Annotated in this window: 46 protein-coding genes and 3 tRNA genes (1 of these 49 only partly in view); 26 read left to right on the forward strand and 23 right to left on the reverse strand. The window is 65.3% G+C overall.

Annotated elements, in window-relative coordinates; translation table 11 throughout:
• Positions 1-127: 127 nt before the first annotated feature.
• Together argE and mfd are read right to left on the reverse strand one after the other, a co-directional pair.
• On the reverse strand, positions 128-1,345 hold the full coding sequence (argE, locus tag LDO29_RS11905) for an acetylornithine deacetylase (RefSeq protein WP_224079983.1): 1,218 nt from the start codon (positions 1,343-1,345) through the stop codon (positions 128-130).
• Positions 1,346-1,430: 85 nt separating this feature from the next.
• A complete protein-coding gene (mfd, locus tag LDO29_RS11910) occupies positions 1,431-4,883 on the reverse strand; it encodes a transcription-repair coupling factor (protein WP_224079984.1) in 3,453 nt (1,150 codons plus the stop codon).
• A gap of 89 nt (positions 4,884-4,972) precedes the next feature.
• Between mfd and ispD the strand changes: the two genes are divergently transcribed.
• Positions 4,973-5,827, forward strand: a complete 855-nt coding sequence (gene ispD / locus LDO29_RS11915; RefSeq protein ID WP_224079985.1) for a 2-C-methyl-D-erythritol 4-phosphate cytidylyltransferase — start codon at positions 4,973-4,975, stop codon at positions 5,825-5,827.
• 3 nt (positions 5,828-5,830) lie between these two features.
• Positions 5,831-6,340 (forward strand): 2-C-methyl-D-erythritol 2,4-cyclodiphosphate synthase, encoded by a 510-nt coding sequence (gene ispF / locus LDO29_RS11920; RefSeq protein WP_224079986.1) that lies wholly within the window; start codon positions 5,831-5,833, stop codon positions 6,338-6,340.
• A 28-nt stretch (positions 6,341-6,368) separates the two neighbouring features.
• Here ispF and LDO29_RS11925 read toward each other — a convergent pair whose 3' ends face one another.
• The 6 genes from LDO29_RS11925 to ompR all read right to left on the reverse strand — a co-directional run bounded on the left by LDO29_RS11925 (position 6,369) and on the right by ompR (position 12,166).
• Positions 6,369-6,941 (reverse strand): GNAT family N-acetyltransferase, encoded by a 573-nt coding sequence (locus LDO29_RS11925; protein ID WP_224079987.1) that lies wholly within the window; start codon positions 6,939-6,941, stop codon positions 6,369-6,371.
• A gap of 164 nt (positions 6,942-7,105) precedes the next feature.
• A complete protein-coding gene (locus LDO29_RS11930) occupies positions 7,106-7,627 on the reverse strand; it encodes a carboxymuconolactone decarboxylase family protein (protein ID WP_224079988.1) in 522 nt (173 codons plus the stop codon).
• 106 nt (positions 7,628-7,733) lie between these two features.
• Entirely contained in the window at positions 7,734-8,282 is a 549-nt protein-coding gene (locus LDO29_RS11935; RefSeq protein ID WP_224079989.1) for a peroxiredoxin, read from the reverse strand.
• 262 nt (positions 8,283-8,544) lie between these two features.
• Positions 8,545-9,852, reverse strand: a complete 1,308-nt coding sequence (gene tcuC, locus LDO29_RS11940; protein ID WP_224079990.1) for an MFS transporter — start codon at positions 9,850-9,852, stop codon at positions 8,545-8,547.
• A gap of 219 nt (positions 9,853-10,071) precedes the next feature.
• Complete coding sequence (locus tag LDO29_RS11945) at positions 10,072-11,421, reverse strand: ATP-binding protein (RefSeq protein ID WP_224079991.1); 1,350 nt, start codon at positions 11,419-11,421, stop codon at positions 10,072-10,074.
• A gap of 22 nt (positions 11,422-11,443) precedes the next feature.
• A complete protein-coding gene (ompR, locus tag LDO29_RS11950; protein WP_010810107.1) occupies positions 11,444-12,166 on the reverse strand; it encodes an osmolarity response regulator transcription factor OmpR in 723 nt (240 codons plus the stop codon).
• Positions 12,167-12,442: 276 nt separating this feature from the next.
• Here ompR and LDO29_RS11955 point away from each other — a divergent pair, with 276 nt between their 5' ends.
• Complete coding sequence (locus LDO29_RS11955; RefSeq protein WP_224079992.1) at positions 12,443-12,796, forward strand: hypothetical protein; 354 nt, start codon at positions 12,443-12,445, stop codon at positions 12,794-12,796.
• 23 nt (positions 12,797-12,819) lie between these two features.
• Here LDO29_RS11955 and LDO29_RS11960 read toward each other — a convergent pair whose 3' ends face one another.
• On the reverse strand, positions 12,820-14,085 hold the full coding sequence (locus tag LDO29_RS11960) for a Zn-dependent hydrolase (protein ID WP_224079993.1): 1,266 nt from the start codon (positions 14,083-14,085) through the stop codon (positions 12,820-12,822).
• Positions 14,086-14,175: 90 nt separating this feature from the next.
• The gene (gene hpnD / locus LDO29_RS11965) at positions 14,176-15,012 is read right to left on the reverse strand and encodes a presqualene diphosphate synthase HpnD (protein ID WP_224079994.1); all 837 of its coding nucleotides are present in this window, start codon (positions 15,010-15,012) and stop codon (positions 14,176-14,178) included.
• A gap of 350 nt (positions 15,013-15,362) precedes the next feature.
• Between hpnD and LDO29_RS11970 the strand changes: the two genes are divergently transcribed.
• Both LDO29_RS11970 and LDO29_RS11975 read left to right on the forward strand, forming a co-directional pair.
• Complete coding sequence (locus LDO29_RS11970; RefSeq protein ID WP_224079995.1) at positions 15,363-16,550, forward strand: efflux RND transporter periplasmic adaptor subunit; 1,188 nt, start codon at positions 15,363-15,365, stop codon at positions 16,548-16,550.
• Positions 16,551-16,558: 8 nt separating this feature from the next.
• Positions 16,559-19,675 carry an efflux RND transporter permease subunit gene (locus LDO29_RS11975; RefSeq protein ID WP_224079996.1) on the forward strand — a complete coding sequence of 1,039 codons (3,117 nt, stop codon included), beginning with the start codon at positions 16,559-16,561 and terminating at the stop codon, positions 19,673-19,675.
• Between the two features lie 75 nt (positions 19,676-19,750).
• Here LDO29_RS11975 and LDO29_RS11980 read toward each other — a convergent pair whose 3' ends face one another.
• Entirely contained in the window at positions 19,751-20,140 is a 390-nt protein-coding gene (locus LDO29_RS11980) for a hypothetical protein (RefSeq protein ID WP_224079997.1), read from the reverse strand.
• A gap of 329 nt (positions 20,141-20,469) precedes the next feature.
• Here LDO29_RS11980 and LDO29_RS11985 point away from each other — a divergent pair.
• The 4 genes from LDO29_RS11985 to LDO29_RS12000 all read left to right on the forward strand — a co-directional run bounded on the left by LDO29_RS11985 (position 20,470) and on the right by LDO29_RS12000 (position 22,007).
• Positions 20,470-20,556: transfer RNA gene (locus LDO29_RS11985), tRNA-Leu, on the forward strand.
• A 371-nt stretch (positions 20,557-20,927) separates the two neighbouring features.
• Entirely contained in the window at positions 20,928-21,212 is a 285-nt protein-coding gene (locus LDO29_RS11990) for a BrnT family toxin (RefSeq protein WP_224079998.1), read from the forward strand.
• On the forward strand, positions 21,181-21,531 hold the full coding sequence (locus tag LDO29_RS11995; protein ID WP_224079999.1) for a BrnA antitoxin family protein: 351 nt from the start codon (positions 21,181-21,183) through the stop codon (positions 21,529-21,531). The genes LDO29_RS11990 and LDO29_RS11995 overlap by 32 nt, the downstream gene beginning before the upstream one ends.
• Positions 21,532-21,623: 92 nt before the next feature.
• On the forward strand, positions 21,624-22,007 hold the full coding sequence (locus LDO29_RS12000; RefSeq protein WP_224080000.1) for a VanZ family protein: 384 nt from the start codon (positions 21,624-21,626) through the stop codon (positions 22,005-22,007).
• Here LDO29_RS12000 and LDO29_RS12005 read toward each other — a convergent pair.
• The gene (locus LDO29_RS12005; RefSeq protein ID WP_224080001.1) at positions 22,004-22,861 is read right to left on the reverse strand and encodes a 23S rRNA (adenine(2030)-N(6))-methyltransferase RlmJ; all 858 of its coding nucleotides are present in this window, start codon (positions 22,859-22,861) and stop codon (positions 22,004-22,006) included. The genes LDO29_RS12000 and LDO29_RS12005 overlap by 4 nt on opposite strands.
• A 118-nt stretch (positions 22,862-22,979) precedes the next feature.
• Between LDO29_RS12005 and mnmC the strand changes: the two genes are divergently transcribed.
• The 8 genes from mnmC to LDO29_RS12045 all read left to right on the forward strand — a co-directional run bounded on the left by mnmC (position 22,980) and on the right by LDO29_RS12045 (position 34,003).
• The gene (mnmC, locus tag LDO29_RS12010) at positions 22,980-24,986 is read left to right on the forward strand and encodes a bifunctional tRNA (5-methylaminomethyl-2-thiouridine)(34)-methyltransferase MnmD/FAD-dependent 5-carboxymethylaminomethyl-2-thiouridine(34) oxidoreductase MnmC (RefSeq protein WP_224080002.1); all 2,007 of its coding nucleotides are present in this window, start codon (positions 22,980-22,982) and stop codon (positions 24,984-24,986) included.
• A gap of 152 nt (positions 24,987-25,138) precedes the next feature.
• Positions 25,139-26,494, forward strand: a complete 1,356-nt coding sequence (gene tig, locus LDO29_RS12015) for a trigger factor (protein WP_224080003.1) — start codon at positions 25,139-25,141, stop codon at positions 26,492-26,494.
• Between the two features lie 90 nt (positions 26,495-26,584).
• A complete protein-coding gene (gene clpP / locus LDO29_RS12020; RefSeq protein WP_211948088.1) occupies positions 26,585-27,235 on the forward strand; it encodes an ATP-dependent Clp endopeptidase proteolytic subunit ClpP in 651 nt (216 codons plus the stop codon).
• Positions 27,236-27,463: 228 nt separating this feature from the next.
• Complete coding sequence (gene clpX, locus LDO29_RS12025; RefSeq protein WP_224080004.1) at positions 27,464-28,741, forward strand: ATP-dependent Clp protease ATP-binding subunit ClpX; 1,278 nt, start codon at positions 27,464-27,466, stop codon at positions 28,739-28,741.
• Positions 28,742-28,994: 253 nt separating this feature from the next.
• On the forward strand, positions 28,995-31,406 hold the full coding sequence (lon, locus tag LDO29_RS12030; protein WP_224080005.1) for an endopeptidase La: 2,412 nt from the start codon (positions 28,995-28,997) through the stop codon (positions 31,404-31,406).
• A 254-nt stretch (positions 31,407-31,660) separates the two neighbouring features.
• Positions 31,661-31,736: transfer RNA gene (locus LDO29_RS12035), tRNA-Val, on the forward strand.
• 45 nt (positions 31,737-31,781) lie between these two features.
• Positions 31,782-31,858 (forward strand) — tRNA-Asp (locus LDO29_RS12040).
• 195 nt (positions 31,859-32,053) lie between these two features.
• Complete coding sequence (locus LDO29_RS12045) at positions 32,054-34,003, forward strand: SurA N-terminal domain-containing protein (RefSeq protein ID WP_224080006.1); 1,950 nt, start codon at positions 32,054-32,056, stop codon at positions 34,001-34,003.
• Positions 34,004-34,081: 78 nt separating this feature from the next.
• On the opposite strand, the gene LDO29_RS12050 is transcribed toward LDO29_RS12045, so the two are convergent.
• The gene (locus LDO29_RS12050) at positions 34,082-34,738 is read right to left on the reverse strand and encodes an arylesterase (RefSeq protein ID WP_396022653.1); all 657 of its coding nucleotides are present in this window, start codon (positions 34,736-34,738) and stop codon (positions 34,082-34,084) included.
• On the opposite strand from LDO29_RS12050, the gene LDO29_RS12055 reads away from it, so the two are divergent.
• The gene (locus tag LDO29_RS12055; RefSeq protein WP_224080007.1) at positions 34,737-35,435 is read left to right on the forward strand and encodes an ABC transporter ATP-binding protein; all 699 of its coding nucleotides are present in this window, start codon (positions 34,737-34,739) and stop codon (positions 35,433-35,435) included. The two genes, LDO29_RS12050 and LDO29_RS12055, sit on opposite strands and share 2 nt — an antisense overlap.
• 8 nt (positions 35,436-35,443) lie before the next feature.
• Here the strand turns inward: LDO29_RS12055 and pgi are convergent, their stop codons facing one another.
• The 3 genes from pgi to LDO29_RS12070 all read right to left on the reverse strand — a co-directional run bounded on the left by pgi (position 35,444) and on the right by LDO29_RS12070 (position 40,478).
• Positions 35,444-37,081 carry a glucose-6-phosphate isomerase gene (pgi, locus tag LDO29_RS12060; RefSeq protein WP_224080008.1) on the reverse strand — a complete coding sequence of 546 codons (1,638 nt, stop codon included), beginning with the start codon at positions 37,079-37,081 and terminating at the stop codon, positions 35,444-35,446.
• A 233-nt stretch (positions 37,082-37,314) separates the two neighbouring features.
• Complete coding sequence (locus LDO29_RS12065; RefSeq protein WP_224080009.1) at positions 37,315-38,895, reverse strand: NAD(P)H-hydrate dehydratase; 1,581 nt, start codon at positions 38,893-38,895, stop codon at positions 37,315-37,317.
• A gap of 227 nt (positions 38,896-39,122) precedes the next feature.
• Positions 39,123-40,478 carry an amidase gene (locus LDO29_RS12070; RefSeq protein ID WP_224080010.1) on the reverse strand — a complete coding sequence of 452 codons (1,356 nt, stop codon included), beginning with the start codon at positions 40,476-40,478 and terminating at the stop codon, positions 39,123-39,125.
• A 206-nt stretch (positions 40,479-40,684) separates the two neighbouring features.
• On the opposite strand from LDO29_RS12070, the gene LDO29_RS12075 reads away from it, so the two are divergent.
• Both LDO29_RS12075 and purL read left to right on the forward strand, forming a co-directional pair.
• A complete protein-coding gene (locus LDO29_RS12075; protein WP_224080011.1) occupies positions 40,685-41,290 on the forward strand; it encodes a winged helix DNA-binding protein in 606 nt (201 codons plus the stop codon).
• A 201-nt stretch (positions 41,291-41,491) separates the two neighbouring features.
• Complete coding sequence (gene purL / locus LDO29_RS12080) at positions 41,492-45,538, forward strand: phosphoribosylformylglycinamidine synthase (RefSeq protein WP_224080012.1); 4,047 nt, start codon at positions 41,492-41,494, stop codon at positions 45,536-45,538.
• A gap of 97 nt (positions 45,539-45,635) precedes the next feature.
• On the opposite strand, the gene LDO29_RS12085 is transcribed toward purL, so the two are convergent.
• The 6 genes from LDO29_RS12085 to LDO29_RS12110 all read right to left on the reverse strand — a co-directional run bounded on the left by LDO29_RS12085 (position 45,636) and on the right by LDO29_RS12110 (position 49,867).
• Entirely contained in the window at positions 45,636-45,926 is a 291-nt protein-coding gene (locus LDO29_RS12085) for a hypothetical protein (protein WP_224080013.1), read from the reverse strand.
• A 51-nt stretch (positions 45,927-45,977) separates the two neighbouring features.
• A complete protein-coding gene (locus tag LDO29_RS12090) occupies positions 45,978-46,772 on the reverse strand; it encodes a peptidylprolyl isomerase (protein ID WP_224080014.1) in 795 nt (264 codons plus the stop codon).
• Between the two features lie 4 nt (positions 46,773-46,776).
• Complete coding sequence (locus tag LDO29_RS12095; protein ID WP_224080015.1) at positions 46,777-47,091, reverse strand: BolA family protein; 315 nt, start codon at positions 47,089-47,091, stop codon at positions 46,777-46,779.
• 65 nt (positions 47,092-47,156) lie between these two features.
• The gene (locus LDO29_RS12100; RefSeq protein ID WP_224080016.1) at positions 47,157-47,696 is read right to left on the reverse strand and encodes a septation protein A; all 540 of its coding nucleotides are present in this window, start codon (positions 47,694-47,696) and stop codon (positions 47,157-47,159) included.
• Positions 47,697-47,772: 76 nt separating this feature from the next.
• A complete protein-coding gene (gene msrB, locus LDO29_RS12105; protein WP_224080017.1) occupies positions 47,773-48,183 on the reverse strand; it encodes a peptide-methionine (R)-S-oxide reductase MsrB in 411 nt (136 codons plus the stop codon).
• A 115-nt stretch (positions 48,184-48,298) separates the two neighbouring features.
• Entirely contained in the window at positions 48,299-49,867 is a 1,569-nt protein-coding gene (locus LDO29_RS12110; RefSeq protein WP_224080018.1) for a protein adenylyltransferase SelO, read from the reverse strand.
• Positions 49,868-50,253: 386 nt separating this feature from the next.
• On the opposite strand from LDO29_RS12110, the gene LDO29_RS12115 reads away from it, so the two are divergent.
• The 6 genes from LDO29_RS12115 to LDO29_RS12140 all read left to right on the forward strand — a co-directional run bounded on the left by LDO29_RS12115 (position 50,254) and on the right by LDO29_RS12140 (position 57,197).
• Complete coding sequence (locus tag LDO29_RS12115) at positions 50,254-51,879, forward strand: 3-(methylthio)propionyl-CoA ligase (RefSeq protein ID WP_224080019.1); 1,626 nt, start codon at positions 50,254-50,256, stop codon at positions 51,877-51,879.
• A gap of 145 nt (positions 51,880-52,024) precedes the next feature.
• The gene (locus tag LDO29_RS12120) at positions 52,025-53,275 is read left to right on the forward strand and encodes a branched-chain amino acid ABC transporter substrate-binding protein (RefSeq protein WP_224080020.1); all 1,251 of its coding nucleotides are present in this window, start codon (positions 52,025-52,027) and stop codon (positions 53,273-53,275) included.
• Between the two features lie 168 nt (positions 53,276-53,443).
• On the forward strand, positions 53,444-54,391 hold the full coding sequence (locus tag LDO29_RS12125; protein ID WP_224080021.1) for a branched-chain amino acid ABC transporter permease: 948 nt from the start codon (positions 53,444-53,446) through the stop codon (positions 54,389-54,391).
• Between the two features lie 9 nt (positions 54,392-54,400).
• Entirely contained in the window at positions 54,401-55,714 is a 1,314-nt protein-coding gene (locus tag LDO29_RS12130) for a branched-chain amino acid ABC transporter permease (protein WP_396022657.1), read from the forward strand.
• Positions 55,711-56,484 carry an ABC transporter ATP-binding protein gene (locus LDO29_RS12135; protein ID WP_224080023.1) on the forward strand — a complete coding sequence of 258 codons (774 nt, stop codon included), beginning with the start codon at positions 55,711-55,713 and terminating at the stop codon, positions 56,482-56,484. Before LDO29_RS12130 ends, LDO29_RS12135 begins: the two co-directional genes overlap by 4 nt.
• Entirely contained in the window at positions 56,484-57,197 is a 714-nt protein-coding gene (locus tag LDO29_RS12140) for an ABC transporter ATP-binding protein (protein ID WP_224080024.1), read from the forward strand. Before LDO29_RS12135 ends, LDO29_RS12140 begins: the two co-directional genes overlap by 1 nt.
• Before the next feature lie 43 nt (positions 57,198-57,240).
• Here the strand turns inward: LDO29_RS12140 and LDO29_RS12145 are convergent, their stop codons facing one another.
• Positions 57,241-57,671, reverse strand: the end of a protein-coding gene (locus LDO29_RS12145; RefSeq protein WP_224080025.1) for an amino acid permease. 1,090 nt of this gene lie beyond the right edge of the window; 431 of the gene's 1,521 nt are visible here — the last part of the coding sequence; the start codon falls outside the window, past its right edge; the stop codon is at positions 57,241-57,243.

Raw genomic sequence — 57,671 nt, forward strand, 5'->3', positions numbered from 1 at the left:
CAGCAGGCGGATCGGGGCGGCGCGCCGGAGGGGCGGGACGGCAAAGGCGACATTGTAATCGCTCGCGGCCCGCCTGCCCGCCCGGCGCCACGACGTGCTGAATTGCGCGCAAAGCTGCTGCCGCCCCTCAGGCCGTCACGCGCAAGCTGTCCACGACCTTGTGCAGGAACGCCTCGCATGCCGCCAGCTGGTCCAGCGCAACAAACTCATCCGGCTTGTGTGCCTGCTGGATATCGCCGGGCCCGCACACCACGGCCGGAATCCCGGCGCGCTGGAATAGCCCGGCTTCGGTGCCGTATGCCACCTTGCTGGTCTCTCGGTCGCCAGTCAGCGCACGTACCAATTGCGTGATGGCTTCCTGCTCGGCCACGTCCAGCGACGGCGCTGCCGCGATCTTGCTGATGACGAGGTCGGCATCGGCGTGTTCGGCGCGCATCTTCGGCAGCAGCACGTCATTGGCGTACGACTCGATGCGCGCGAACAGCGCCTCGGGATCCACGCCGGGCAGGTTGCGGAACTCGAACACGAACTCGCACAGCGCCGGGATGGTATTGAGCGCGATGCCACCCTGGATGGTGCCGGTCTGGGCGGTGGTGTAGGGCACGTCGAAGGCCTGGTCGTACGGGCCGTTGGCCTTGAATTCATCGGCGATGTCGCGGATGAAGCAGATCAGCCGCGCGGCGTACTCGATCGCATTGACGCCGCGCGGCGTGAGCGACGAGTGCGCGGCCTGGCCCTTGACGCAGCAGCGGTAAGCATTGATGCCCTTGTGCGCGACGATCACGCGCATGCTGGTGGGTTCGCCCACGATGCACCCGGACGGACGCACGCCGCGCTCACGCAGTTCGGCCAGCAGGTAGGGCGCGCCCATGCAGCCGATCTCTTCATCGAACGACAGCGCGTAGTGCACCGGTTCGCGCAGTTTCGCGTCGAGCAGCGTGGGCAGCAGCGCGAGGCTGGTGCCGATGAAGCCCTTCATGTCGCAGGTGCCACGGCCATAGAGCTTGCCGTCGCGCACCACGGCCTTGAACGGGTTCGTGGTCCAGTTCTGGCCATCCACCGGCACCACGTCGGTGTGGCCCGACAGCACGATGCCGCCGTTGGTCTCGCCGCTGGCGGCCGGCACCGTGACGAACACGTTGGCCTTGTCGCGCTGGGTGTTATAGCTCAGGTGAGGCCGCAGGCCCTTCGCGAGGAAGTGGTCCCGCACGGACTCGATCAATCCCAGGTTGGAATGGCGGCTGGTGGTGTCATACGCGACCAGCCGCTGCGTCCATTCAAGCGCGCTGCCGCGCGGCGCGCTGGCTTCAGGGGCGGAAGACTGGCGTTGGAGATCGGCTTGCATGGGGCAGGGGCGGCGTTGACCGATGGGTGAAGTACCCGATGCTACACCCCTCGCAGCCGACGGGCCAGCCGCCCCGCAGCATTTGCTACGCCAGTTGGCGCAGTGTCTGCTTGATGGTCTGCGCGCGTACGACCACGTCAGGCATCTTGGCCTCGATGCGCAGCTTGTCCTGCCCTGCCAGCTTGATATGGCGGTTCTTCTGTACCAGATCGATGATCCTGAGCGCGTCGATGGGCGGGTTCGGCACGAACTGTACGCTGATCGTCGCTTCACCCGCATCGATCTTGCGTACTCCCAGCGGCGCCGCGGCAATGCGCAGCCGGTGAGTCTCCACCAGCGCCTGCGCCTGCGGCGGCATGCGGCCAAAGCGGTCGATCAGCTCTTCCTGGATGTCGTCCACGCGCTCCGGGGTTTCGCAGTTGGCCAGGCGCTTGTACAGCGACAGGCGTTCGTGCACGTCGGCGCAGTAGTCGTTGGGCAGCAGCGCGGGTGTGCCGAGATTGATCTCGGTGGTTGCCGCCAGCGGCGCCATCAGGTCCGGCTCCTTGCCGGCCTTGAGCGCCTTGACCGCTGCGTTGAGCATGTCGGTGTAGAGCTGGAAGCCGATCTCGTGGATCTCGCCCGACTGCTTGTCGCCGAGCACCTCGCCGGCGCCGCGGATCTCCAGGTCGTGCATGGCCAGGTAGAAGCCTGAGCCAAGCTCCTCCATCTGCTGGATGGCTTCGAGCCGGCGCCCGGCCTGCCTGGTGAGACCGTCCACGTCATGCACGAGCAGATAGGCATAGGCCTGGTGGTGCGAGCGCCCGACCCGCCCGCGCAACTGGTGTAGCTGCGCCAGGCCGAATTTGTCGGCGCGATGGATCAGGATGGTGTTGGCAGTCGGCACGTCGATGCCGGTTTCGATGATGGTGGTGCACAGCAGGATGTTGTCGCGCCGCGAGACGAAGTCCCGCATCACGCGTTCCAGCTCGCGCTCGTGCATCTGGCCGTGCGCCACCGCAATGCGCGCTTCCGGTACCAGTTCAGCCAGCTTCGCGCGCTTGTTCTCGATGGTCTCGACTTCGTTGTGCAGGAAGTAGACCTGCCCGCCGCGCTTGAGCTCGCGCAGGATGGCTTCGCGGATCACGCCATCTTCCTCGCGCCGCACGAAGGTCTTGATGGCCAGCCGCTTCTGCGGCGCCGTGGCGATCACCGAGAAATCGCGCAGGCCTTCGAGCGCCATGCCGAGCGTACGCGGGATCGGGGTTGCCGTGAGCGTCAGCACGTCGACCTCGGCGCGCAGCGTCTTGAGCGCTTCCTTCTGCCGCACGCCGAAGCGGTGTTCCTCGTCGATGATCACCAGTCCCAGGCGCTGGAACTTGACTTCGTCGGAGAGTAGCTTGTGCGTGCCGATCACGATATCGACCGTGCCCTCGTTGATCTGCTTCACCGCCGCGTCGATTTCCTTCTTCGTCTTGAAGCGCGACAGTTCCACGATACGCACCGGCCATTCGGCAAAGCGGTCCGACAGCGTCTGGAAATGCTGTTCGGCCAGCAGCGTGGTTGGCGCCAACATGGCTACCTGCTTGCCACCCAGCACGGCGACGAAGGCTGCGCGCAGCGCGACCTCGGTCTTGCCGAAGCCGACGTCGCCGCACACCAGGCGGTCCATCGGCTTGCCCGAGGTCATGTCGGCAATGACCGCCGCAATGGCCGCGGCCTGGTCGGGTGTTTCCTCGAAGCCGAAGCTCTCGGCAAAGGTCTCATAGTCCTTGGGCGAAAGCGGGAACGAGAAGCCTTCGCGGGCTGCGCGGCGCGCGTACAGGTTCAGCAGTTCGGCGGCGGTGTCGCGGATCTGCTGCGCGGCGCGGCGCTTGGCCTTTTCCCACTGGCCGGAGCCGAGGTGATGCAGCGGCGCGGTTTCCGGATCGGCGCCCGAGTAGCGCGAGATCACGTGGAGCTGGTGCACCGGCACGTACAGCTTGCTGCCCTTGTCGTATTCCAGGTGCAGGAACTCTTCCTCGCCCTGGCCCAGGTCGAGCGACACCAGGCCGTGGTAACGGCCGATGCCGTGTTCGCTGTGTACCACCGGGTCGCCAATCTTCAGTTCGGCGAGGTCGCGCACCATCGAATCGACGGCCGTGGCCTGTTCCTGCTTGCGGCGGCCCGCGCGGCGCGCGGTGCCGGCATAGAGCTCGGCTTCCGTTACAAAGGCCAGCTTCGCGCCGGGCAGCATGAAGCCGCTGTGCAGCGGCGCCACGGCAATGCTGAAATGCGACTCGCCAGCCAGGAAAGCGGCAAAGTCATCCACGGGCTGCGGGCGCAGGCCGCTTTCAGCGAACAATTGCAGCAGGGTCTCGCGGCGGCCGGCGGTGTCGGCGCACATCAGCACGCGCGTGCTCTTGTCCAGCAGCAGCGCTTCGAGGTTTACCAGCGGATCTTCCGCGCGCCGGTTCACCGAGACATTGGGCAGGCTCGCTGCGAAGGCCGGCTGGTCTCCGGTTGAGGGTTCGGTTGGCAGCACCAGCCGCGCCAGCGGCTTGGCCGCGACGAAGAACTGCTCCTCGGACAGGAACAGTTGCGGCGGTGGCAGCAGCGGGCGCTCGCGGTCATGCCGCATGAAGTCGTAGCGCTGGGTGGTATCGGCCCAGAAGCGGCGGATGGCTTCGTCCACCTTGCCGGCGAATGCGAGTTGGGTGTCGGCTGGCAGGTAGTCGAACAGGGTCGCGCTGGACTCGAAGAACAGCGGCAGGTAGTACTCGATGCCGGCGGAGGGCACGCCGTTGCCAATGTCCTTGTAGATCGGCGACTTGCTTGGGTCGCCTTCGAAGACTTCGCGCCAGCGGCCACGGAACGCGGTGCGGGCCGCTTCGTCGAGCGGAAACTCGCGCCCCGGCAGCAAGCGGACTTCCTTGACCGGGTACAGGCTGCGCTGGGTGTCGGGATCGAAGGCGCGGATGGTCTCGATCTCGTCGCCGAAGAGGTCGATACGGTAGGGCAGCGCCGAGCCCATCGGGTACAGGTCGATCAGCCCGCCGCGCACGCTGTACTCGCCCGGCCGCATGACCGCACTGACGTGCTCATAGCCGGCCAGCGTGAACTGCGCCTTGAGGGCGGCCTCGTCCAGCCGCTCCCCCTGCTTGAAGAAGAAGGTATAGGCAGCCAGGAAGGACGGCGGCGCCAGCCGGTAAAGCGCCGTGGAGGCCGGCACCAGCATCACGTCGCACTGGCCGCCCTGGATGTCGTGCAGCGTCGCGAGCCGTTCGGACACCAGGTCCTGGTGAGGCGAGAAGCTGTCGTAAGGCAGCGTTTCCCAGTCCGGCAGCAGGCGCACGCGCAACTCCGGCGCAAACCACGGGATTTCATCGGCCAGGCGCTGGGCGTCGACCGCGTTGGCGCAGACCACTGCCAGCATCGGCACGTGGCCGCGATGCTGGCGTGCATAGGCGGCAATGGCCAGTGCGTCGGCGGAGCCGTGCAGGCCAGGCATGTTGTGGCGCAGCCCGGGCTTGACCAGGGGCAGGTTGGCGAAGGGAAAGGCGGGGGCGGCGTCAGGCATCGGGCAGCGGTCGGGATCAACGACGACAACGACAACACCCCGCCGGCAGCGCGGGCGGGGGCACGGCGTGCACCGCATGCCGTGGCGGCATGGCGGCAAACAAGGGCCGTATTATAGAATGCGCTCCGGCGTGGCGCAGGCTGCTGCCGTGCCGCCTTCAACGCATATTGCCTTTTCATCCCGATCCTGTGCCCGACCGCCGCTTCGCCCTGATTCCTTGTGCCGGTACCGGCAGCCGCGCGGGCGGCTCCGTGCCCAAGCAATACCAGCCCATCGCGGGCCGGCCCATGATCTGGTACGCCCTGGCGGCGTTTTCGGCCTGCGATGCCATCAGCGCCACGGCGCTGGTGCTGGCGCCCGATGACATGCCGCTGGAGTCCCGCTTCGGTGCCGACGTCTTTGCCGGCCTGCGCTTTGATACCGCCTTTGTCGGTGGCGATACCCGGCATGCCTCGGTCCTGGCGGGGTTGCATCACCTGGCGCAGCTAGGGGCCCTCGACACCGACTGGGTGCTGGTGCATGACGCGGCGCGTCCGGGCCTGACGCCGGCGATGATCCACACGCTGGTGCGCGCGGTCGAAAGCGACAGCGACGATGATCCCGATGCCGCGATCGGCGGTATCCTGGCCGTGCCCGTGCCCGACACGCTCAAGCGCGCCGATGCCGGCACGCGCATCGGCACCACGGTTCCACGCGACGGCCTGTGGCAGGCCCAGACGCCGCAGATGTTCCGGCTCGGCGTGCTGCGCCAGGCCTTGCAGGATGCGCTGGCCGCCGGCGCCGTAGTGACCGACGAGGCCAGCGCGATCGAACGGCTGGGCTTGCATCCGCGCCTGGTCAACGGTTCGCTGCGCAACTTCAAAGTGACATACCCGGAAGACTTTGCGCTGGCCGAGGTGCTGCTCGGCACCACGCCTGCGCGGCCTGCCGATTCAGGAGCCTGATCGATGATGCCAGTTGATATCCGCGTGGGGCAGGGCTATGACGTCCACGCACTCGTGCCCGGCCGCAAGCTGATCCTGGGGGGCGTGCATATTCCGCATGACCGGGGATTGCTCGGGCACTCGGATGCCGATGCGCTGCTGCACGCGATTACCGACGCGCTGTTCGGCGCGGCCGGGCTTGGCGATATCGGGCGGCATTTCCCGGACACGGATGCCCAGTTCGCTGGCGCCGACAGCCGCGTGCTGCTGCGCGAGGCTGCTAGCCGCGTGCGCGAAGCCGGCTATGAGATTGGCAATGTCGATGCCTCGGTGATCGCGCAGCAGCCCAGGCTGGCGCCGCATATTGCGGGCATGGTCGCCAACATCGCCGAAGACCTGGGTGTGCCGGCGGCGCGCTGCAACGTCAAGGCCAAGACCAACGAGAAGCTCGGCTTCGAAGGGCGACAGGAAGGCATCGTCGCACAGGCCGTAGTCCTGATCTGGCGCGGTGCGGCAACAGGCGCGCAGGACTGAGCGCGCCCTGTCCCTCCCTTGAGCTGCGCTATGCCTTGGCTGGCGCGGGGGCGTTTTCCGGCGTGATGGCGTAGCTGTAGTCGATCAGCCGGGCCATGGCGCCCGTGCGGGCGCCGGCTTCAGTCCGCTTGGCGAATCCCATCTGCTGGCACAGCCGGTTGGCCGACGCCATCTCCGGCATGGTCCGCACGAGCAGGGTGGGGGCGCCGATGTCGCGCGCGCGCTGGATGCAGATCTGCATCAGCGTATGCCCCAGCCCCAGGCCGCGGGCCTCCGGGCTGACGGAAAGCAGCCGGGCCTCGGGCTGGGTCAGCGTGATGGTGCTGCCATCCAGCGCGGGCAGTGTCGCGCCCGGGTGGCAGAAGAGGACGGCGCCGATGATGCCGTGTTCAGTCTCGGCCACCCACCATTCCATGTCGGGGTGGCTGGTGGCCAGCACCGCCTGCATGCCGCGCTGGAACGAGGCGCGGCAGTCCTCCATGATCTCCAGTTCGTACTGCGAGTAGGCCTGCTGCGTGACAGTGGCAATGTCACCCCAGTCCTGGACGGTGGCCAGGCGGTAGTGGAAGCGCGGAGAGGTCGGCGAAGGCAGGATGCTCATGGTGCGGGGGCTCAGATGCCAGTGTTCATGTCCTGTCTGGATTGTAGGCCGTTCACTGCGCGAGTGGAGCCATCGGCGGCTGCAGCGGTTGCACCATGCAAACAGCCGGCAAATTCCCGCTGGGAAGCTGCCGGCTGTTGTGGTAGCGCGTTTGTGCGCTTGTCTTACTGGGCGGCGATCACGTTGGCTGCCGCGGCGATCACCGCAGCAATGCGGCCGACGTCGCGCAGTTGCTGCGACGTCATGCCTTGCTCGTTCTTGAGCAACTGGTAGTGCGATTTCACGCAGAAATGGCACTTGCCGACGATCGAGGCGGCCAACGCGTACATTTCGAAGCGGCGCTTGTCGACGCCGCCATGGGTGGCGTATGCGTTCATGCGCAGGCCGGCCGGCTGGCTCGCCAGGTCCGGGTCGTCCGCCATCTCGACATACGGATACCAGACGTTGTTCATGCCCATCAGCGCGGCGGCGGTCAGCGCGCCATTGACTTCCTCGGCAGACAGCACGCCGGCGTTGCGGATCGCATCCACGAGCACCTTGGACTGCGCAGCGAAGGCGGCGGCCAGTGCCACGCCCACGGCGTCATTGCCCTCGAGCGAGGAGCGCGCGATGGTGCCGTCCACGTTGAGGCGGATGTCCTTGGCGTAGTCCGGGATAAGATTCTTAATCGTGCTAAGGAATTCCATTTAATTCTCCTATCGATCAGGGCTCAAAAAACCCGCCTGCGCGGGTTTGGGGCGGAGGGGATGTCCCTCCGCGAGTCGCCGTGAATGACCGGCGACCTTGCAGCAATTACAGCGTTGCGCCGCCAACAGCACGGTTGCACGGGCACAGTTCGTCCGTTTGCAGACCGTCCAGGATACGCAGCACTTCTTCCGGGTTGCGGCCGACGTTCAGGTTGTTGACCGAAACGTGCTGGATCACGTTGTGCGGGTCGACGATGAAGGTCGCGCGCAGGGCCACGCCGGCAGCCTGGTCACGCACGCCCAGCTGGTCCACCAGCGAGCCGGTCACGTCGGCGAATTGCCACTGGTTCAGCTTGTTCAGGTCCTTGTGCTCGCGGCGCCATGCCAGCTTCACGAACTCGTTGTCGGTCGAGCCGCCCAGCACGATCGCATCGCGGTCAGCGAAATCGCCGTTCAGCTTGGCGAATGCCACGATTTCGGTCGGGCACACGAACGTGAAGTCCTTCGGGTAGAAGTAGATGATCTTCCACTTGCCTTCGAACGACTTTTCGGTGATGTCTTCGAAAGCCGACTGGCCGTTTTCCTCATGGTTGTTGAAACCCGGCTTGACGCCAACGACGTTGAAGGCTTCGAGCTTGTCACCAACGGTCTTCATAGACTTCTCCTGATACGGTTGAAGAGAGAGTTTGTGCAAATGCGGGCAACTCTGCCGCCGGCCGGAGCCGGCGCTTTTGGTGCGCCGCGACAAGGCGAGATTATGCGTCAGGACGCACTGCAGGGCTAATTGAAATTCTCAAACAGCCCGATAGGCGGCGCCGCATGGCGATCTTAATCGTCGCGCATGGCAGTTCGCGCAAGCGGGAAGTATGCCACGGCCGGCCGCGTGGCTGGCGTGGCATGAACGGCACGCTGCCATGTCAGGCAGGGCGCAGCGCGGGCTGGCCGCCGCGCGCGCGGAAGATGATCAGGGTGGCGACCAGGCCGCATGCGGCGGCGAACATCAGCCACAGGCCCGGCGCGGCCTTGTTGCCGGTGGCGTGGATCAGGTAGGTGGACACGGCCGGCGTGAAGCCGCCGAACAGTGCCGTGGCCAGGCTGTATGCCAGCGAGAAACCGGCGGTGCGCACTGCGGGTGGCATGACCTCGGTCAGCGTGACCACCATCGCACCGTTATAGCTGCCATACAGGAAGGACAGCCACAGTTCGACCATCAGCAGGCGCGAGAACGAGGGCTCGGCCACCAGCCACGACACGGCGGGATAGACGGTGAGCAGCGTGGCCGCGGTGAAGAACACAAGCAGCGGCTTGCGGCCGATGCGGTCGGACAGCGCGCCCATCACCGGCAGCCAGATGAAGTTCGACAGGCCCACGCACATGGTGACGATCAGGTTGTCGACGTCACCGAGCTTGAGCACTGTCTTGCCGAAGGTGGGTGTGTAGGCGGTGATCATGTAGAACGACACCGTGGTCATCACGACCATCATGCAGCCGGCCACGATGATGCGCCAGTTCTCGGCCATGGAGCGGTAGATCTCGCGCACGGTCGGGCGATGCTTGCGAGCCTTGAATTCCTCGGTCTCTTCCAGCGAGCGGCGGATCAGGAACAGGAACGGCACGATCAGGCAACCGATCAGGAACGGCACGCGCCAGCCCCAGTCATCCATCTGCTGCGGTGCCAGCGTGGCATGCAGGATCACGCCGAGCAGGCCGGCGAAGATCACCGCGACCTGCTGGCTGGCCGATTGCCAGCTCACGTAGAAGCCCTTGCGGCCCGGCGTGGCGATTTCCGACAGGTAAACCGAGACGCCGCCCAGTTCCACGCCGGCCGAGAAGCCTTGCAGCAGGCGGCCGGCCAGCACCAGCAGCGGCGCTGCCACGCCGATCGACGCATAGCCCGGCACGCACGCGATCAGCAGCGTACCTAGCGCCATCAGCGCGAGCGTGACGATCAGGCCCTTGCGGCGGCCGTGGTGGTCGATGTACGCGCCCAGCACGATGGCGCCCAGCGGGCGCATCAGGAAGCCGGCGCCGAAGGTGGCCAGCGACAGCATCAGCGAGGCGAACTCGTCGCCGCTGGGGAAGAAGGTCCTGGCAATGGCCGCGGCATAGAAGCCGTACACCATGAAGTCATACATTTCCAGGAAGTTGCCGCTGACCACGCGGAACACGGTCTTGAATCCGTGCTGCCCGTGCTGCTGGCCGGAGGTTTGGGAGGTCTCTGACATGGCTGTCTCTCTCGGACACCGCCGGTGGGTTCCGGCGCATGGTTGTTCAGTGAGCCAGCCAGGCATGGGGAGGAGTCAGCAGGCGTCGCCGTGGCTGGGAGGATGCGCTTGCATCGGCCCTGCTGACCGGCGCCAGTGTGCGCCGCGACGCTGTCAATGCCCTGTCAAAGACCTTTCAGATCGCTATCAGTAACTGTCGAAAACCTGTCAGTGGATTTCTCAGGCGCGTCGGAAGCAGGCACTGACCACCAGGCCCGTGTTCGGCGCCGAGCGGTTGGACAGCACGAGCCGCCCGCCATTGCGCTGCAGGATACGGTTAACGATCGACATGCCGAGGCCCGCCCCCTTGGCTTCGCTGCGCGCGCTGTCCAGGCGATAGAAGGGGCGGGTCAGCAGCGAGAGCTGCGTCTCGGGCACGCCCTTGCCGTTGTCCGCCACGGTGAGCACGGCATCCTTGTCATCGAGCTTCGTGGTGATTTCGACTTCAGCGATGCCGGTCTCGTCGTTCTTGGCATAGCGGCGCGCGTTTTCGACCAGGTTGTCCAGAATGCGCTGGACCTCCATGCGATTGGCCACGGCCATGACCGGCTCGGTGGCGCGCACCTGCACCCGCACGTCGTCGTGCGCGGCGTAGACACCCACTGCATCGTTGACCAGCGCCGACAGGTCGACCGGCTCCACCATCTCGAGCGGCGGCCGCGCATAGTTCAGGAACTGGCCGATGATGGCATCCATCTGCTCGATGTCGGTGATCATCGCTTCGCGCGTGGCGTTGTCCGCCGGGGACATCTCGGTTTCCAGGCGCAGGCGCGTGAGCGGCGTGCGCAGGTCGTGCGAGATGCCGGCCAGCATGACCGCGCGGTCGTCGTCGAGCTGGCGCAGGTCGCGCACCATCTGGTTGAAGCTGTGGTTGGCCAGTGCCACTTCGCTGGCGCCATGCTCAGGCAGCAATGGCGGGTCGCCGCCCGCACCGATCTCGCGCGCGGCGTTGGCCAGGCGCTTGAGCGGGTAGTTGACGCGCGCGGTAATGAACGCGGCGCCGATGATCGACAGCAGCAATGCCGCAATACTCCACCATAGCCACTGGATGCCGGACACGCGCTCGAAACGCTCCGGACTGATCGCGACCCAGTAGTCGTCGCCCTCGATCTCGAAGCTGACCCATACCCCCGGAATATCGTTGACGGTGGTGGCAAGCACCGTGTCCTCGCCTAGCCGGCTGCGGATTTCCTGCTGCACGAGCTGGGTCAGGAACGGGTTGGCGGTAGGCGCAGCGAAATCGTCGTCTTTTTCGCGCGGATAAACCTTGATGCCTTCGTTCTGCACAAGGTCAAGCAGCAGGAAACGGCGCCGGGCCGGATCCGAATAGAGCAGGGCCGCGCGCGTGAGCTTGACCACGCTGACTACCTGCATGGCGATCTGCTGCGCGCGCGGGGCGCGCTCGAACAGCCGGTAGCTCTGGAACCAGATGCCCAGCGAAATGGCCAGCAGGAGCGCGATCAGCATGAAGGTCCGCCAGAACAGCGAACCAAAGAAACGCGTGGCCGTACGGCCAATGACGGTCGGCACGATGGTAGCGCGGCCGACCGGTTTACTTCACGCCATCGGGAATGAACACATAGCCCAGGCCCCACACCGTCTGGATAAAGCGCGGGTTGCTCGGATCGGGCTCGATCAGCTTGCGCAGGCGCGAAATCTGCACGTCCAGGCTGCGGTCGAACACTTCGTATTCGCGGCCGCGCGCCATTTCCATCAGCTTTTCGCGCGACAGTGGCTGGCGGGGATGGCGGGCAAAAACCTTGAGCACGGAAAACTCGCCCGTGGTCAGTGTGATTTCCTCGTCGTTCTTGGTCAGCGTGCGGGTGGCCAGGTTCAGCACGAAATCGCCGAAGGCAAAGGTCTCGGGCGTTTCCGACGGTGCGCCGGGCACTTCGGCCGGCCCCTTGCGGCGCAGCACGGCATGGATGCGGGCAATCAGCTCGCGCGGGTTGAACGGCTTGGGCAGGTAGTCGTCGGCGCCCATTTCCAGGCCGACGATGCGGTCGACGTCCTCGCCCTTGGCGGTCAGCATGATGATCGGCGTCTGGTCGTTGGCGCCACGCAGGCGGCGGCAGATGGACAGGCCGTCTTCGCCGGGCATCATCAGGTCAAGCACCAGCAGGTCGAAGCGCTCGCGCAGCCAGAGCTTGTTCATGGCGGTGGCATTCTCCGCCACCAGTACCGTAAAACCCTGTTCGCCCAGGTAGCGGCGCAGCAGATCGCGCAGGCGCGGGTCGTCGTCCACGACGAGAATCTTGTGGCTGGTATTTTCCATGGCGGTATCTTAGCGACTATCGCTTTCGCTCAAAATGGCTTAACAAAACGTTACATACTTTACCCTGACGTATGGCGGCATGCACGAACCCTGCCATTACACTGCCGCATACCGTCTTTCGCGCACTGCCATATTCCGGTCGGAGTTGGTATTGCACCGGATTATCTGCGGCCAGCTGCATATTGCATTGCGGCGACTGCGCGGACGGGGTACCGAATTTCCGGCTTCAGGCAGTCCATGCGGCTGCAAATCCCGAAGCCCAAAACGCCATTATCAATGAAAGTGAACCGTAACCGGCATGGGCTGACCTTGCACGGCGCCGCTGGCGCCTGTCTGGTGCTCGCCGGTACGGCGCTGTGGCTGTGTGCGGCGCCACGGCCGGCCTGCGCCCAGTCGGCCGGCATGGCCAACCTGCTGCACGGGCATGAGCGCCCATCCACCCACGCCAGCGAAGCCGGCGCCGGCCAGCGCGAGGCCCGCGCCCGCGCCGAACGCCACCGGGCCGAACAGCGCGAGGCCGAGCGCAGCGGTCGCCAGGGCCGTTCAGGCTCCAGCCTGTCGCCGGACGAGCGCCGCAAGCTGCGCCAGAACCTCTACGACCTGGGGCGCGAGATGTACCAGGGCGGCTGACGCCGCCGGACGGCTTCGCCCATTCAGGCCTGCTGCTGGAAGTGCCGCAAGAAGTCCACAAAGACCTCGGCGGCCAGCTGCGCGTCTTCGGCGGTGATGGTTTCCAGCGGGTTATGGCTGATACCGCCGTTTCCGCAACGCACGAACAGCATGGCGACGTCAGTGATGCGCTGCATCATCATGGCGTCGTGCCCCGCGCCGGACGGCAGTTCGAACGCGCGCAGCCCGCGCTTGCGCAGCACTGCGCCGAACTGGTCCATCAGCCAGCGCGCGCACGGCGCGTTGTCGACCGGCTTGACCCGATCCACCTGGGCGGACAGGCCGCGCCGCGCCGCGATCTGCTGGATGCCGGCGACGATGTCGGCAATGGCGGCTTCGCGGATGCCGTCCTCGCCAGCGCGGATGTCCATCGAAAAGGTGCAGGCAGCGGGAATGACATTGCTCGACCCATCTGGCACCTGCAGCTGGCCTGCGGTGCCAACCAGGGTCGGGACAGCGCTGCATCGCGACTCCACCAGCAGGATCATCTCGGCGGCGCCGGCAGCGGCGTCCCGGCGCATGCCCATCGGCGTGGTGCCGGCATGGCTGGCCTGTCCCTCGACGCGCACCTGGAAGCGGCTGCTGCCGGCGATCTGCGTCACGACGCCGAGCGGCAGGCCCTTGTCCAGCAGCACCGGTCCCTGTTCGATGTGGACTTCGACAAAGCCGAGCAAGGTGGTCGGGTCCACGGCGGCAGCCTGCAGTGCCGCGAGTTCACCGTTGCCGGGCAGGTCGGAGGCGGCTAGCGCCTCGCGCATCGTTATCCCGTCGGCATCCGTGCGGACCAGCAGCGCCGGATCGAAGCGGCCGGCGAGCACGCTGCTGGCCAGGAAGCTGGTCTTGAAGCGCAGGCCTTCCTCTTCGGCGAAGCCGACGACATCGAGGTGGTAGGGCAGGCGGATGCCCGCCTCATTGAGCGCGCCGACTACGGCGATCGGCAGCAGGATGCCGAGGCGACCGTCATAGCGCCCGCCATTGCGCACGGTGTCGAAGTGCGAGCCGGTCATCAGCACGCGCGCGTCGCCGCCGGCAGCCGGGTCCGCGGCATACCGGCCGATCACGTTGCCGATGGCGTCGATGCGCACCTGCATGCCGGCTGCTTCCATCCATTGCGCGAGCAGGGCCTGGGTGGACCGGTGCGCAGGCGTGAGGAAAGCGCAGGTGAGACCGCCTTCCATGTCGGAGAACTGGGCGAGCGCTTCGGCGCGGTCAAGGATGCTCTGTCCGAGCGGGTGGAGGTTCCGGGTCATGGCTGCTGTGATGTACGGCGCGGTGCAAGGGCAAAACATCGCGGCAGACCGGAACGCGGGCGGCCCGCCGGGTGAATGGGTTTCAGCGACTTAGCTGTTGCGCACCCACGTCTTCCAGGCGATCCACAGCTTGCGCAACGGCGTGAGCGCAATACGCTGGCTCAGCACCTGGAAGTCGCTGCGCTCGATTTCGTCGAGCAGGGCATGGTAGATGGCTCCCATCAGCAGGCCGGCGCGCTGGGCGCGGCGGTCCTGGCGCGGCAGCAGTTCCAGCGCTTCGCGGTACAGCGTGCGGGCGCGTCCGGCGTGATACTGCATCAGCGCGACAAAGCGCTCGGAGTGCTTGCCCTGCAGGATATCCGAAGCCGGCACCTGGAAGCGCTGCAGCGTGTCCACCGGCAGGTAGATGCGGCCGCGGCGGGCGTCCTCGCCCACGTCACGCAGGATGTTGACCAGTTGCAGTGACAGGCCGAGCTTCTCGGCAAATACCAGCGTGCGGGGGTCGGAGTAACCGAACAGCCGTGCACTGAGCGTTCCCACCACGCCGGCCACGCAGTGGCAATAGCGGTTCAGGCCGGCTTCGTCGAGATAGCGGCTCTGGGTCAGGTCCATTTCCATGCCGTCCAGAACCTCGGACATTTCGGCATGCGGCAGGCCGGCGGCCTTGACGTGCGGGCGCAGGGCCTGCGTGACGGGATGGGTCGGTTCGCCTTCGAACAGCCGGCGCAGCTCGCCGCGCCACCAGTCCAGCTGCTGGTGGGCCAGGCCGGGGTCATGGGTATCATCGACCACATCGTCGACCTCACGGCACCAGGCGTAGAGTGCCGTGATGGCGCGCCGGCGCTCCGGCGGCAGGAACAGGAAGCTGTAATAGAAGCTGGAGCCGCTCTGGGCGACTTTCTCTTGGCAATACTGATCGGGCGTCACGCCGGTCTCGGTCTGGTGAGAGGTGTGGGGAAATGCGGGCGGCGTCAGGGCCTGGCGGCGGGCCGGATTGTAGCATTGCCCTGCTGCGGGCCCGGGTGTTCACCCGGCTGCACCCCGGGCGGAGCCGCCTGGCATATTTGGCGCGGTTCATCCGTCTAGAGGGAAGGTTCGGTGGTCATTCCGGCCGTTTCGTCGCCCGGCGTTTGACGCACCTGAGGGGGGTCGCTATATTGCTGACCGGCCAGTTATTAATTGCCCGCGCATATCCGTTGTCCTGCTGATTGTGCTTCACAGGGCGTCTGAGCCGGCCGCGCCAGCCTCTCCCACGTTGTTCGATTCGCTGCTTATCCATGCCAGTGCATTGCCAAGTGCCGGAAGTCGCGGCCGTTGATCCCAAGACTGCTTCCTGTTTCCTGCCACGGCTTGCCCGCGTGGGTGCCGCCGTGCTGGCAGGCGCGGCCCTGGCGCTGGCCGGTTGCGGCAAGAAGAGCGAGCCCATGCCCGAAGTGCGGCCGGTCAGGTTGCTGCAGCTGAGCCAGCACGCCGGCAAGACGACGTTCGAGTTCTCGGGCGACGTGCGCCCCCGGGTCGAGTCGCGCCTGGGCTTCCGCGTGGGCGGCAAGATTGCCGCGCGCCTGGTAGACGTGGGCGCCGTGGTGCGCAAGGGCCAGCCGCTGGCGCGCCTGGATGCGACCGACTTGTCGCTGGCCGAAGCCGGCTCGCGCGCGCAGTACGAGGCCGCACGCACGGACCGAGACCTGGCTGCCTCCGATCTCAAGCGCTACAACGACCTCTTCGCCAAGGGCTTTATCAGCGCGGCCGAGCAGCATCGCCGCCAAGCTACCTTCGACGCCGCCGAGTCGCGCCTCAGGCAGGCCGAGGCCGCCCTGCGCAGCCAGGCCAACCAGACCGCCTATGCCGTCCTGCTTGCCGATGCCGACGGCGTGGTGACCGCAGTGGATGCCGAGGTCGGGCAGGTGGTGACCCCTGGCCAGCCGGTGATCCGGGTGGCGCAGACCGCGGAGAAGGAGGTGGCCATCGGCCTGCCGGAAGACCAGGTCGACCTGCTGCGCGGCATTGCGGATGTGACGGTGCGCACCTGGGCCGAGCCGGGACGCGCCGTGCCGGCGCGCGTGCGCGAGATTGCCGCCGCGGCAGACCCGGTCACGCGAACCTACGCGACGCGCGTCTCCGTGCCGAACCCGCCGGCCGACATCAGGCTTGGCATGACCGCCGTCGTGACTTTTGTGCGCACCGGCGCCGCGCCCGCGGTGCGCGTGCCGCTGACCGCGCTGCTGCAGGAGCAGGGCCGCAACCAGGTCTGGGTCTATGACCCGGCTGCCGGCACGGTCAAACCGGTACAGGTCACGCTGGGCGAGCCCGTCGGCAACGAGATCGAGGTGCGCCAGGGCCTTGCGCCCGGGCAGACCATTGTTACGGCGGGCGTGCATCTGCTCAAGCCGGGGCAGAAGGTCAGGCCGATGCAGACAGTCGGCCCGGCCTCGGCGCCCGCTGCCGCTATCCCGAAACAGGGCTGAGGCGCGGCATGGATCATTCCCGCTTCAACCTGTCGCGCTGGGCGCTGGAGCACCAGCCGCTGACCCGCTACCTGCTGGTGTTGTTGTTGCTGGCCGGGCTGCTGGCGTTTTTCCGGCTGGGCCAGGATGAGGACCCGCCGTTCACCTTCCGCGTAATGGTGGTGCAGGCCTTCTGGCCCGGCGCCACCGCCGAGCAGATCGCGGTGCAGGTCACGGACAAGATCGAGCGGCAACTGCAGGAAGTGCCATACGCCGACAAGATCCGCAGCTTTTCCAAGCCCGGCGAGACCACGGTCATCTTCCAGCTCAAGGACACGTCTCCGGCGAAGGAGACCGCGCAGATCTGGTACACCGTGCGCAAGAAGATCGGCGATATTGCGCAGACACTGCCGGCAGGCGTGCGCGGCCCGTATTTCAACGACGAGTTCGGCGACGTGTACGGCAGCATCTACGCGTTGTCGGCCGATGGCTTCAACTACAAGGAACTGCGGGAGTATGCCGACCTGGTGCGCCAGGAGCTGCTGCGCGTGCCGGCGGTCGCCAAGGTGTCGCTGCTGGGCCTGCAGGACGAGAAGATCTACATCGAGTTCAACCAGGCGCGCTTTGCCCAGCTCGGGCTGGACATCAATGCCATTGCCGACCAGATCACGCAGCAGAACAACCTGAACGGCAGCGGCGTGCTGGTCACGCCGACCGACAACCTGCAAGTGCGCGTGACCGGCCAGTTCGCCAGTGTGTCGGACCTGGAAAACCTGGTGCTGCGCGGTCCCAACGGTATCGGTATTGCGAATATCCGCCTGGGCGACATCGCGCACGTCTACCGCGGCTATGTCGATCCGCCGCAGAGCACCATGCGCTACAACGGCAAGAACGTGATCGGGCTCGGCATCTCGATGGCGAAGGGCGGGGACATCATCGAGCTCGGCAAGAACCTGCGCGCTGCGTCCGAACGCCTGCGCGGCCAGTTGCCGGTCGGCATCGAAATGGACCAGGTGCAGGACCAGCCGCAGGCCGTCAAGCGCTCGGTCGGCGAGTTCGTGCACGTGCTGATCGAGGCCGTGGTGATCGTGCTCGGGGTCAGCTTCGTCTCGCTGGGCCTGCATACGCGGCCGCTGCGCCTGGATGCCCGCCCCGGCCTGGTGGTGGCGCTGACCATCCCGCTGGTGCTGGCCGTGACTTTCCTGTTCATGAATATCTTCGGCATTGGCCTGCACAAGATATCGCTGGGCGCGCTGATCGTGGCGCTCGGGCTGCTGGTCGATGACGCCATCATTGCCGTGGAGATGATGGTGCGCAAGCTGGAGGAGGGGCTTTCCAAGATGGAGGCCGCCACCTATGCCTACACCTCCACGGCGATGCCGATGCTGACCGGCACGCTGATCACGGCAGCGGGCTTCCTGCCGGTGGGCCTCGCGAAATCCACGGTCGGCGAATACACCTTTGCGATCTTCGCCGTGACCGCGCTGGCGCTTGTGTTGTCATGGCTGGCGGCGGTCTATTTCACGCCCTACCTCGGCTATCTGCTGCTGAAGTCGCGTCCGGGAGGTGGCGAGCACCATGAGGTGTTCGATACGCCGTTCTATGCAAGCTTCCGGCGCCTGGTCGACTGGTGCGTGACCTGGCGCAAGACCGTCATCGTGGTCACGCTGGTTGCGTTCGGGCTGGGCATCTATGCGTTCAAGTTCGTCGAGAAGCAGTTCTTCCCGGACTCGAGCCGGCCCGAACTGATGGTCGAGATGTGGATGCCCGAGGGCACCAGCTTCGCCCAGATGGAGGCCGCGGCCAAACGCTTCGAGACCGTCATGCGCCGGGACCGTGACGTGCAGAGCCTGACCACCTTCGTTGGCACCGGCGCGCCGCGCTTCTACCTGCCGCTGGACCAGATCTTCCCGCAAAGCAACGTGGCGCAGGTGATCGTGATGCCGGTCAGCACCGAGGTGCGCGACGCGTTGCGCCAGCGCGTGATCGCGGTGCTGAACAGCCAGTTCCCGCAATTGCGCGGGCGCGTCAAGCTGCTGCCCAACGGGCCGCCCGTAGCGTACCCGGTGCAGTTCCGTGTGATCGGTCCCGACGCCGCGGGCGTGCGCCAGCTGGCCGACCGGGTCAAGGCCCTGATGCGGGCGAACCCGAACACGGTCGGCGTGAACGACAACTGGAACGAGAGCGTCAAGATGCTGCGCCTGGAGATCGACCAGGACAAGGCACGCGCGCTGGGCGTGACCACCAGCTCCATCGCGCGCGTCACGCAGACGGTGCTGACCGGTATTCCGGTCGGCCAGTACCGCGACGGCGACAAGCTGATCGACATCATGATGCGCACGCCGCGCAACGAGCGCGACGCCATGTCCGACCTCGGCAATATCCAGGTGCCGACCAATACCGGCCGCGTCGTGCCGCTCACGCAGGTGGCGCGTCTGTCGCTGCGATCCGAGCCGGGCGTGATCTGGCGCGAGAACCGCGATTTCGGCGTGACCGTGCAGGCCGATGTGGTGGACGGCATCCAGGGACCGACCGTGACCGCGCAGATCGATCCTCTGCTCAACAATCTGCGCGAGCAGCTGCCGCCGGGCTACCGCATCACGGTGGCCGGGGCCGAGGAAGAGAGCGGCAAGGCGGGGGCGTCGATTGCCGCGCAGCTGCCGTTGTGCATCTTCCTGATCTTCACGCTGCTCATGCTTCAGTTGCACAGCTTTTCGCGCGCGCTGATGGTGTTCCTGACCGGTCCTCTGGGCCTGATCGGCGCTGCGGCCACGCTGCTGTTGCTGCGTGCGCCGATGGGCTTCGTGGCCCAGTTGGGCATCACCGCGCTCCTCGGCATGATCATCCGCAACTCGGTGATCCTGGTGGACCAGATCGAACAGGACATCAAGGCCGGCGTGCCGGCGTGGAACGCTATCGTCGAAGCGGCGGTGCGCCGCTTCCGCCCGATCATCCTGACCGCGGCGGCTGCCGTGCTGGCGATGATCCCGCTGTCACGTTCGCTGTTCTGGGGACCGATGGCGGTGGCCATCATGGGCGGGCTGATCATCGCCACGGTGCTGACGCTGCTGTTCCTGCCGGCGTTGTATGCGGCATGGTTCCGGGTCGGGCGGCCAGAGGCGGGCGTGGGGCCGGTAACTGCCTGAGCGTGCCAGGCAAAACCAGCCCGTCGCCAATGCGACGGGCTGGCGCACAAGCAGGCATTGCTGCGGGTGTCAGGACTAGTTGCAAAGCGTGCCGGGAACCGGCTTGCCGGAATTCGTCAGGCCCTGGCAGGCATCGCCGACCACCAGCGTCGTGTCGCCGGCACTGGCCGGGGACAGCTTGAGCTTGCCGGCCACCGTACAGCACCCGCGAGGCACCGGAGCTGGTGGCGGCGCAGGGGCTACGGCAGGGGCGGGCGTCGCCGGGGGCGTTGTCCTGGTGGTGGCAGGGGCGGGCTTGGGCGCGGCGGAATCGACCTGCTCATCCGCATCGGGGTAGACGCACTGGCCCTGCTGGCAAATCCGTTCCCCTTTGCATTGCATGTCGTACTGACAACCGGCAGCCTTGACCGTCGATGACCATGCAAGCGCCACCGAAGCTGCCAACAGCAAGGCAGGTAATTTCATATCCCCTCCCGTGCGGGGCTGAGGCATTGCGGGAGCGCCCCACACAGTGCGACGTTGTGCGAGCATGCGGTGCGCGTCCGACAACTTCAGCATAGATGGCGGACTACCATCGCGAAAGGCGAGGCACATGAGGGCTTGCACTATGTCGCGGGGGCGGGGCTGGATTCCCCCCGAGGCTTGCGCTACAATCCGCTGCTTCGTTGCACAGCCGGCGCGCAAGCACGGCAGCGGGCGACGCGGGAAGGCGGGCAGTTCCAGCCGCCTTTTTTGCTTTCGCGCGCTATGGTGCCAACGAGCATCGCGGCCACCGTCCGGCGGCCGCAAGGACCGCGAGGGTGGCGAAATTGGTAGACGCACCAGGTTTAGGTCCTGACGCCAGCAATGGTGTAGGGGTTCGAGTCCCCTCCCTCGCACCATCATCTCTGCCCAGGCTCCTTTGTGGCCGACGGGCGACATCCCCAGTTCCGGCGCGCAGGCCTTCCGAGCAGCCTTTCGCAGCAAGCCATATTTGACAAAGAGCGCCTTGCTGGCACTCCCGGCGTCGCTGGCGCTAACGTTTCCGTATCTTCCCTACGCTAAGCTCGGCACCCCTACATCAAAGCGTGGATCCGGCGATGGCATGGTGCTTGAAACAAGCGGAGCGACATACGCCCAAGCGGGCGAAACCGTCGGCCCTTGAGGTCGAACGAGGCGCGTCAATTTCTGCTGCCGAAGCGGAATTCTCCCGAAGTTTTTGTATAGGCAAAAAATTCTTGTGCACAAGATTTGTTGCCTATACACTAAATAAGTGCTGATCGAATTTGACCCAGACAAGGACCGGGCCAATCTGGTAAAGCATGGCGTGTCTCTGGCCACGGCTGGAGACTTCGAAATGGACACTGCCATCATGCGCAGGGATGCCCGGTACGAATACGGCGAAGCGCGCATCGTTGCTATCGGACTGATCGGCGATCGTGTCCACGTGTTGGTCTTTACGATGCGTGGCGAGACAGTACGGGTTATCAGCCTGCGCAAGGCCAATCGCCGAGAGGTGTTCAAGTATGTCGTCGAAACGCAAGATCCATATTCCTGACAGCGCAGAGGACCAGGCGCTGACGCTTGCCGCCGAGTCTGACGCGGACAACCCTCCGCTTACGGAAAAGGAACTCGCGGAAATGCAGCCGGCGCGCGAAGTGCTGCCGAAGCTGGCTGGCGAGGCAGTAGCCCGATCACTGCTCAAGCCTCGGGGCAGGCCGGCCTTGCCAGCAGACCAGCGCAAGGTCACCCTCAATATGCGGGCCGACCGCGATGTCATCGAGGCGTTCAAGGCAACTGGTGAGGGCTGGCAGACTCGCATCAACGACGTGCTGCGAGCCTATCTGAAGGCCCATCGCATGTTGCCGCGGGAGTGAGGCGCGACGAACACTGGCCGGGTGGTTGGCAGCCTGTTCGGCCCGGTGGTTGCCGGTAATATGCCGGTATTTCCTGAATCGCACGCTGACGCATGCCTTCCAAGCCCGCATTTCCATGGACGCCGCGACGCTGGCGCCTGCTGTTCTGGCCTTGCCTGATCGCAGTGCTGGTACTGGCCCTCATGCCGCCCACGCAACCGATACCCACGACGGGCTGGGACAAGGCCAACCACGTACTGGCTTTTCTGATGCTCGGCTGCCTCGGCCAGCATGCTTATGCGGGCAAACGTACGGCGGTGCTGCTGGCCCTTGTGGGGTATGGCGTGCTGATCGAGGTTCTGCAGGGCATGACGTCGTACCGGGACGCGGACGCCGCCGACGTGCTGGCGGACTCGATTGGACTGCTGGTGTCCGTGGGGCTCGACTGGGTGCTGGCGTGGGCTGGCCGGCAGCGTGCCGGCGCATCGCGCGGTTAGTTTTCCTCAGCTTCGAGCACGAAGCCGGCGCCGTCGTCCTGCGCCAGCAGTTCCTTGAGCACCGGCATGGCCTCCTGCAGCGATTCCTTGAGCCGCCACGGCGGGTTGACGATGAACATGCCGCTGCCGTGCAGCCCCAGGCCGCCGGCAACCGGATGCTTGACCGTCAGGCTGACATGCAGCCAGCTTTTCAGCGGCAGGTTCTTCAACTGCACGGGCAGCTGTATCGATTCGCGACGCTGGACTTGCGGATACCAGACTGCGTAGATGCCGGTGGCAAAGCGCTGCAGGCCGTCCTGGACCGTCTGCACGGTGCGTGCGTAGTCCTGCTTGTCTTCATAGGACGGGTCGATCAGCACCAGCGCGCGGCGCGGGGGCGGCGGCAGGATGGCCTTGATGCCGCCGAAGCCGTCGCCGTCATAGAGCATGACCTTTCGGCCGGCGCCGCGAAAGTTGTCGCGCAGCACCTGGATTTCGGTGCTGTGCAGTTCAAACAGGCGCAGGCGGTCCTGGTCGCGCAGCATCTGCCAGGCCAGCCACGGCGAGCCTGGATAGTGGCGAAGCTGCCCGTCCGGATTCAGCGCCCGCACCTGGTCCAGATAGTCCTCCAGCATCGGGCACAGCGGGGTGCCACTGGCGGCGGCGCGCCATAGGGGGCCGATGCCAGTCTCGAACTCCGACTTCTTCTGCGCGTAGGCATGATCCAGCGCATAGAGGCCCGCGCCCGCGTGCGTGTCGATGTACCAGAACGCCTTGTCTTTCTGCGTCAGGTGCTCGAGCAACTGCACCACAACGGCGTGCTTGAGGACATCGGCATGGTTGCCGGCATGGAAGGCGTGGCGATAGGACAGCATGGCGGATCAGCGCGGGGCGGCGGCCGGGAAGGCGGAGCCGGGGTTGCAGGATGGGGCGCTATGCTACCATCCGCCGCCAGTCGCCCCCTGACTCGCGTTCCTGCTTCCTGTCCTGCCTATGCCGCGCGCACTCGAGCCCGCCGAGCCCATCCTGTCTGCCGAAGGCACCCCGTATTCCCCACGCTACGACGACGTCTACCACAGCGCCAAAGGCGGCCTGGCGCAGGCGCGTCACGTTTTCCTTGCCGGCAACGGGCTGCCGCTGGCCTGGGCGGGGCGCGAGCAGTTCGTGATCGTAGAGACCGGTTTCGGGCAGGGGCTGAACTTCCTGGCGACCTGGCAAGCGTGGCGCAATGATCCGCAGCGCTGCACCCGCCTGCACTTCGTCTCGATCGAAAAGCACCCGTTCACGCGCCAGGGGCTGGGGCAACTGCATGCCGGGCTGGCGGAATTGTTGCCGCTTGCCATGCAGTTGCAGGCGGCCTGGCCGGAAGCGCTGCCCGGCCTGCACCGGCTTGCCTTCGAAGGTGGCGGCGTGACGCTGACACTCGCACTGGGCGATATCGAGACCGTGCTGCCAAAGCTTGCGGCGGGAGCCGACGCGTTCTACCTGGACGGCTTTTCCCCGGCGCGCAATGCGGATATGTGGTCACCCGCGGTGTTCCGCGGGCTGGCGCGCCTGGCGCGGCCGGGCGCCACGCTCGCGACCTACACGGCGGCGGGGTTCGTGCGCCGTGGGCTGCAGGAAGCCGGCTTCGAGGCGCGCAAGGCGCCGGGCTTCGGCGGCAAGCGCGACATGACGGTTGCGGCATTCCGCCCGGGGTGGAAGTCGAGGCGGCATGCGCCAAGTCCGGCCGGCGACTGGAAGGTGCGGCATGCCATCGTGATCGGCGCTGGGCTGGCCGGCTGCGCCGTGACGGAAAGACTTGCCTCGCGCGGCTGGCAGGTGACGCTGCTGGATGCCCACGATGGCCCCGCCCGGCAGACGTCATCCCATCGTGCGGCCGCCATGCATGCGCATATCTCGGCCGACGACGGCCTGTTGTCCCGCCTGTCGCGCGCGGGAAACCAGTACGCGCTGCGTGCCTGGGCCGCGCTGGCTGCGGCTGGGCATCCGGTGGGATGGCATGGGTGCGGGGTGCTCCAGATCGGCGAAAACGAAGCGGAGTCCGAAGCGCAACGCGCTGCGCTCGAGGCGCTGGGACTGCCGGAGTCCTTCGTGCGCTGGATGACGCCCGGGGAAGCTGCCACCCATCACCACGCCGGCGTGCCGCGTGGGGGGCTGTGGTTCCCCCAGGGCGGCTGGGTGGCGCCGCCGGACATCTGCAATGCGCAGTTGCGCCGCGCGGGAGATGCCGTCCACGCGAGGTTTGGGACGCGCGTGGATCGCATCCGCCGGTGCGACGATGCGTGGCAGGCCATCGGTCACGATGGCGCCACCCTGGCGTCGGCTCCCGTCCTGGTTCTGGCCAATGCTCACGAAGCGCCCAGGCTTGCCCCGATGCGGCACCAGGTGATCCGTCGTGTACGTGGCCAGCTCACCACGCTTGCGCCGGAGCAGGTCGGGCTGCTTGGGCAATGGCCCGATTGCGTGGTGACGGGGGCAGGGTACCTGCTCCCCAGCGCGGAAGATGGCAGTGTGCGGGTAGGGTCCAGCTATGAAGCCGACGAAGGGCCGCTGGTGGCGCGCACGGAAGTGCACGCCGCGAACCTGGAGCGTCTGGCCGGGTTGTTGCCTGGGGCTGGTGAGGCAGTCAGGAACCTGGACGCCAGCCGGATGAGTGGGTATGTCGGCGTGCGCACTGTTTCCCACAACCGCTTGCCAATGATTGGCCAGATGCCGGACGAGGCAGCCGCCGCTGCCGCGGCGGTGGCATTGCGCGGGGCGCACTTGCGCGACGTTCCGCGCCTGCCGGGGCTTTACGTGGCACTTGCCTATGCGTCGCGCGGCCTCACATGGGCGGCACTGGGGGCGGAATTGCTGGCAAGCCAGATCGAGGGCGAGCCCCTCCCGCTGGAAGCTGACCTGGCCGATGCCGTGGATCCGGCGCGCTTGCTCCTGCGTGCGCTGCGCCATGGGCAAGTGGTCCGCACAGAAGAGCATTCTGGTGGTGCGTCAGGGTAAAAACTGCCGGAACCGGACGCGAATCGTGCGATAATGCCCGTTTTCCGTTTGCGCGGACCTTGCAATTCGCGGGCACGCGCCAGTGCCGGACTGGCCGGCGCGCAAGCGATTGCGCTACGAACACAACTACATTTCTGGATTGGATCACGACCATGTCGAACGTCATTGAAAACCTCGGCAAACTGGACCGCAAGGTGACCCTGGCCATTCCCAAGGCCGAAGTCGAAAAGGAAAAGCAGGAACGCCTGGTTCGCCTGTCGAAGACGGTGAAGATGTCGGGCTTCCGTCCGGGCAAGGTGCCGATGAAGATGGTCGAGAAGCAGTACGGCCAACAAGTCGAATTCGAAGTGCGCTTCGACAAGGCTGCCCGCAAGTTCTTCGACATCACGAAGGAACAGGAGGTCAAGGTTGCCGGCCAGCCGAAGTTCGAGATCAAGACCGAAGGCGTGGGCGAGGACGAAGTCGCGTTCGACGCCACCTTCGAGGTGTACCCGGAAGTCAAGCTGGGCGACCTGTCGGGCGCGGAAGTGACGCGCACCAAGACCGATATCACCGACGCCGAAATCGACAAGACCATCGACATCCTGCGCAAGCAACGCGTGCACTACCACGTGCGTGGCGAAGCTGGTGAGCACGGCGACGGCGGCGGCGACGTGACCGCCCAGAACGGCGACCGTGTCACGCTGGACTTCGTCGGCAAGATCGAAGGCGTGGAGTTCGCCGGCGGCAAGGCCGAGGACTTCCCGTTCGTGCTGGGCGAAGGCCGCATGCTGCCCGAGTTCGAGGCTGCCACGCTGGGTCTGAAGGTTGGCGAGAGCAAGAGCTTCCCGCTGTCGTTCCCGGCCGACTATCACGGCAAGGACGTGGCCGGCAAGACCGCCGAGTTCACCGTCACGCTGAAGAAGATCGAGTGGGCCCACCTGCCGGAAGTGAACGATGCGTTCGCCAAGTCGCTGGGCATCGCCGACGGCAGCATCGAGAAGATGCGCGCCGACATCCGCGAGAACCTCGAGCGTGAAGTGAAGCGCCGCACGCACGCCATGCTGAAGGACCAGGTCATGGAAGCGCTGCTGAAGGTGAGCGAGCTGGATGTGCCCAAGGCCCTGATCGAGCAGGACCAGGAGCGCCTGGTGCAGATGGCCCGCCGCGACCTGGAACAGCGTGGCATGCCGAACGCCAAGGACATGCCGATTCCGGCCGAGATGTTTGCGCAGCAGGCCGAGCGCCGTGTCAAGCTGGGCCTGATCCTGGCCGAGATCGTCAAGGCCCACGGCCTGGAAGCCAAGGCCGACCAGATCAAGGCCGAGATCGAGGACTTCGCCAAGAGCTACGAAGACCCGAAGGAAGTCATGCGCTGGTACTACGGCGACCAGCAGCGCCTGGCCGAGATGGAAGCCTACGTGCTCGAAAACAACGTGGTAAATTTCGTGTGCGACAAGGCCAAGGTCACCGACAAGACGGTGTCCTTCGAGGAACTGACCGCCGAAGGCAACGCACCGCAAGCCTGAGGTCCGGCATGATTCGCAGCCCCCGCGCCACGGCGCGGGGATGTGAAGCCCGGCGTTCCTTGCCATCCAACGATACCCTGGAGAACTTGCATGACCCGCAATGATTTGCTTGACCGTCTCGCCACCACGCAGGCTTCGGCGCTGGAAACCCAGGGTCTGGGGCTGGTGCCGATGGTGGTCGAGCAGTCCGGCCGGGGCGAGCGCGCCTACGACATCTACTCGCGCCTGCTGAAGGAGCGCGTGGTGTTCCTGGTTGGCGAGGTCAATGACCAGACCGCCAACCTGGTGGTGGCGCAGTTGCTGTTCCTGGAAAGCGAGAACCCGGACAAGGATATTTCGCTGTACATCAACTCGCCGGGCGGTTCGGTCTCGGCAGGTCTGGCGATCTACGACACCATGCAGTTCGTCAAGCCCGATGTACAGACGCTGTGCATGGGCATGGCAGCGAGCATGGGCGCGTTCCTGCTGGCGGCTGGTGCCAAGGGCAAGCGTTCCGCTCTGCCGAACTCGCGCATCATGATTCACCAGCCGCTGGGCGGCGCGCGTGGCCAGGCCTCCGATATCGAGATCCAGGCACGCGAGATCCTGTATCTGCGCGAGCGTCTGAACAGCATCCTGTCCGAAGTGACCGGCCAGCCGGTCGAGAAGATTGCGCGCGACACCGATCGCGACAACTTCATGAGCGGCGACCAGGCAGTGGACTACGGCCTGATCGACAAGGTCATTGCCCGCCGCGGCTGATGCTGCGGGCTGCCGCCGCGGCAAGGTCTTATGCGGCGGCATGTTGGCTGGCCAATCGGCACAGGCTACACCTGAACGAGGCCTTGTGCCTCGTTTTTTGCATTTGTCCCACATACCGGGGTAACCCCCGCCGGCTGGGCAAATTGTTTTGGCGTATGATGCGTTAGAAGCGTACTCCTGCGACGCCCTCCGTGTCGCAGTGCGCACACTGCTAAGTGACTGATTCCTATGGCGGAAAAAAAAGGTTCATCCAGCGAGAAGCTTCTCTACTGCTCCTTCTGCGGCAAGAGCCAGCATGAAGTGAAGAAGCTGATTGCCGGCCCGTCGGTGTTCATCTGCGACGAATGCATCGACCTGTGCAACGAAATCATCCGCGACGAAGCCACGGCATCCGAGAAAGATGCGGCAACGGCCACGCGCTCCGACCTGCCTACGCCGCACGAGATCCGCGAAAGCCTGGATCAGTATGTGATCGGTCAGGAACAGGCCAAGAAGATTCTGGCAGTAGCGGTGTACAACCACTACAAGCGCCTGAAGCACCTTGGCAAGAAGGATGATGTCGAGCTTTCCAAGAGCAACATCCTGCTCATCGGCCCGACCGGCTCGGGCAAGACGCTGCTCGCCCAGACGCTGGCTCGCCTGCTCAACGTGCCGTTCGTGATCGCGGACGCGACCACGCTGACCGAAGCCGGCTATGTCGGCGAGGATGTCGAGAACATCATCCAGAAGTTGCTGCAGAACTGCAATTACGAGGTCGAGAAAGCGCAGCGCGGTATTGTCTACATCGACGAAATCGACAAGATCTCCCGGAAGTCGGATAACCCGTCGATCACGCGCGACGTGTCGGGCGAAGGCGTCCAGCAGGCGCTGCTGAAACTGATCGAAGGCACCATGGCCTCGGTACCGCCGCAAGGTGGCCGCAAGCACCCGAATCAGGACTTCCTGCAGGTGGATACCACCAACATCCTGTTCATCTGCGGCGGAGCATTTGACGGCCTGGAGAAGGTCATCATGCAGCGCTCGGACAAGACCGGCATCGGTTTTGCTGCGCAGGTGCAGAGCAAGGAAGAGCGTGACGTCAGCGAAGTGTTGCCGCAGACCGAGCCGGAAGACTTGATCAAGTTCGGCCTGATTCCCGAACTGATCGGCCGCCTGCCGGTGGTCGCCACGCTGGCCAAGCTGGATGAGACGGCGCTGGTGCAGATCCTAGTCGAGCCCAAGAATGCGCTGGTCAAGCAATACCAGAAGCTGCTGGCGATGGAAGGCGTCGAGCTGGAAATCCGTCCGGCGGCGCTGTCGGCCATCGCCCGCAAGGCGATCCGTCGCAAGACGGGCGCGCGCGGGCTGCGGTCAATCCTTGAGCAGTCGCTGATGGATGTCATGTACGACCTGCCCAACTACAAGGGCGTGCAGAAAGTGGTCATCGACGAGAGCACCATTAACGGGGACGCACCGCCGCTGCTGATGTACGAGGAGCAGCAGCCGAAGGTGTCAGGCTCCAACTGACGCGAGCGCTGTCCGGGTAAAGTGGTCAGGAGCCCACGGCAGCCAGCCAGAAGGCCGTTCGCGTAGAAGCGAGCGGCTTTTTTTGTTTATTTCAACCGACGAAGAGGAGGAAACGCGGGTATGCTGTTCCAGAGGGGCCTGCAAGTGCAGGATGCGACATCAGCCTGTCAATCCGAATCGGTTTCGTCGCGGTATCTTGTAATCGATTTGGGCGGCCCAATTTACGCCTTAAATGACTGACTTGGGGAAAATGATGTCCGGAACACAACTCCTCCCGGCCGAGCCGATTCGCCTCCCACTGTTGCCGCTGCGCGACGTGGTGGTGTTTCCGCACATGGTGATCCCGTTGTTCGTGGGACGCCCGAAGTCCATCAAGGCGCTTGAGACTGCGATGGAGTCGGGCAAGAGCATCATGCTCGTGGCGCAGAAGACTGCCGCCAAGGACGAACCGACCGCCGACGACCTGTATGAGGTCGGCTGCATCGCCAATATCCTGCAAATGCTGAAGCTGCCGGACGGCACCGTGAAGGTGCTGGTCGAAGGCACGCAGCGCGCAAACATCCGCGAGGTCAGCGAGGACGAGTCGCACTTCATGTGCGAAGCCGTTCCCGTGCCGCCTGCGCCGGCCGAAAGCGCCGAGACCGAGGCCCTGCGCCGCGCGATCGTGTCGCAGTTCGACCAGTACGTGAAGCTCAACAAGAAGATCCCGCCGGAGATCCTGACTTCGCTGTCGGGAATCGACGAGGCAGGGCGCCTGGCCGACACGATCGCCGCGCACCTGCCGATCAAGCTCGAGCAGAAGCAGAAGATCCTGGAGATGGTCAACGTGACCGAGCGCCTGGAAAGCCTGCTGTCGCAGCTCGAGGGCGAGATCGATATCCTGCAGGTCGAAAAGCGCATCCGTGGCCGCGTCAAGCGCCAGATGGAGAAGAGCCAGCGCGAGTACTACCTGAACGAGCAGGTCAAGGCTATCCAGAAGGAACTGGGCGAGGGCGAAGAAGGCGCCGACCTGGAAGAGCTCGACAAGCGCATCAAGGCTGCGCGCATGCCGAAGGAAGCCAAGAAGAAGGCCGACGCCGAGTTCAAGAAGCTCAAGCTGATGTCGCCGATGTCGGCCGAAGCCACCGTCGTGCGCAACTACATCGACACGCTGGTGAACCTGCCATGGCGCAAGAAGAGCAAGGTCAACAACGACCTGGCCAACGCCGAGCGCGTGCTGGATGAAGACCACTACGGTCTCGAGAAGGTCAAGGAACGCATTCTTGAGTACCTTGCCGTGCAACAGCGCGTGGACAAGGTCAAGGCGCCGATCCTGTGCCTGGTTGGGCCTCCCGGCGTGGGCAAGACCTCGCTCGGCCAGTCGGTGGCGCGCGCCACGAACCGCAAGTTCGTGCGTATGGCACTGGGTGGCGTGCGTGACGAGGCCGAGATCCGCGGCCACCGCCGTACCTATATCGGTTCGATGCCGGGCAAGATCCTGCAGAGCCTGTCGAAGGTCGGCGTGCGCAATCCGCTCTTCCTGCTCGACGAGATCGACAAGATGGGCATGGACTTCCGCGGCGATCCGTCGTCGGCGCTGCTCGAGGTGCTGGACCCGGAACAGAACCACACGTTCCAGGACCACTACATCGAGGTCGACTTCGATCTGTCGGACGTGATGTTCGTGGCGACGTCGAACTCGCTGAACATTCCGCCGCCGCTGCTTGACCGTATGGAAGTGATCCGCCTGTCGGGTTACACCGAGGAAGAGAAGCTCAACATTGCCACGCGTTACCTGTTGCCGAAGCAGATCAAGAACAATGGTCTGAAGGTTGGCGAGATCGAAGTGAGCGATGCTGCGATCCGCGACATCATCCGCTACTACACGCGCGAAGCCGGTGTCCGTTCGCTCGAGCGCGAGGTGTCCAAGATCGCCCGCAAGGCGGTCAAGCTCCTGCTGCTGAAGAAGGAGTCGGGTACGATCAAAGTCGATTCGGAGAACCTGGACAAGTTCCTCGGCGTGCGCAAGTACGACTTCGGCCTGGCCGGCAAGGAAAACCAGGTTGGCCAGGTGACGGGTCTGGCATGGACGGAAGTGGGCGGCGATCTGCTGACCATCGAAGCCGCGATCATGCCGGGCAAGGGCAACATCACCCGCACCGGTTCGCTGGGCGATGTGATGAAGGAGTCGGTCGAGGCTGCGCGTTCGGTGGTGCGTTCGCGGGCACGTCGCCTGGGCATTCCGGATGAGATGTTCGAGAAGCGCGACATCCACATCCACGTGCCCGAAGGCGCGACGCCCAAGGACGGTCCGTCGGCTGGCGGCGCCATGACGACGGCGCTGGTGTCGGTGCTGACTGGCATCCCGGTGCGTGCGGATGTGGCCATGACCGGCGAGATCACGCTGCGCGGTGAAGTGCTGCCGATCGGCGGCCTCAAGGAGAAGCTGCTGGCTGCTCACCGTGGCGGTATCAAGCTGGTGCTGATTCCCGAGGAAAACGTGAAGGATCTCGCCGAGATTCCTGACAACGTGAAGAACGCCATCGAGATCGTGCCGGTTCGCTGGATCGACAAGGTGCTGGAGCTGGCACTCGAGCGCAAGCCCGAGCCGCTGCCCGAGGAGGATGCCAAGCCCGCCGAGGTGGCGGACAAGGCTACGGCCAAGGTCGAGATGATCCATCACTGATCCGTCTGCCATCCGCCTGCCGCAGGGCAGGCCAGAACGCCGCGGAGTCACATCCGCGGCGTTTTTCTCTATTGCGATGGTGCAGAGTGTTCGATGCGAATCTTTGCGGGATGATTGCGATCAGTGCTTGGCAAATCGAAAACTCTCGTATTACAATCGCGGCCTCGCAACGCAAACAGCGGCAACCATGCAGTAACCGCCGAGTCGTGCGAAGCGAGATACCCTGCAGGCTGCTGTGCCTGCGATGGTCAAGTGGGTGCTTAGCTCAGCTGGTAGAGCGGCGCCCTTACAAGGCGTAGGTCGGGGGTTCGAACCCCTCAGCACCCACCACTTCACCATCGCGGATGTGCCTTGGCTTTCGCAGGAACCGACAAAGGAGTGGTAGTTCAGTCGGTTAGAATACCGGCCTGTCACGCCGGGGGTCGCGGGTTCGAGTCCCGTCCACTCCGCCAGATCATGTCATGCAAAAATGCCCGCAGATGCGGGCATTTTTGCTTTGTGGCGCCAGCGCTCCCAATCTGGCGAGATGCGGGATTGTGCCCCGCATCTGCAACGCTTCCAGGGGGCGCCAAATGGCGGTGCAGCGCCCGGCTCCTGCTAGAATCGCGGAGTTTGACCTTCGTGCCAACCCTCTTACCCGAGTCCGCATGCTTGATTTCGTACGCAACAACCGGCGCCTGATGCTTTTGCTGCTGCTGGTGCTTGTCTTTCCTTCGTTCGTGTTCTTTGGCGTGGAGAGCTATTCGCGCTTCATGGACAGCTCGCACGATGTCGCGAAGGTCGACGGCCGCGCGATCACGGTGCAGGAACTGGACAACGTGGTGCGTGAACAGAGCGAACGCATGCGCCAGATGCTGGGGGCCAGCTACGATCCGCGCCAGTTCGAAGGCCCGGCGCTGCGCAAGAGCGTGATGGACCAGCTGATCCTGCAGCGCGTGGTGGCCAACGAGGTGGCACGCGAGCACCTGACGGTGTCGAACGCACGTCTGTTCGAGGCGATCAACAGCATCCCGGCCATTGCGCAACTGCCGCGCAAGCAGGATGGCTCGATCGACGACAAGGCCTATCTGCAACTGCTGGCGGCGCAGGGCATGACGCCGGAGCAGTTCGATGCGCGCATGCGCTTTGACCTGGCCACGCAGCAGCTGGGCGCCTCGATCGCCGGCACGGCGTTCATACCCAAGTCGCTGCTCGACCGTCTGATCGCCGTGCGCGACCAGCAGCGCGACGTGCAGGCGCTGCTGTTCAAGCCGGCCGACTACACGGCCAAGGTACAGCCGGATGCCGCTGCGCTGAAGGTATATTACGAGAGCCACCAGTCGGCGTTCTCGGTGCCCGAGCAGGCCAAGGTGGAATATGTCGTGCTGTCCGGCGATGCGCTGGCGGCAGCGCAGGCGGTCACGCCGGAGGAACTGAAGTCCTACTACGACAGCAACATCGCGCGCTTCCGCACGGATGAGCAGCGCCGCGCGAGCCATATCCTGATCGCGGCGCCCAAGGATGCTCCGGCGGCGGAGCGCCAGGCGGCCAAGGAAAAGGCAAGCAAGTTGCTGGAAGACCTGCGCAAGCACCCCGACACGTTTGCGGACGTGGCGCGCAAGCAATCGCAGGACCCGGGTTCGGCGGAAAAGGGCGGTGACCTCGGCTTCATGGGCCATGGCGCGCTGGTCAAGCCGTTCGAGGATGCCATGTACGCGCTCAAGGAAGGCCAGATCAGCGACGTGGTGGAAACGGACTACGGCTACCACATCATCAAGCTGACCGGCATCAAGCCGGCCGAGACCAAGCCGCTGGATGCCGTGCGGCCCGAGTTGGAGGCCGAGCTGCGCAAGCAGTTTGCCGCCAAGAAGTACGCGGAAGATGCCGATGCGTTCGGCAATATGGTGTACGAGCAGTCCGACAGCCTGAAGCCCGCTGCCGACAAGTTCAAGCTGACGATCCAGACCGCGGACAACGTGACCCGCCAGCCGAGCGCGGCGCTGGGCGAGAACAACCCGCTCAACAACGAGAAGGTGCTCAAGGCGCTGTTCAGCGATGACGCCATCAAGAACAAGCGCAACACAGAGGCCATCCAGGTCGGCCCGACTACGCTGGTTGCGGCCCGCATCGTGGAATACCGCCCGGCAACCGTGCGCAAGTTCGAGGAGGTCGAAGCCAAGGTGCGCGGAGGCTACGTCGCCCAGCAGGCCGCGGAACTGGCCCGCAAGGACGGGGAGGCACGCCTGGAGGCGCTGAAGAAGAGCGACAGCGCGCAAGGCTTCGGCACTGTCACCATGGTGTCGCGTGCCAAGGCCGAAGGCATGGAGCCCAAGGCAGTGGAAGCCATCATGCGGGCGGATGCCTCGAAGCTGCCCGCCGTGGTCGGCGTGGACCTGGGCGCGAACGGCTACGCGGTCTACCGCATTACCAAGGTCACCCAGCCGCAACAAGCCAACGATGGCCAGCGCCAGGCGGAAGCACAGCAGCTTGCGCAACTGGCTGGCCAGACAGAGCTTGGTGCCTACTACGAGAGCCTGAAGGCACGCTCGAAGGTCAAGATCCTCAGGCCGGTAGCGGCGGCCGATACGGCGGCTGGCAGCGACGCAGCTGCACAATAAGACCCGGACCAACGGCAAAGACCCCTGCATATTTTTTGGCAGGGGTCTTTTCTTTTGTGCAGTCAGCGTGCATTGTCGTCAGCCTTTCCCGCCGGCCTTGAGCAAGGGCTTGAGCTGGGGCCATACGGTGTCCAGCAGGGCGGGCTGCGCATCCGCGGTCGGATGGATGCGGTCTGGCTGGAACCAGTCCTGGCGCGCGATGACCTTGTCGAGGAAGAACGGCACCAGCGGTGCCTTGAATTCCCGGGCCAGCCGTGGATAGAGCGCGAAGAACTTCTCAGTGTAGTCCTGGCCGTAGTTCGGCGGGATGCGCATGCCGATCAGCAGCACGCGGGCGCCGGCTTTCTGCGCGCCGCCAACGATCGTGCGCAGGTTGGATTCGGTTACCGTCAGCGAGAGGCCGCGCAAGGCGTCATTGGCGCCCAGTTCCACGATGACGACGGCGGGGCGATGCCGCGCCAGCAGCTCCGGCAGGCGTGTCTTGCCGCCAATCGTGGTCTCGCCGCTGATGCTCGCGTTGACGACGCTATAATCAAGGCGCTCTTTCTGCAAGCGCTGCTGCAGCAGGCTGACCCAGCCAGAGCCGCGCGCGATGCCGTATTCGGCCGAGAGGCTGTCGCCAAGCACCAGTACGGCAGGCGCTGCCTGAGCGGCGGCGGCTGCCGCCGACACCACGAAGGCCATGCAGGCGGCCAGTGCCGCCTTGTGCCAACTGCTTCGGATCCAACTCTTCATGTCCTCTTCCATCCTCGACGTCGAGTCATTGGGAAAGACCGTTGCCGATACGACCGGTTCGCTGACGATTCTGCACGACGTCACGTTTTCCGTCACGGGCGGCGAAACGCTTGCCATCGTGGGGGCATCGGGCTCGGGCAAGTCCACGCTGCTCGGCTTGCTGGCCGGGCTGGACCTGCCTACGAGCGGCGCCGTGCGGCTCATGGGCCAGGACCTCTTTGCGCTGGACGAGGATCAGCGTGCCGCGCTGCGGGGCAGGCATGTGGGTTTCGTGTTCCAGTCGTTCCAGCTCGTGGGGCACCTGACTGCGCTGGAGAATGTCATGTTGCCGCTCGAGTTGCGCGGCGAAACGGAACAGGTCAGGGAGCGGGCGGTCGATATGCTCCAACGCGTCGGCCTGGGCGCACGGCTCAACCACTATCCGCGCACGCTTTCGGGCGGTGAGCAGCAGCGTGTGGCGCTTGCCCGTGCGTTCGTCACGCGTCCCGATATCCTGTTTGCCGACGAGCCTACGGGCAGCCTCGATACGTCTACTGGCGAGGCCGTGATCGCGCTGATGTTCGAACTCAACCGGGATGCCGGCTCCACGCTGGTGCTGGTTACCCACGACCGCTCGGTAGCGGCGCGTTGCAGCCGCATATTGACGATTGACGCTGGCCGCGTGGCCAGCGACGAGTGGATGGCGACGGAGGTTTAAACGGAGGTTTAGCTACCTCGCGCCAGCACGCCGCGGGCCCTGGCAACCAGGGCCGCCGTGGATGCATCGTGCTGGCCGGCTTCGGCGCCGTTCAGTTCGGCTTCGATGGGGCGAGCCAGGATCTTGCCCAGTTCCACGCCCCACTGGTCGAAGGAATTGATGTTCCAGACCACGCCTTGCACGAACGTCCTGTGTTCATAGAGCGCGATCAGGGCGCCCAGCACGTGCGGCGTCAGGTCTTCCATCAGCAGCGTATTGCTGGGGCGGTTACCCTCGAAGACCATATGGGCGATGCGCAGTTCGTCGGTCATGCCGGCAGCGCGCAGTTCCTCGGCGGAACGGCCGCGCATCAGCGCTTCTGCCTGGGCAAAGCAATTGGCCAGCAGTTTCGCATGGTGGCCGGGCAGTTCGCGCGGCGGCACCAGCGGCGCAACGAAATCCACCGGCACGATCTGCGACCCCTGGTGAATCTTCTGGAAGTACGCATGCTGGCCATTGGTGCCCGCGGTACCCCACACGACGGGCGACGTATGTGCGCGTATGCGGCGCCCGTTGAGCTGCACCGACTTGCCGTTGCTTTCCATCTCCAGTTGCTGCAGGAACGCGGGAAAGAGCTCCAGCGAGGTGGAGTAGGGCGCCATGCAGCTGGTCGGCAGGTTGAAGAAATTGCGGTGCCAGACGCCGAGCATGCCCATCACGACCGGCATGTTGCGTTCGAGCGGAGCGGTGCGGAAGTGCTCGTCCATGGCGCGTCCGCCTGCAAGCAGGTCGGCAAACGCATTGAAACCGACTGCCAGGGCGATCGACAGGCCCACCGAGGACCACAGCGAGAAGCGGCCGCCGATCCAGTCCCAGAACTCGAACATATTGGCTGGGTCGATGCCGAAGGCGCGCACGGCCTCCACATTGGTCGACACCGCGACGAAGTGCCGGGCCAGCTGATCCTCGGTCACGCCATTGGCCAGGTACCATTGGCGCGCGCTGTGCGCATTGGCCATGGTTTCCAGCGTGGTAAAGGTCTTCGAGCAGACGATCATCAGCGTCCGCCGTGGATCCAGTCGCTCAAGGGTTTCGGCCAGCTCGGTGCCGTCGACGTTCGACACGAAATGCATGCGCGGCCCCGGATGGCCGTCGTCGTGTGCCAGGTGCGACAGCGCGCGGCATACCATCTTCGGGCCGAGGTCCGAGCCCCCGATGCCGATGTTCACGACATCGGTGATACGCTCGCCGCTCGTGCCGGTCCACGCACCGCTGCGTACCGCTTCGGAGAAGGTCCGCATGCGCACCAGGACATTCTGGATGCAGGGCATCACAGGCACGCCATCCACCTTGAAGCCAGCGCCAGCGGTAGCGCGAAGCGCGACGTGCAATGCGGCGCGGTCTTCCGTCAAGTTGATATGCTCGCCGGCGAACATGGCATCGCGGCGAGCCGGAACACCGGCCTCATCGGCAAGCTGCAGCAGCAACTGCATGGTCTGCGGCGTGATCCGGTTCTTGGAGTAGTCCAGGTATAGCCCGGCGGCTTCCAGCGAAAACTGCCTGACGCGGTTCTCGCCATCCTCGGCAAACCAGTCCCGCATCTGGTTGTCGCGAATGGCGTCGTGATGCTGCAGGAGGGCGTTCCAGGCGTGAAGGTTGGTGGGCATGCAGGGCACAGATTCGTTGCAGGAGCTCGATACCTGGAAATCTTCCGGGTCTTGCAAGTATAAGGTGTGTCTTGCGTCGATCACGCGTTGTCGTATGCCGTTATCGTTACGAGATGAAACGGTAGCGCACTTCGTCACTGCGGGCCTGTCGGCCTTTGTCCGATTGTGGCGATGTTATGGCGCAATTGTGTCCGTTATTGTGTCCGCTGATGCACCGGTGCAACCCTGTTGCGCTATCTTGCGTCGCCACGCAAGAGCCCATTCAGGATCGTGCGCGCAGGGATGTAGAGTTCACTCGCCGTGAGTCCGGCCGGCCCTGCGCCCGTTGCCACCAGCATATCGGCCGCCCGGCCATGAATCCATACGGCAGCCAGCGCTGCCTGCAGCAGTGGCATGTCCTGGGCAAGCAGCGCGCCGGCCATGCCGGCCAGGACGTCGCCCGTCCCCGCGCTCGCGAGCGCCGCGTTGCCGGTCGGGTTGATCGCGCTGGCGGACGTGCCGGGCGCGGCAATCACTGAACCCGAGCCCTTGAGTACGATCACGGCCTGCCATTGTTTCGCCAGCGCATCGGCGGCTGCCAGGCGGTCGCGCTGCACCGCGTCCACGGTGCAGCCCAGCAGGCGTGCTGCCTCGAGCGGGTGTGGCGTCATGATGCGTGGCAGTCCCGAGGCCGACAGCGTGGCAGCCAAGCTGGCATCTCCGGCCAGCAGGTTGAGTGCGTCCGCATCGAGGACCAGTGATGGCGGCGAGGTGCGGCGGCCAGCATCTTCCAGTAATTGCGCCAGTGTCTTGCGTGCGCCCGGATCGGTACCCATGCCTGGGCCAATGACCAGTGCTGACATTGCGTCGGATGCAAGTTCCGACAGCGGGTGCAGCATCAGTTCGGGATGGACCGGATCGATGGCAGGTGCAGCCGGCGCAAGGAAGCCGATATGGACTTTGCCGGCGCCGAGGAACTGCGCTGCGCGCGCGCCCAGCAGCGGGGCACCGGTCATGCCGGTGCTGCCGCCAATGATTGCAAGCGAGCCGAAAGTGCCCTTGTTGGCGGCGTGGCTGCGCGCTGGCAGTGCGTGCCGGAACAGCGCTGGTCCGTTCACCCAGGCGCGCGGCGCCTCCGCGGGCGGATAGTCCAGGCCAAGCGGGGCAATGTCGACGATGCCGGCGCAGTCGCGCCCATCCAGTGTGAGCAGGCCGGGCTTGGCGCCGAGGAATGTGAGCGTGCGGCACGCGCGGACCGCGGGCTCGCCGGCACCGGTATCTGCAAACAGGCCGCTCGGAATATCGAGCGCGAATACCGGTGCCGGCGCCTGTGCGAGGTGCTCGATCCAGGCGGCGATGGTGCCGCCTGCGGCACGGTTCAGGCCAATGCCGAGCAGGCCGTCTACGACTGCCGTCATCCCATCGGGCCAGGCGGCCGTCGCCGGCATGGTCTGCATGGGCACGCCCGCGGCGCTGGCGTCCTGCCATGCACGCGTTGCGTCGGCTGGCATGCGTGCGGGATCGGCGGTGAGCCAGACCTGCACTTCGCGTCCCGTCTGGTGCAGGTGCGTCGCGGCGACGATCGCGTCGCCGCCGTTATTGCCGGGGCCGGCCAGGAACAGCAGCAATCCTTGCGGTACATGCTGCGCCAGCCAACTGGCGGCAGCGCCCCCGGCGCGAGACATCAGTTCAAACGACGGCAGGCGCGCGAAAGCGGCATTCTCGATGCGGCGGATGGTCTCGACATCGTAGAGCGGGATGGCCTGCGCCGAGTCAGCGGCCAGCGCTGTCCAGCCTTCGGACGGAATGAGGGGACAAGGTTGCGTCGGATTCATGCGGGTTCAGCCGGATGGTCCAGGCCGCAGCGCGGACAGCGGTCCTTCCATGTCGATGTCGGGCTCCTGGTTGGTGCCGTGACTATGGGCGATCTGACTCGCATCTCGATCTCTCCTGGTGCGCACGCCGGGACGGCGCGTGTTGTACAGGCTTGCTACCTGGGTGCTTGCCTTGGCCGTCATGCTGGGGCGGTCGGAGCAGGCGCAAGATCACAGGTGCGGCGGGCTTATTCGTCACGCAGCCCGGGTTGCACGATGCCTTCCAATGCAAGGGCCGTGCCGAGCAGTTGCGCATCGCGCATCGGCCCATGGGACAGCATCAGCCCCACGGGCAGTTCGTCGGGCGCGTGGCAGGGCAGCGAAATCGAACAGCCGTCAAGGAAATTGAAGACCGAGGTATTGCGCAGCAGCAGGGCGTTGGTGCGGAAGAACAGGTCATCGTCACCGCGCAGCGGTTCGATGGCGGGCGCCACCATCGGCACGGTGGGGCAGATGACGGCGTCGAAGCGGGCCAGGCGGGCTTCTACCCGCGCGATCCAGTCGATGCGTGCGCGGGCAAGGTCGACATAGTCGGCCGCGCTCATGGCTGCGCCGCGGTCAATGCGCATCGCTACGCGTGGGTCGTAAAGCTCGCGCCGGCTGGCGAGCATCCGGCGATGGATTGCATAGGCCTCGGCCGCGCTGAAGCCGCCGGCGGCGTTCAGGCCCGGGAGTTCGGCCAGCTCGGGCAGGTCCGTGTGTTCCAGTTGCACGCCCGCAGCGGACAGTCTTCCCAGTGCGCGGTCAAAGGCCCGGGCGACCACAGGGTCGAGGTCATCCAGCAGTACCTGGCGCGGGATGGCCAGGCGGATCGCCGCCGGGGCCGGGGCACTTGGCACCACCGCGCTGTCTGCAATCACGCTGTCGACCAGCACGCAGTCATTGACCGTGCGGGCCATGGCGCAGGCGGTGTCGAGCGTGTAGGACAGCGGAAAGGCTCCGGTGAGCGGCACGCGGCGCGTGGTCGGCTTGAAGCCGGTCAGGCCGCACAGGGCCGCCGGAATGCGGATCGATCCGCCTGTGTCGCTCCCGAGCGCGGCCACCGCCAGGCCCAGAGCCACCGAAACAGCTGCGCCTGAAGAGGATCCCCCCGGAATGCGGGCAATGCCGTCCGTGCTGGCGGGATTTACCGGTGTGCCGAAATGGGGATTGATGCCCACGCCCGAGAAGGCGAACTCGCTCATGTTGGTGCGGCCGACAATGGCTGCACCGGCCTGGCGCAGGCGGGCGACCACGGCGGCGTCGGTGGTGGCCGGGGCGGCATCGTGGCGTACGGCCGACGCGGCGCGCGTGACCTCGCCGGCCACGTCGAAGAGATCCTTTACCGAGACAGGCAGTCCGGCCAGCGGATGCAGAGGCTTGCCGGCACGGCTGGCAGCGTCGGCGGCGCGCGCGGTCTGAATGGCGGTGTCGAAGGTGCTGTGCAGGAACACGGCCTGTGCACGCGTATCGGACGCCGCCGCGGCGGCTGCCTCGACGAGTTCGGCGCGGCTGGTGGCGCCTTCGCGCAGGCGGGCGTTCAGTGTGTTGAGGTCAGGAAGCATCGATGGCGTGGAGGCGGGCAGGGTACGATGGCTCCGGAAGTGGCCGGTGCGCTGGCTCCAGGCGCGCAGCGGCTCGAGCCCTGCCTGTTCTTGTCAGGCACTCATGCTCATAATTTGCCGATAAACTGTCAAGCCAAAATTAGCGGGGGCGGCGCCGAGGGCATGGGCCCGGCGGCTCCCGTCCAAGGTTGCAAGGAGCATTCCCCATGGCACGCAAGCCCGCCGCGCCTGGTCCGGCCGCCGAAGCGGACCTCGTCCCCGCGCCGGACACCGCCCCCGTCAAGCCCGTCACCGCGCTGTCGCGTGCGGCGGGCACCAATATCGTGTCCTCTTCGCATCTGGTGTCGGCGCGCAGCCCGGAACTGTCGGAGTTCGAATTCGGGCTGAACACTGCCTACAACGCCTACAGCCGGTGGGTGGTGCGCTGCATGGGCGCGGCCGGCGTGCGCGACCTGACCTTCCTTGACGTGCTGGTGCTGCACCATGTCAACCACCGCGGCCGGGCCAAGCGCCTGGCCGATATCTGCTTTGTGCTGAACGTGGAAGACACCCACCTCGTGACTTATGCACTCAAGAAGCTGCAAGGCTTGGGGCTGGTGACGGGCGAGCGCATCGGCAAGGAGGCTACCTACTCGACCACCGAGGCAGGCGCCGAAGCCTGTGCCCGTTACCGCGAAATCCGCGAACAATGCCTGACCAGCAACTTCACGGAGGGCAGCGAGGAAAATGCCGAGATCGGCGAACTGGCGCGCCTGCTGCGCGTGCTGACCGGGCTCTATGAACAGGCGGCCCGCTCGGCTACGTCACTCTGAGCGTTGGAATCGCGCGGCACACGAAAAAAGTGATGAATAAGCATTATCACGGCGCGCCGTAACACGGCGTTGCCGTGATGGCGCAGTGCAAAATCCGGGTGCCGGCAAGGTACAATAGTGGTTTCCCGCCGGCCGGCATCCCATGCAGCGGTGCCGGCAAGCAGCAGCCCCTACCTCCTTCGCCTCCCGACCGCTACGATCATGGCGCATTTTTCGTGCTTCCCCGGCGCTTTGGCGCTTTCCGCCTTCCGCCAGCAACGCCTGCTCACCGCCCTGCGGCAGATCGACACCGATATCGAATCGGTGCACGGCCAGTTCCTCCATTTCGTCGACTCGGACACCCCGCTGTCCACTGAAGACCAAAGCCGGATTGCCGCGCTGCTGACCTATGGCGCGCCTTTCGCCGAGCAGCCGGAAGGTGACCGCTTTGTCGTGATTCCGCGTTTCGGCACGATTTCGCCGTGGGCCAGCAAGGCCACCGACATCGCGCACAACTGCGGCCTGACGCATGTGCACCGCATCGAACGCGGCATCGAGATCACCGTGGTCTGCAAGAAGGGCCTGCTGCGCGGGCGCAAGTCGCTGGATGCCGATACCCGCGCCGCGGTGGCCGCGCACCTGTTCGACCGCATGACCGAGACGGTGGTCGCCTCGCGTGAGGACGCCGCCGGCCTGTTCCAGGAGCTGCCGGCCAAGCCGCTGCGCTTCATCGACATCTCCGCCGGCCGCAGTGCGCTGGCCGCGGCCAACGTCGAGATGGGCCTGGCGCTGTCCGAGGACGAGATCGACTACCTGATCGACGCCTACGCCAAACTGGAACGCAACCCGACCGACGTCGAACTGATGATGTTCGCGCAGGCCAACAGCGAACACTGCCGCCACAAGATTTTCAATGCCACGTGGACCATCGACGGTGTGCAGCAGGACAAGTCGCTGTTCGCGATGATCCGCAATACGCACCAACTCAATCCGCAGGGCTCGATCGTCGCCTACTCGGACAACTCGGCGGTGATGGAAGGCGACGTGGCCGAACGCTGGTTCCCGCGTGGCGAGAACCACAAGTACGGCCGCCACGAGGCGCTGACGCACACGCTGATGAAGGTCGAGACGCACAATCACCCGACCGCGATCTCGCCGTTCCCGGGCGCCTCCACCGGCGCCGGCGGTGAAATCCGCGACGAGGGCGCGACCGGCCGCGGCGCCAAGCCCAAGGCCGGCCTGACCGGCTTCACGGTGTCGAACCTGATGCTGCCCGAGGCCGTCGAGTCCTGGGAAAACGACCGCGACGCCGCGCAGCCGGTGGTGCACCGCAATCCCGACGACAAGCCTGGCGTGACCGGCAAGCCGGACCGCATCGCCTCGCCGCTGCAGATCATGATCGACGGCCCGCTCGGCGGCGCCGCGTTCAACAACGAATTCGGCCGCGCCAACCTGGGCGGCTACTTCCGCGTCTACGAGCAGAACGTGGGCGGCACCGTGCGCGGCTACCACAAGCCCATCATGATCGCGGGCGGCATCGGCAATATCGACGCTACCCACACGCACAAGAACGAGCTGCCGGCCGGCACGCTGCTGATCCAGCTTGGCGGCCCGGGCATGCGCATCGGCATGGGCGGCGGCGCCGCCAGCTCGATGGCGACTGGCACCAACACCGCCGATCTGGATTTCGATTCGGTCCAGCGCGGCAACCCGGAGATGGAGCGCCGGGCGCAGGAAGTGATCAACGCGTGCTGGCAGCTCGGCGACGAGAACCCCATCCTGTCGATCCACGACGTTGGCGCGGGCGGCATCTCCAATGCGTTCCCCGAAGTGGTGGACGGCGCCGGCCGCGGTGCGCGCTTCGACTTGCGCAAGGTGCACCTGGAAGAGTCCGGCCTGTCGCCGGCCGAGATCTGGTGCAATGAATCGCAGGAACGCTACGTGCTGGCTATCGCGCCGGACAATTTCGCGAAGTTCCAGGCCATGTGCGAGCGTGAGCGTTCGCCGTTCGCGGTGGTCGGTATCGCTACCGAGGAAAAGCAGCTGCAGCTGGTCGATTCGCATGTCGATGCCACGCTCAAGGAGCACTACACGGTCAACATGCCGATGGAGGTGCTGCTGGGCAAGCCGCCGCGCATGCACCGCGACGTGACGCGCGTGGACCAATCGCTGCCGGCGGTGGACGTCACCGGCGTCGCGCTGGAACAGGCCGTGCGCGACGTGCTGCGCCACCCGACCGTGGCCAACAAGTCGTTCCTGATCAGCATCGGCGACCGTACCGTGGGCGGCATGAACGCGCGCGACCAGATGGTCGGCCCGTGGCAGGTGCCGGTGGCCGACGTGGCCGTGACCACGCTCGACTACAAGGGCAATGCCGGCGAGGCAATGACGATGGGCGAGCGCACGCCGCTCGCGGTGATCAACGCGCCGGCCTCCGGCCGCATGGCGATCGGCGAAGCGCTGACCAACCTGGCCGCCGCGCCGGTCAAGGACCTGGGCAAGGTCAAGCTGTCCGCCAACTGGATGGCGGCCTGCGGCGTGGAAGGCGAGGATGCGAAGCTGTATGACACGGTGCATGCCGTCGGCATGGAACTGTGCCCGGCACTCGGCATCAGCATCCCGGTGGGCAAGGATTCGCTGTCGATGCGCACCAAGTGGCAGGACGACGGCGTGGCCAAGGAAGTGGTGGCGCCGGTGTCGCTGATCATCTCGGCGTTTGCCGCGGTGGACGACGTCAACTGTACGCTGACGCCGCAGCTGCGTACCGACGCGGGCGACACAGTGCTGATCGGCATTGACCTCGGCCGCGGCAAGAACCGCATGGGCGGCAGCATCCTGGCCCAGGTCACGCAGCAGGTGGGTGACAGCGCGCCGGACGTGGACAGCGCCGAAGACCTGAAGAACTTCTTCAACGTGATCCAGCGCCTGAACCGCGAGGGCAAGCTGCTGTCGTACCACGACCGCTCCGACGGCGGCTTCATGGCCACGCTGGCGGAAATGGCGTTTGCCGGCCACTGCGGCATCTCGCTGAACGTCGACATGCTGACGCTGGACCCGCAGCAGGAGCAGGACTATGGCGACGCCAAGAACTGGGCCCAGCAGATCGCCGAGCGCCGCAACGACCAGACCGTGCGCGCGCTGTTCTCGGAAGAGCTTGGCGCGGTGGTGCAGGTGCGCCTGCAGGATCGCGATGCGGTGTTCGCCGTGCTGCGTGAAGCCGGCCTGTCGGCTTGTAGCCACGTGGTGGGCAAGCCCAACACGACCGACCAGATCGAGATCTATCGCGACGCCAAGAAGGTGTTCGGCGCGTCGCGCACCGATCTGCAGCGCAACTGGAGCGAGGTGAGCTGGCGCATCGCCCGCCTGCGCGACAACCCGGCCTGCGCCGACAGCGAGTACGACCGCCTGCTGGACGCGGCCGACCCCGGCATCAGCCCGGTGCTGACCTTTGACTCGGCCGAGGACATCGCGGCCCCGTTCATCGCGACCGGCGCTCGTCCGCGCGTGGCCATCCTGCGCGAGCAGGGCGTCAACTCGCAGATCGAAATGGCGTACAGCATGGATCGCGCGGGTTTCGACACGCATGACGTCCACATGAGCGACCTGATCGCGGGCCGAGCCAACCTGGCTGACTTCACCGGCTTTGTGGCGTGCGGCGGCTTCAGCTACGGCGACGTGCTAGGCGCCGGCGAAGGCTGGGCCAAGACCATCCTGTTCAATGCGCAGATGGCCGAGCAGTTCGCGGCGTTCTTCAACCGCCAGGACACCTTCGCGCTGGGCGTGTGCAACGGCTGCCAGATGATGAGCAACCTGGCTCCGATCATCCCGGGTGCCGGTGCGTGGCCGAAGTTCACGCGCAACCAGTCCGAGCAGTACGAGGCACGCTACGTCACGGTGGAAGTGCAGCAGTCGCCGTCGATCTTCTTCGCGGGGATGGAGGGCAGCCGCATTCCTATCGTCGTCGCGCACGGCGAAGGGTTTGCGGACTTCTCGCAACAGGGCGATATCGGGCAGGCCAAGGTGGCGCTGCGCTTCGTGGACAACCACGGTGCGGTCACGCAGACCTATCCGCTGAACCCGAATGGTTCGCCGGACGGCATCACCTCGGTGACGACCACCGATGGCCGCTTCACCGTGCTGATGCCGCACCCGGAACGCGTGTTCCGTACCGCCACAATGAGCTGGGCGCCGGATGCCTGGAAGCAGGTGGCCGATGGCGGCAGCCCGTGGATGCGGATGTTCCGCAATGCGCGGAAGTGGGTGGGGTAAGGTAGGACGGTACCACCAGGCAGCACATGCTGTCTGGTACGTGTAATCGCCTCAGACGGCGTGGCGCGACCCGGGCAGGGTATGCCACGCCGTTTTCTTATTCAGGCAACGGCGCCACCAGCCGCGAACTCCACGACGCATAAGCGAAATGGAGCAGCCGGTGTCGGTCGCAATCCTGAGGAGGGATAATTTCGCCGCGCGATTCCTTGTAGGCAACCACCGCCCGGAGGATCTTCTCCGGCGCATAGCGGTCCCGCAGCGGCAGGTAATGATGGAGTGCGCGCCACCCGGGGGCGGCGCCGTCAAGCGAGGCCGAGGCAAGCGCGCAATAGCACATGCCCCGGGAAGAGAGATGCCAGAGTTGCCAGTAGCCGGCTTGAGGCTCCACGCTGCTGCGTCCTTCCAGTCTGCAGCCCGGCGGGGGCACCGGTCTGCGGCGTTACTGAATCTTGGCCTTGTCCTTGAGGGACTTCATCATGGCCTGGAACTGCTCGCGCTGCCAGTTCTGGTCGCCCATCATCATCTGCATGAGCTGCGGCTTGACCTCTTCGAAGCTCGGGATCTTGGCTTCGCGGGTGTCGACGAGCTCGATGATGTGCCAGCCGAACTGGGTCTTGACCGGCGTATCGGTCATCTGGCCCTTCTTCAGGCCGGTCATGGCCGCCGAGAATTCCGGCACGTAGCTGCCGCTGTTGGCCCAGTCCAGGTCGCCGCCGTTGGCTGCCGAGCCCGGATCCTTCGACGAGGCCTTGGCCATGTCCTCGAACTTGGCGCCGCCCTTGATCTTGGCGATGATGGCCTTGGCGTCGGCTTCCTTCTCCACGAGGATGTGGCGCACGTGGTATTCCTTGCCGTTGCCGAACTGGGACTTGATCTTGTCGTACTGCTTGCGCAGTTCAGCGTCGCTGGCGCCGTGGGTCTTGACGTAGTCTTCGAACACCGCGCCGGCCAGCACGTTCAGGCGGGCCTGTTCCAGTTGCTCCTGCACGTCGTCACGCTGCGTCAGGCCGCGCTTGTTGGCTTCCTGCACCAGCAGTTCGCGGTCGATCAGCATGTTGCGCGCACGGTCCCGCAGCTCCGCATTGTCGGGCTGGCCGGTGCCGGCGATCAGCTTGTCCAGCTTGGCCGAGGGAATGGCCTTGCCATTCACGACAGCGGCATTCTGGGCGGCTGCGGGCAGGCTGCCGGCAGCGAGCACAGCCGCCAGGCTGAACGAGAGGACGGTGGTCTTCATGGAATCAGGTCTGAGAGTTGCAGGAAGAACCGCTTGACGGTTCGCGGGATTGAAATTCTTGATCGGTGAACGCGGTCACGGCCAGAGCGTGGATTTGCGTGGGGAACAGACCGCGCAGCGCATCATACACCATGCGGTGCCGCGCAACGCGGGTGTGGCCTGCAAAGCGCTCGCTGACGATGGTCACGTCGTAGTGGCCGCCGCCGGATGCCGCGCCGGCGTGGCCGGCATGCAACGCGCTGTCGTCGCGAACGACCAGGTGGCTGGGCGCGAGCGCTTCGCGCAGCATCGCCTCGATGGTGGCGGGATCAGCTGCCATTTGTATTCCTCAGGGATCCTGGGGCGGGATCCGGAAGCCGGGCCCCGCCGATGTGGCGCAGGCGCTCAGTCCTGCGTATTTTCCTGCATGTGGCGCGACAGCCAGACGCTTTGCGCGATGATGAAGACGAGCATCAGCCCCATGCTGCCGAACAGCTTGAAGTTCACCCATGTGTCGGTGGAGAACTGGAAGGCCACATACAGGTTCAGCAGCCCCATGGCGGCGAAGAAGCCGGCCCATGCGGCATTGAGGCGGCCCCACACCGTGTCAGGCAGCGTGACCTGTTTTTCCATCATGGCGCGGATCAGGTTCTTGCGCCAGCCGATCACCGAGCCCATCAGGGCGGCGGCGAACAGCCAGTACAGCACGGTTGGCTTCCACTTGATGAAGGTCTCGTTGTGCAGGACCAGGGTCGCGCCGCCGAACACGCCGATGATCAGCAGGCTCACCCATTGCATGGGTTCGACCTTGCGGTGGCGCAGCCACACCCAGCCGATCTGCAGCATCGTGGCGGCGATGGCCACGGCCGTGGCGGTGTAAATGCCGGCCAGCTTGAAGGCGGCGAAGAAAAGGATGACCGGAAACAGGTCGAACAGGAATTTCATGCAGGAATAGCTTGGGTTGGCGGGCCCGGCTCTGCGCCCGGCCCGCGGGCCGGCTGCGCGGCCAGGCGCGTGTGCGTCAGCCGTCGCGCTCAGCCGGGTCGCGATTGTCGAATTTTAACGCAGCCGAGTTGATGCAATAGCGAAGCCCGGTCGGGGCGGGGCCATCTTCGAACACGTGGCCGAGATGGCTGCCGCATTCCTTGCAGCGGACCTCCACGCGCACCATGCCATGCGTGTGGTCGGCGTGCTCCGCGATCACTTCGCCGTTGATCGGACGGAAGTAACTGGGCCAGCCGCATCCGGCGTCGAATTTGGTGGCCGATTCGAACAGCGGCGTGCCGCAGCCTACGCACTTGTAGATGCCGTTGTCCCAGTGGTCCCAGTAACGGCCGGTGAATGGGCGTTCGGTCGCGGCCTCGCGCGTAACGCGGTATTCGATGTCGGAGAGTTGCTCGCGCCACTCGGCGTCGGTCTTGGTTGTGGTCATGCTGAATCCTCTTGGTAGGGGCTGGCGTGTCGTGCCGGCCTCACGCATTGGTCGCGGCCGTGGTCCGAACCTTACACCAGCTCGGGGAGGTGTGCCGGGCGGCGCCCTGTCGGCTTCACGACGAGCAGCTCACTTCCAGGCCCGACGCCCAGTCGGGTGGCAGTGCAGCGTAGGCCTCGGCTTCCGGCTGTTCGTCAAAGGGACGCGACAGCACGGCTAGCAGCCTGTCCACCTCGCTAAAGTCTTTCTCCCGTGCCTGGCGGATGGCGGTTTCGGCAAGATGGTTGCGCAGCACATACTTGGGATTGACCGCCAGCATGGCGGCGCGCCGGCCGGTGTCGTCCGACTGTTCCGCCCGCAGCCGGGCCCGGTAGCGCTCCGCCCAGGCATCCCAGGCGGCGCGGTCGAGGAACAAGTCACGCACCGGCGCATCGCCGGCGCCGTCCAAAGACGAGATGCGGGCGAGGTTGCGCCAGAACAAGGTGTAGTCCACGCGCTGCTCGTGCAGAAGCTGGAACAGGCTGGTCATCAACGGCTCGTCTTCCTTGTCGCCGCCAGGAGGCATGTGCAGGCCCAGCTTGGCCCGGTAGTGGCGGAAGAATTCGCTGGCATAGCGGTCGCGGAATGGGTCCAGCGCTTCGCGCGCCTGTGCCACGGCGTCTTCCCGCGCGGCGTCGGCGGCGTCCGGCTCCAGCCAGAGCGGCAGCAGTGCCTGCGCCAGGCAGTGCAGGTTCCAGAACGCGACCTGCGGCTGCTGGCTGTACGCGTAGCGGCCCTGCGTGTCCGAGTGGTTGCAGATATGGTTGGCGTCGAACGCGTCGAGGAAGCCGAACGGGCCATAATCGATAGTCAGCCCGAGGATCGACATATTGTCGGTATTCATCACGCCGTGGCAGAAGCCGATAGCCTGCCAGTGAGCCACCAGGTCGGCCGTGCGCAGCGAGACTTCGCGCAGCAGTGCCTGGTAGGGCTGGGCGGCTTCCCGGCAGGCCGGCAGGAAATTATCGATGACGAAGTCGGCGAGCTGGCGCAGCGCGGCCACGTCTTCGCGCGCGGCGAAGTGTTCGAAGTGCCCGAAGCGGATGAACGTGGGCGCCAGCCGCGTCACCACTGCGGCGGTCTCAATGGTTTCGCGACGCACGGGCGCATCCGAGCCGATGACGCTCATGGCACGCGTGGTCGGCACGCCGAGCGCCGCCATGGCTTCGGAGCACAGGTACTCACGGATCGACGAGCGCAGCACCGCACGGCCGTCAGCCATGCGCGAATAGGGCGTGAGCCCGGCGCCCTTGAGCTGGATTTCCCACGGGCCGGTATCGGTCTGCGCCTGCGCGAGGCGGATCGCCCGGCCATCGCCAAGCTGCCCCGCCCATACGCCGAACTGGTGTCCGGAGTACACGGTGGCCAGCGGGTCGGCCCATTCGGGAACGCTGTTGCCCACGAACGCTTCAATGAACTCCGCCTGCGCCGACGCGTCGGCCGGCATGCCAAGCAGGGCGGCGGCGGCCGGCGCCATGCTGACCAGGTAGGGCGAGGGCAGCGGCGTGGGACGCAGCCGCGTGAAAAAGCACTCGCCAAGGTCGGCAAAGCCGGGGGCTGTACGGAATGGCGCGCGGAATGTCGCGCCGTTCCCTGAGGTATCGGTATCGCGCTGGGCTGAAGGTGGATTGAGGGTATCGGACATTGTCGGGGGCGGACCGCGCGGCGCGATGGATTCAGGCGTTGACAGGGGAATGCCGCGAGCGAGCGGTGCAGCGCCGGTATGCAGTATTGCCCTGGAACTGCGCTTGCGTGCTAGGGAAAACGACATATTGAGGCGCAGCATGGCTCGCAGTATTGTACTTCCACATCCGGATTAGGCCCGCCTGGCTGCCTTGTCATACGCAATGTTCTTCCCATTGATTGCGTCGATGAATCCGGTGCATGAAATCTCGCAGAATTGCGGCTCCGAATATCGCAGTGCACAACGGAATCCCGTTGACGTTGATCCAAGGTGTGGGAACAATCGCCAAAAAATAGAACGATTGTTCGTTTTTAGACGGAAATTACCCAAATTCAGGAGACTGTTTCATGGCATTGATGGGTCAAATGATGAGCGCGCCGCTGCTCATTTCCTCCATCATCAAGCACGCTGCCCGTTATTACGGCGGCACCGAAATCGTCTCACGACGGACCGAAGGGGACCTTCACCGCTATACCTATCGCGAGTGCGAACTGCGTGCCCGCAAGCTGGCCCAGGCGCTCGGCGCGCTGGGCGTGAAGCAGGGCGACCGCGTCGGCACCCTGGCCTGGAACGGCTATCGCCACCTCGAGATTTACTACGGCGTATCCGGCATGGGTGCCGTCTGCCACACGATCAACCCGCGCCTGTTCCCCGAGCAGATTGCCTACATCGTCAACCATGCCGAAGACGGCTATGTCTTCTTCGACCTGACCTTCCTGCCGCTGGTGGAAGGCGTGGCGCCACATTGCCCGAACGTGAAGGGCTGGGTGCTGATGAGCGACCGCGCCCATATGCCGGCCGAGTCCAAGGCAAAGCTGCTGTGCTATGAAGACCTGATCGACGCGCAGGACGGCAACTACGAATGGCCACAGTTCGACGAAAACCAGGCATCGAGCCTGTGCTACACGTCGGGCACGACCGGCAACCCGAAGGGTGCCTTGTACTCGCACCGTTCGACGGTGCTGCATTCCTACGCGTCGGCGCTGCCCGATGCGCTGGGCTGCTCGGCGCGCGACGTGATCCTGCCCGTCGTGCCGATGTTCCACGTCAATGCCTGGGGCATGCCGTATTCGGTGCCGCTGGTCGGCGCCAAGCTGGTGTTCCCGGGGGCCAGGCTAGATGGTGCCTCGCTCTACGAGCTGTTCGAGCAGGAGAAGGTCACGTTCTCGGCGGGCGTGCCCACGGTCTGGCTGGGCCTGTTGCAGCACGTGCAGGCGAACAACCTGAAGTTCTCGACGTTCCGCCGCACCGTCATCGGCGGGTCGGCCGTGCCGCCGGCCATGACGCGCGCCCTGGAAGCGCTGGATGTCGAAGTCATCCACGCCTGGGGCATGACCGAGATGTCGCCGCTGGGCACGGCTTGCAAGCTGCTGGCCAAGCATGAGGCACTGTCCGATGCCGATCGGCACAAGATCCTCGAGAAGCAGGGCCGCGTGATCTACGGCGTGGACATGAAGATCGTCGACGGCGACGGCAAGGAGCTGCCGTGGGATGGCAAGGCTTTCGGCGACCTGATGGTGCGTGGCCCGTGGATCATCGACCGCTACTTCCGCAACGATGCGAACCCGCTCGTCGATGGCTGGTTCCCGACCGGCGACGTGGCCACCATCGATGAGGATGGCTACATGCAGATCACCGACCGCAGCAAGGACGTGATCAAGTCCGGCGGCGAATGGATTTCGTCGATCGATATCGAGAACGTGGCAGCGGCCCATCCGGCCGTGCACATGGCCGCGTGTATTTCCGCGTACCACCCGAAGTGGGACGAGCGCCCGCTGCTCGTGGTGGTGAAGAAGCCGAACGCCGAGGTCAGCAAGGAAGAACTGCTGAAGTTCTTCGAAGGCAAGGTCGCCAAGTGGTGGATTCCTGACGACGTGGCCTTTGTCAGTGAAATTCCGCTGACCGCCACCGGCAAGATGCAGAAGCTCAGACTGCGCGAGCAGTTCAAGGACTACCGCCTGCCGACAGCCTGAGGCGGAAACAGGCATCCGCCGGACCGTGCCTCGCTTGCGGCATGGTGACGGCGGGGCAACTGGCGGGCGGGTGGAGAGGACAGCGGGGCCCGCCCGGCAAGTCGCAATCAACGACAAGCCAACGACAAGAGTGAAGGAGACAGGTATGACCAAAATGCGTCCGCTGGTGGCCGGCGTGGCCGCGTTCGCGGCACTGGGTTCTGCGCTGGTTTCGGGTACGGCACTCGCGGATACGGTGAAGATTGCCTTCATCGATCCGCTTTCCGGGCTCATGGCCCCCGTTGGACAGAACCAGCTCAAGAGCTGGCAGTACGTGGCCGAGGTGGCCAACCAGAAGGGTTGGGGCGGTACCCACAAGTTCGAGGTGGTGGGCTTCGACAACAAGCTGTCGCCGCAGGAGAGCCTGACCATCCTCAAGCAGGTGGCAGACCAGGGCATCCGCTATATCGTGCAGGGCAACGGCTCGTCGGTGGGCATGGCGCTGGAGGACGCGGTGGCCAAGCACAATGAGCGCAATCCGGGCAAGGAAATCGTCTACCTGAACTATGCCGCGGTGGATCCGGACATGACCAACGCCAAGTGCAACTACTGGCATTTCCGGCTCGACGCCAATTCCGACATGAAGATGGAGGCCCTGACCACGTACCTGGCCAAGGACCCCAACGTCAAGAAGGTCTACCTGATCAACCAGAACTACTCGTTCGGCCACCAGGTGGCGCGTGCGGCCAAGGATTACCTGAAGCGCAAGCGCCCGGATATCCAGATCGTCGGCGAGGACCTGCACCCGCTGGCGCAGGTGAAGGACTTCGCGCCGTACGCGGCCAAGATCAAGGCCTCGGGCGCCGATACCGTGATCACCGGCAACTGGGGTAGCGACCTTGCGCTGCTGATCAAGGCGGGCAAGGATGCCGGCCTGGCCACCAACTACTACACGTACTATGCCGGCACCACCGGCGTGCCGACGGCCATGGGCGCAGCCGGTGCCGATCACGTCAAGTACGTCGGCTACTTCAATGCGAACAACGAGGGCTTCAAGGGCTCCGACATCATCGAGGGCTACAAGAAGAAGTACAACGACGACTTCTACGTGATGGCTGCCTACACCGGCGTTGCCATGCTGGCCAAGGCCGTCAAGGAAAGCAATTCCACGGATCCGGTCAAGGTCGCCAAGGCCATGGAAGGCGTCAAGGTGGACAGCATGAACGGCACCGTGGAGATGCGCAAGACCGACCACCAGGCGCAGCAGTCGCTGGTGGTGGCCACCTGGACCAAGGTCAACGGCAAGGACGTCAAGTACGACCAGGAGAACACCGGCTACGGCTGGAAGACCAATGCGCAGATGGACCAGTACGTCGCGGCGCAGCCGACTTCCTGCCAGATGAAGCGGCCGGGCTGATCCTGCCCACGGCGGGCCGGCCGGCAGCATAAAGCCGGCCGCCCGATCCTGCATACTTTCGGTCGAAACCGGGGAGCGCCCGGGCATGCATGTGCCCGGCAGGACGGCGCTCGCCCTTGTTCAAACCGGATGGCCGCGCCGCGTCGCAGCCGGATTGAAGGATAAGTTGTGGAATTCTTCGTCATCTCCCTGCTGAACGGCATCAGCTACGGGCTGCTGCTGTTCATGCTCTCTTCGGGCCTCACCCTGATCTTCAGCATGATGGGCGTGCTCAATTTCGCGCACGCCAGCTTCTACATGCTCGGGGCCTACTTTGCCTATACCGTTGCCAGCAAGATCGGATTCTGGCCGGCGCTGATCCTGGCGCCGCTGCTGGTGGCGTTTGCCGGCGCGCTGGTGGAACGCTTCGGCCTGCGCACCGTGCACAAGTACGGACACGTGGCGGAACTGCTGTTCACGTTCGGGCTGGCCTACCTGATCGAGGAAGGCGTCAAGCTCGTATGGGGCCTGGCCGCGGTGCCGTACCGCATCCCGGCCGAACTGGACGGGCCGCTGTTCACGGTGTTTACCTCGTCGTTCCCGAAGTACCGCGCCTTCATGATGCTGGTGTCGCTGGGCATGCTGGTCGCGATCTATCTCGTGCTCACGCGTACGCGCATCGGCCTGGTGATCCAGGCGGCGCTGACACATCCGGAGATGGTGGAGGCGCTCGGCCACAACGTGCCGCGCGTGTTCATGATGGTTTTCGGCGGCGGCGCGGCGCTGGCCGGGCTGGCCGGCGTCATCGGCGGCAACGCCTTTGTCACCGAGCCGTCGATGGCGGCGGCGGTCGGCTCGATCGTCTTCGTGGTGGCGGTGGTGGGCGGCATGGGCTCTCTGGTGGGGGCGTTCATCGCGTCCATCCTGATCGGGGTGCTGCAGACTTTCGCGGTGACCATCGATGCCTCGCTGGCCGGCCTCTTCGGCAGCCTCGGGCTGGCCGTCAGCGACACGACGCCGTTCTATTCACTGTGGAAGCTGACCGTGGCCCAGGTGGCGCCGGTGCTGCCTTACCTGCTGCTGGTGCTGATGCTGATCTTCCGCCCGCGCGGCCTGATGGGAACCCGGGAGAGCTGAGCCATGGGAATCGAATCGACGATGGAACAACGCCGTGAGCCGGTGGTGACCGGCCGTACCCTGCGCTACAAGCCGCTGAACCTGGCACGCTGGCTGATCTGGTGCGTGACCGTGCTGGTGATGCTGGTGCTGCCGCTGATCTTCAGCGGCGGGTTTGCCATCACCCTGATGTCCCAGATGGGCATCATGATCATCTTCGCCCTGTCATACAACATGCTGCTCGGCCAGACCGGCATGCTGTCGTTCGGACACGCGGTGTATTCGGGCCTGGGCGCCTTCATTGCCGTGCATGTCCTCAATATGGTGGGGGCGGGCACGGTGTGGCTGCCGGTGTCGATGCTGCCGCTGGTGGGCGGCCTGGCCGGGGCGTTCTTCGGCGTGCTGTTCGGCTACGTGACCACGAAGAAGTCGGGCACCACCTTCGCCATGATCACCATGGGCATCGGCGAGATGGTGTTCGCCAGTTCACTGATGTTCCCGGAGTTCTTCGGTGGCGAAGGCGGCATCTCGACCAACCGCGTGGTGGGAGATCCCTTCCTTGGCATCAGCTTCGGTCCCGGTCGCCAGGTGTACTACCTGATTGCGGCCTGGTGCCTGGTGTCGATGGTGGCGATGTATGCGTGGACGCAGACGCCGCTTGGCCGCATCGCCAACGCGGTGCGCGATAATCCCGAGCGCGTCGAGTTCATCGGCTACAACACGCAGCGCGTGCGCTACCTGGTGCTGATCCTGTCGGCGTTTTTCGCCGGCATCTCGGGCGCGCTGTCGGCGATCAACTTCGAGATCGTCTCGGCCGAGAACGTCAGCGCGGTGCGCTCCGGCGGCGTGCTGCTCGCGGCGTTCATCGGTGGTGCGGGCGTGTTCTTCGGGCCCATCATCGGCGCGGTGGTCTTCATGCTGTTTGCGGTGGCGCTGTCGGACCTGACCAAGGCCTGGCTGCTGTACCTGGGCCTGTTCTTCGTGCTGATGGTGATGTTCGTGCCGGGCGGCATCGCCAGCCTGCTGCTGATGCAGATGCCGCTGGTGGCGAAGGGCAAGTTCAGGCAGATGCTGCCGTCCTATGGGCGCGCGGCCGCGGCCGGCGTGGTGTTGCTGGCGGCCATGATCCTGACCGTGGAACTGGTCTACAAGGTCCAGGTCGACAGCGCCAACGGCACCGACATGTCGCTGTTCGGCATTGGCTTCGACGCTGGCACGCCGGTGCCCTGGGCGGTGGCTGCCGTGCTGTGGGTGGCCGGGCTGCTGGCGTGGCGCATGGCGGCGGCGCGGGTGCGCGCCGCATGGGACAAGGTGCAGATGGAAATCGCGGGAGGCAAGGCATGACAGCGGCGCTGGAACTGACCGATGTGCGCAAGAAGTTCGGCCAGACGGAAATCATCCGCGGCGTGAACCTGACCATCCCGCGCGGCGAGCGCCACGCGCTGATCGGCCCCAACGGCGCCGGCAAATCGACCACCTTCAACCTGATCTCGGGGCGCTTTGCTCCCAGCAGCGGCTCGGTGCGCCTCAACGGGCAGGAGATCGGCGGCCTGCAGCCTTTTGCCATCAATCGCATGGGGCTGTCGCGCAGCTTCCAGATCACCAATATCTTCCACCGCCTGTCGGTGTTCGAGAACCTGCGCTGCGCGGTGCTCTGGTCGCTCGGCTACAAGTACTCGTTCTGGCACCGCCTGTCAGCGTTGCGCGATGCGCGCGAGCGCGCCGACGAGGTGCTGGAGCTGATCGGCATGCACCACCGGCGCGACACGCAGGCGGGGTTGCTGACCTACGCGGAGCAGCGCGCGCTGGAAATCGGCATCACGATCGCCGGCGGCGCCGAGGTGATCCTGCTCGACGAACCCACGGCCGGCATGAGCCGCTCGGAATCGGACCATGCGGTGGAGCTGATCCGCAAGGTCACCGCAGGCAAGACGCTGGTGATGGTCGAGCACGACATGAGCGTGGTGTTCGGGCTGGCTGACCGCATCTCGGTGCTGGTCTACGGCGAGGTGATCGCCACCGACACGCCGCAGGCCATCCGCAACAACCGCAAGGTCAAGGAGGCCTACCTGGGCACTACCCTGGACGAAGCCGCCACCGAAGGAGCGCACTGATGGCAAAGCGCATGCTGGACGTCAAGGGCCTGCACGCCTACTACGGCAAGAGCCATATCCTCCACGGGGTGGACGCGCATGTCGACGAGGGCGAGATCGTCGCACTGCTCGGGCGCAACGGCGTGGGCCGCTCGACCATGGCCAAGGCCATCCTCGGCATGGTCAAGGCAGAGGGATCCGTACGCTTGCGCGACGAGGAGATCCTCGGGCGCCGTACCTTCGAGATCGCGCACCTTGGCATTGGCTACGTGCCGGAGAACCGTGACATCTTTCCGACGCTGACGGTGCGGCAGAACCTGCTGCTGGGCGAGAAGCGCAATCCGAGCCAGGCCAAACCGCGTTGGTCCATCAACGACATGTTCGACATGTTTCCGCGGCTGAAGGAGCGTGAGAACACGGCAGCAGGCGTGCTGTCAGGCGGCGAGCAGCAGATGCTGACGCTGTGCCGCACGCTGATGGGAGACCCTGACCTGATCCTGATCGACGAGCCGACCGAGGGTCTGGCGCCGATGATCGTGACGCTGGTGGGCGACTACCTCAAGACGCTGAAGGAGCGGGGGGTGTCGGTGCTGCTGATCGAGCAGAAACTGGCCATTGCGCTCGATATTTCGCAGCGCGTGTACGTGATGGGCCACGGGCACATCGTGTTCGAAGGCACGCCGGCGGAGCTGAAGGCGAATGCGCAGGTGCGTAAGGAGTGGCTGGAGGTGTAGGGGGGCGGCCAGCCGGGGCCATTCCCGGCGGCCGCGCCGGGCGTCACACTGTTGCCATCTGCTTGTCGGCGAGCGCCGCCGCCTTCGGCAACTCGAACGGCATATCCTCATAGTCGATCAGCCGCGTCTTCCTGACGATGCGGTACCCCAGCCACAGCGCCAGGAACACCGGCACGCCGATATAGGTGGCGATGATCTCGGACCAGCGGTTCGGAATGTCCGTGAAGGCCTGATAGTTCTGGCCCGCCACGATCACCAGGCACAGCACGCCGGCAAAGATTGGCCCGAACGGATAGAGCGGCGAGCGGTAGGCCAGCGCGCTGACGTCATGGCCCTGGTAGACCAGCCCGCGGCGGAAGCGGTAGTGGCTGAGGGCGATGCCGAACCACGCAAAGAAACCTGTCATGGCCGAGGTGTTCAGCAGCCACAGGTACACGGCCTTGTCGCCGAACAACGAGCTGAAGAAGCACAGGG

Source organism: Cupriavidus laharis, from assembly GCF_914271435.1.
GTDB lineage: Bacteria > Pseudomonadota > Gammaproteobacteria > Burkholderiales > Burkholderiaceae > Cupriavidus > Cupriavidus laharis.

What these genes read in the sequence shown, in the direction of transcription:
- argE (WP_224079983.1), bottom strand. Translation starts at nt 1,345, where the DNA reads ATGCAAGCCGATCTCCAACGCCAGTCTTCCGCCCCTGAAGCCAGCGCG.
- mfd (WP_224079984.1), bottom strand. Translation starts at nt 4,883, where the DNA reads ATGCCTGACGCCGCCCCCGCCTTTCCCTTCGCCAACCTGCCCCTGGTC.
- ispD (WP_224079985.1), top strand. Translation starts at nt 4,973, where the DNA reads ATGGCGGCAAACAAGGGCCGTATTATAGAATGCGCTCCGGCGTGGCGC.
- ispF (WP_224079986.1), top strand. Translation starts at nt 5,831, where the DNA reads ATGATGCCAGTTGATATCCGCGTGGGGCAGGGCTATGACGTCCACGCA.
- LDO29_RS11925 (WP_224079987.1), bottom strand. Translation starts at nt 6,941, where the DNA reads ATGAGCATCCTGCCTTCGCCGACCTCTCCGCGCTTCCACTACCGCCTG.
- LDO29_RS11930 (WP_224079988.1), bottom strand. Translation starts at nt 7,627, where the DNA reads ATGGAATTCCTTAGCACGATTAAGAATCTTATCCCGGACTACGCCAAG.
- LDO29_RS11935 (WP_224079989.1), bottom strand. Translation starts at nt 8,282, where the DNA reads ATGAAGACCGTTGGTGACAAGCTCGAAGCCTTCAACGTCGTTGGCGTC.
- tcuC (WP_224079990.1), bottom strand. Translation starts at nt 9,852, where the DNA reads ATGTCAGAGACCTCCCAAACCTCCGGCCAGCAGCACGGGCAGCACGGA.
- ompR (WP_010810107.1), bottom strand. Translation starts at nt 12,166, where the DNA reads ATGGAAAATACCAGCCACAAGATTCTCGTCGTGGACGACGACCCGCGC.
- LDO29_RS11955 (WP_224079992.1), top strand. Translation starts at nt 12,443, where the DNA reads ATGAAAGTGAACCGTAACCGGCATGGGCTGACCTTGCACGGCGCCGCT.
- LDO29_RS11960 (WP_224079993.1), bottom strand. Translation starts at nt 14,085, where the DNA reads ATGACCCGGAACCTCCACCCGCTCGGACAGAGCATCCTTGACCGCGCC.
- LDO29_RS11970 (WP_224079995.1), top strand. Translation starts at nt 15,363, where the DNA reads ATGCCAGTGCATTGCCAAGTGCCGGAAGTCGCGGCCGTTGATCCCAAG.
- LDO29_RS11975 (WP_224079996.1), top strand. Translation starts at nt 16,559, where the DNA reads ATGGATCATTCCCGCTTCAACCTGTCGCGCTGGGCGCTGGAGCACCAG.
- LDO29_RS11980 (WP_224079997.1), bottom strand. Translation starts at nt 20,140, where the DNA reads ATGAAATTACCTGCCTTGCTGTTGGCAGCTTCGGTGGCGCTTGCATGG.
- LDO29_RS11995 (WP_224079999.1), top strand. Translation starts at nt 21,181, where the DNA reads ATGTCGTCGAAACGCAAGATCCATATTCCTGACAGCGCAGAGGACCAG.
- LDO29_RS12000 (WP_224080000.1), top strand. Translation starts at nt 21,624, where the DNA reads ATGCCTTCCAAGCCCGCATTTCCATGGACGCCGCGACGCTGGCGCCTG.
- LDO29_RS12005 (WP_224080001.1), bottom strand. Translation starts at nt 22,861, where the DNA reads ATGCTGTCCTATCGCCACGCCTTCCATGCCGGCAACCATGCCGATGTC.
- mnmC (WP_224080002.1), top strand. Translation starts at nt 22,980, where the DNA reads ATGCCGCGCGCACTCGAGCCCGCCGAGCCCATCCTGTCTGCCGAAGGC.
- tig (WP_224080003.1), top strand. Translation starts at nt 25,139, where the DNA reads ATGTCGAACGTCATTGAAAACCTCGGCAAACTGGACCGCAAGGTGACC.
- clpP (WP_211948088.1), top strand. Translation starts at nt 26,585, where the DNA reads ATGACCCGCAATGATTTGCTTGACCGTCTCGCCACCACGCAGGCTTCG.
- clpX (WP_224080004.1), top strand. Translation starts at nt 27,464, where the DNA reads ATGGCGGAAAAAAAAGGTTCATCCAGCGAGAAGCTTCTCTACTGCTCC.
- lon (WP_224080005.1), top strand. Translation starts at nt 28,995, where the DNA reads ATGTCCGGAACACAACTCCTCCCGGCCGAGCCGATTCGCCTCCCACTG.
- LDO29_RS12045 (WP_224080006.1), top strand. Translation starts at nt 32,054, where the DNA reads ATGCTTGATTTCGTACGCAACAACCGGCGCCTGATGCTTTTGCTGCTG.
- LDO29_RS12055 (WP_224080007.1), top strand. Translation starts at nt 34,737, where the DNA reads ATGTCCTCTTCCATCCTCGACGTCGAGTCATTGGGAAAGACCGTTGCC.
- LDO29_RS12050 (WP_396022653.1), bottom strand. Translation starts at nt 34,738, where the DNA reads ATGAAGAGTTGGATCCGAAGCAGTTGGCACAAGGCGGCACTGGCCGCC.
- pgi (WP_224080008.1), bottom strand. Translation starts at nt 37,081, where the DNA reads ATGCCCACCAACCTTCACGCCTGGAACGCCCTCCTGCAGCATCACGAC.
- LDO29_RS12065 (WP_224080009.1), bottom strand. Translation starts at nt 38,895, where the DNA reads ATGAATCCGACGCAACCTTGTCCCCTCATTCCGTCCGAAGGCTGGACA.
- LDO29_RS12070 (WP_224080010.1), bottom strand. Translation starts at nt 40,478, where the DNA reads ATGCTTCCTGACCTCAACACACTGAACGCCCGCCTGCGCGAAGGCGCC.
- LDO29_RS12075 (WP_224080011.1), top strand. Translation starts at nt 40,685, where the DNA reads ATGGCACGCAAGCCCGCCGCGCCTGGTCCGGCCGCCGAAGCGGACCTC.
- purL (WP_224080012.1), top strand. Translation starts at nt 41,492, where the DNA reads ATGGCGCATTTTTCGTGCTTCCCCGGCGCTTTGGCGCTTTCCGCCTTC.
- LDO29_RS12090 (WP_224080014.1), bottom strand. Translation starts at nt 46,772, where the DNA reads ATGAAGACCACCGTCCTCTCGTTCAGCCTGGCGGCTGTGCTCGCTGCC.
- LDO29_RS12095 (WP_224080015.1), bottom strand. Translation starts at nt 47,091, where the DNA reads ATGGCAGCTGATCCCGCCACCATCGAGGCGATGCTGCGCGAAGCGCTC.
- LDO29_RS12100 (WP_224080016.1), bottom strand. Translation starts at nt 47,696, where the DNA reads ATGAAATTCCTGTTCGACCTGTTTCCGGTCATCCTTTTCTTCGCCGCC.
- msrB (WP_224080017.1), bottom strand. Translation starts at nt 48,183, where the DNA reads ATGACCACAACCAAGACCGACGCCGAGTGGCGCGAGCAACTCTCCGAC.
- LDO29_RS12110 (WP_224080018.1), bottom strand. Translation starts at nt 49,867, where the DNA reads ATGTCCGATACCCTCAATCCACCTTCAGCCCAGCGCGATACCGATACC.
- LDO29_RS12115 (WP_224080019.1), top strand. Translation starts at nt 50,254, where the DNA reads ATGGCATTGATGGGTCAAATGATGAGCGCGCCGCTGCTCATTTCCTCC.
- LDO29_RS12120 (WP_224080020.1), top strand. Translation starts at nt 52,025, where the DNA reads ATGACCAAAATGCGTCCGCTGGTGGCCGGCGTGGCCGCGTTCGCGGCA.
- LDO29_RS12135 (WP_224080023.1), top strand. Translation starts at nt 55,711, where the DNA reads ATGACAGCGGCGCTGGAACTGACCGATGTGCGCAAGAAGTTCGGCCAG.
- LDO29_RS12140 (WP_224080024.1), top strand. Translation starts at nt 56,484, where the DNA reads ATGGCAAAGCGCATGCTGGACGTCAAGGGCCTGCACGCCTACTACGGC.